Origin of the sequence: Echinicola jeungdonensis (assembly GCF_030409905.1) — a bacterium.
GTDB lineage: Bacteria > Bacteroidota > Bacteroidia > Cytophagales > Cyclobacteriaceae > Echinicola > Echinicola jeungdonensis.
Window position 1 is genome coordinate 2,021,786 of the sequence record NZ_JAUFQT010000001.1, and the last position, 57,671, is coordinate 2,079,456.

Genomic DNA, 57,671 nt, shown 5'->3' on the forward strand with positions numbered 1-57,671 from the left:
ATTTCCAATGAAGCCGTTCAGATTTTTGGAGGTTATGGCTTTGTCAAAGATTACCCAGTAGAAAAATACTATCGGGATGTAAAACTCTGCACCATAGGGGAAGGTACCTCAGAAATTCAGAAATTGGTCATTTCCAGAGAGATTTTGAAATGACGGTTAGGGAGGGAATGGTCAAAGGAGGGAAGATGGGTCAAAGTCTATAGACTTTAGATCATTACTACCCGCATCCTCCAGACTGCGGTATTTTTAAAGAATGGTGCAGTCAGGAGACTTCAGTTGATAAAGTTTAAGCCAGGAGACTTGAACTATTGGTATCAGAGATAAAAATTCAATATCCTGTTAGTATATAAAAAAAAATAGTAAAAGGTTAATGATTAATATGAAATACCAATAATGAATTTTTTAATATTTAAAAAGTACAATTAATATCCTTCCTTTAATTTACGGCCACCCATCCAAACAAAATTTTTGGTTCTCCTTTTTATGAACTAACAAAACCTTTTGTATCTTTGTGTCGTTAGGTTCTCAAGAAGGGGTTAAGGATTATGAAGTTAACTGCACAACAACAGGAAATTATTGAACGAATAGGCGTCTTTTTCGAGAAAAAAGGGCATCAACCCATTTTGGGTAGAATAATGGGTTTGTTGTTAGTTTTGGATGAGGCAGAGGCTACTTTTGATGAGATCAAGGATTATTTGTCCGTAAGTAAAAGTGCTGTCAGCAATGCACTAACCCTGCTCCAAAGCATGAATAAGGTGGAATACACCACGAAACCGGGTGAGCGAAAAAGATATTTTAAGTTGAGAACTAGGGACTGGAGAAATGATATGAAAGAAGATCTTCAAGGGATCTTTAGAATAAGCTCTTTGCTTAAAGAAGTGATGAAAGCCAGATCAGAAAAGAATCTTGAGTTTAATCAGTGTATTCTGGAGTTTCAACAATTTATTGATTTCATGAAAGAAGAAATGCCCAAGCTCATTGAAAAATATGATCGTTTGCATACCAAATCGGAGTCGTAAAAAAAATTTATTCATTTAGTTCATAAAATTCTGAACAAAAAAAATAATAAGTAACTAACTATAAATTAATAAAATGATAAAACAACTTTGGACAGGACTGATCGCTGTTTTTTTGTTTTCAAGCAGTGGATTTGCTCAGGGGATCATTGAAAATGACCACCCCTTTACGCTTCAGGAATGCATCAAATTGGGTTTAAAACACAATACGGATATCAAAAAGGCCCAATTAGATGAATCAGCAGCAGATTTCCAGCGAAAGGAAATCACCGGTTCCGGAATGCCCCAGATAAATGCCTATGGAAATTATAATAATTTCCTGGATGTATTTCCCCAGGCCATCCCTGGCGGGGTCCTGAACCCGGAATCTGACCCAAACGGGGTGGATGTGATTTCCTTTGGGGTGCCCCAAAGCATAAAAGCTGGATTTCAGATTAACCAATTGCTTTTTAGCCAATCTTATTTGGTGGGCCTTAAGGCAGTCCAGTCATCTGAGGAGTTTTACCGCCTCTTGACCCAAAAGACCGAGGAAGACATCATTTATGATATTTCCCTCAATTATTATGGGGTCATTGCCACTCAGCTACAATTGAATAATCTCCAGGCCAACCATGATAAGCTGAGCAGACTGGAAAAAATCATCAAGGCCCAATATGAAAATGATTTGGCCAGGAAGGTGGACCATAACAGGGTAAAGGTGAACCTGACCACCCTGGAAACCCAAATGGACAATCTGGAAATCGTCATCGAACAGCGAACCAATTACCTCAAGCTGGTGATGGGCTTGCCGGTAGATGTGGATTTGGAACTAGCTCCATATGATTTTAATGACCAAAACCTGCCTGTTCGTTCTTTGGCAGCCAATGCCCAGCTCAGTGATCGCTATGACCTGCAAGTATTGGACAAGCAATTAGAGCTAAATGCATTGAACATCAAAAATATCCAGTCCGGGTACTACCCGACCCTTTCGGCTTTTGCTGATTTGAATTATAATGCCTTTTCAAGGGAATTTGATTTTATATCCGATAGCCATGTGTGGTACAGGGGAAGTCTGGTTGGGTTGAAATTGAGTTTACCCATCTTCGATGGGTTCCAAAAGAAAAACAAAATCGCCCAGGCCAGGGTGAAATCTGAAAAACTTAAGCAGGACCAGTTTATGACAGAGCAGGCTGCCCGGGCAGAGTACCTGAATGCCCGGAAAAAGTTGGGGAATTCCCTCAAGAGCCTCCATGCCCAGGAGTCCAATCTGGATTTGTCCGAGGATGTTTTTGACCAAACCGAAAAATTATACAAAGAAGGCCTGGCCCCATTGACGGATTTATTGGATGCAGAAACAGCCCTTAGGGAAGCAAGGTCTGCCTTTTACAACCAAATCATCAATGTCAAAACAGCCCAAGCGGATTTGTATAAATCCACTGGAAATATTGAAAAAATCTATCAACCCTAATTCCCCTTCAAAAGTACGGAAACCCTCTTTCCAACATATCAATCAACATTTGCTATGAAAAAGATAATCACACCTATAGTATTAGTCATAATAGCGGCAAGCATTGGCTTTACCCTTTTCAAAAACAAACAGGAAATGGAAGTGAAGGCCGAGCAGGCCATGAAAACCAGTGAGTCTATTCCTGTAAGGACTCAAAAAATTTCCAAGTCAAGTTATAAAGTCTCCTTTACTTCTAATGGCAAATTTGTTCCCAGCCAGGAATTGACCCTCAAGTCAGAGGCCAGTGGAAAGGTGGTAAAGGTCTATAGGGGAAAAGGGGCCTATGTGAAAAAAGGAGATGTCATCGCCAAATTGGATGATGAACTTTTACAATCAGAATTGTTTATTGCGCAAGTAAAACTGCGTCAAAGCAAAAAAGACCTTGCCAGGTATGAAAATTTGGCCGGAACAGAAGCCATCACCGAAAAGCAACTGGAAGAAATCAGGAATGCCGCCAAAATGAATGAATCTCAGGTCAAAATGATCAAGAAACGTTTGGCCAATACTGTTATTACTGCTCCAATATCAGGCTATATCAATGAGGATTATAACGAAATCGGAACCTTAATGAGCCCGGGCATGAAAGTGGTAGACATTGTGAATGTACATCCGGCAAAGCTGGTGGTGAAAGTTTCAGAATCAGAAATTGCCCGCATTCAAACCGGAGATGAAGTGGAAGTTAAAGTGGGGGTGTTGCCAGAGAAAGAATTTAAAGGAAAAGTAAGCTTTACCAGTGCCAAGGGAGATGGCTCCCTCCGGTATGAGGTGGAAATTGATTTAGAGGAAAAATCAGATGAAATCAAACCGGGCATGTTTGCTTATGCCTCCTTTGATTACCCTTCCCGGGAAGCCATTCTTATTGACCGTAAAGCCTTGGTCAATGGGGTCAAAAATCCAGAGGTATATGTGCTGGAAGACGGTAAAGCAGTATTGAAACCTGTAAAATTGGCTCCAATGGGAGAGGATAAACTTGTCCTGTTGGATGGCTTGAAAGAAGGAGAAAAGCTGGTGACTTCCGGCTTGATCAATTTGCGTGATGGAATGCCTGTCACTGAACTGTAAGCTGAAAAATAGAAGGATTTGCAGATCACAAAAATATCAATCAAACGGTCCACCATTGTGGTGGTGCTGTTTACCATTCTGACATTGCTGGGCCTGTTTTCTTACAGCCAGATGTCTTATGAACTTTTGCCCAAATTCAGCCCCAATGTGGTGACGGTATCTACCCTTTACCCGGGGGCTGCACCTACTGAGGTGGAAAATTCTGTAACCCGTGAGCTGGAGGATGCCCTGGCATCGCTTGAAGGAATAGATGTGATGAAATCCACCTCATTGGAAAGTTTTTCCATCATTACCATAGAACTGGATGATGATGTGGATGTGGATATTGCCATGCAAGATGCACAGCGGAAAATTGATGCTGTTTTGGGGGATTTGCCGGAAGATGCGGATCCGCCGGCCTTGGGAAAATTTAGCCTGGACGATATGCCAATCATGCAAATGGGGGCTTATTCTTCCCTGACCGCAACAGAATTTTATGACCTGATGGACCAGAGGATCCAGCCAACCTTGGCCCAAATTGACGGCGTGGCCCAGGTTAATCTTTTGGGTGGCGCAGAAAGGGAAATTAAGGTCAACCTGAACCAGAATAAATTGGAAGCTTATGGGATTTCTCCCTTACAGGTCAACCAGGCCATAACTTCTGCCAACCTGGATTTCCCAACCGGAAAATTAAAAAGTGATGATGAACAGATTTTGATCCGGCTTGCGGGGAAATTCACCAGCGTGAATGAGATCGGGGAATTGGTGGTCAGCAATATGGGTGGATCTACCATAAAAGTTAATGATGTGGCTGAGGTGGTTGACTCCAATAAGGAAGAGGAAATTCTAAGTCGGCTGAATGGCAATAGCGCCATTGGGATAACCATCCAAAAACAATCGGATGCCAATGCAGTGGATGTGGCAGAAAGGGTTGATGAGGCATTGGCTGATTTGGAAGCCACTTACCAGGGAAGTGATTTGAAGTTTGAGGTCTCCCAGGATTCCTCTGACTTTACCCTGGAAGCTGCGGAAGCAGTGATTCACGATTTGATGATTGCGGTATTGTTGGTGGCTGCAATTATGCTCTTGTTCCTGCACAGTTTCCGGAATGCTTTGATTGTAATGATTGCTGTGCCTGCTTCCATTATTGCCACTTTTACCCTGATGTATCTGGCTGGATTTACCTTGAACCTGATGAGTTTATTGGCTCTTTCACTGGTGGTGGGGATCCTGGTGGATGATGCTATTGTGGTAATTGAGAACATTTACCGGCATATGGAAAAAGGGAAATCTGCCATACAAGCTTCCTATGATGGGATCCGGGAAATTGGAGGCACTGTAACCTCTATTACCCTGGTGATTGTGGTAGTGTTTGTGCCGCTTTCCATGACCGGAGGATTGATTGCAGGAATTTTAACCCAATTTAGTATTACAGTGGCCGTAGCGACCTTAATGAGTTTGTTGGTGGCCTTTACCTTGATACCCTTGTTGACCAGCCGCTTTTCTAAGCTGGAGCATATCAATCCGAAAAGTATATTTGGCCGGATTGTCAATGGCTTTGAGAAGATGTTGGACAGTGTGGTGGATTGGTTGACTGGAATCCTGAAATGGTCTTTTAATAACAAAATCGTTACACTGGTAGTTACTCTTGTGCTGTTTGTTTCTTCCTTTATGCTGGTTAGCAATGGCTTTATCGGAAGTGAATTTGTGAGTCAGGGTGACAAAGGGGAATTTATTATGAGGTTGGAGTTGCCCAAATCTTCCACTTTGGAAGAAACCAATTTCAAAACCCGGGAAGTGGAAAACTTTATTTCCAAAATGCCTGAAGTGACCGGTTTGTTCACCACAGTGGGGCAGACCACAGGAAGCATGTCCGGAAGCCAGGCCACACCATATGCGGCAGAGATTACCGTAAAAATGGTGGATGCGGAAAAAAGGAATATGACAGCACCTGAATTTGCCAGGAAGGTAGAAATCCAACTGGAGGAAAATATAGTTGGCGCTGAATTTACTGCAGTTCCCATTGGAATTACCGGTACTGCCAATGATGCTCCCATTCAGATTGTGCTTTCAGGCCCTGACTTGGATACACTGAAAAGCTTCTCTGATAAGGTTATGGCAGAAATGGAGCAAGTCCCTGGTACCCGGAAAATAGAATCCAGCCTGGAGGAGGGAAACCCGGAAATCAGGGTGGAAGTGGACCGGGCCAAAATGGCGGACCTTGGCCTGAACATGAGTATGGTGGGCGGAACCATGCAAGTGGCTTTCAATGGCAATACTGATGCCCAATACCGGGATGGAGATTATGAATATGATATCAATGTCCGCATGGATGAGTTTGACAGAAAATCCGTCGGGGATATTGAAGCATTAGGATTTGTCAATAACAGGGGAGAGTTGATTCAATTGAAGCAATTTGCTAAGGTAATCCCTTCAGAAGGCCCTAGTGAGTTGCAGCGCCAGGACAGAATTGGTTCTGTAACTGTTAAGTCCCAGGTATCCGGTAGACCAACCGGTACGGTGGGGGCAGAAATTCAGGAGAGAATTGCCCAATTGGAAATTCCAAAAGAGGTGAGTATTTCCTATGCAGGTGATATGAAAATGCAGGAAGAAGGATTTGGAAGCCTGGGAATTGCTTTGTTGGCATCGATATTGTTGATCTACCTGATTATGGTGGTCTTGTATGATAATTATGTTTATCCATTTGTTGTAATGTTTTCGCTGCCATTGGCGGTGATTGGGGCTCTTTTGGCCCTGGCCATGTCCAGCAGCTCGCTAAGTATTTTCAGTATTCTTGGATTAACTATGCTGATGGGACTGGTTGCAAAGAACGCCATTATGCTTGTTGACTTTACTAATCAGCTGAAAGAAGCTGGACTGGAGGTAAAAGCTGCCTTGGTCAAAGCAGTGGAAATCCGGTTTCGTCCGATCTTGATGACCACTTTGGCCATGGTATTTGGGATGTTGCCCATTGCATTGGCATCAGGGGCCGGTGCGGAGTGGAAAAATGGCTTGGCCTGGGCATTGATCGGGGGGCTGATTTCCTCCATGTTCCTGACCATGGTAGTTGTGCCAGTTATATATTACCTGTTTGACCGGATCCTGGCCAGGTTTGGGAAAGACCAGAAAAAGGAAATTCATATAGAGGAAAAAGCCTTGGAGGAAGAAGAATCCGAGGTGGCGGAGTATGTTTATTAACTTCAGCTCGAATCTAAAAACGTCACTGCGAGGAGGAGGAACGAGGACGAAGCAGTCTCGTCTTTGAAAACGAGATTGCTTCCTCCCCTTGGTCGTCGCAATGACGATAGCGACCCTGCTTCGGTCTTTTTTATTAGTCGAACTCAGGTTATTAATAATCTATAGTTGGTTGTTTTTATGGATGAGGTTTAATTGGTGCACCCGGCTATAAGGGCCAGGGTGCCCAATTAGCATCGATTCCGATATGACCAGGACAAATTGAATGGGGTTTACGTCCTGAATAAAATGTGAGAAAAATGAAAACAAATTATACCAAGATAAAAACCATCATCCAGGTAATGGGGAAATATGGAGTAAAGCCACTTTCCAAGATGAAGGGGGCAGATTTTGTCCATGACCTGGGATTTGATGCCGTTTATGTGGGCGGCTTGATCTATGATGTGGAAGATGCGCTACATGTCCGGTTGGATGATGACGAAGCCAAAAATTTACGTAATCCCCAGGAGTTGATTGGGTCAATGTTGAGGTATCAGAATTAGTTTAGAAAAGTATCCAGTAATAGGATATTAGTAGCAAGTGGTAAATTGTAAATGCCGGAATAATGTTGACCACATAGGGTTAAAATTCTGTTTCTAAAATGAGTTATTAGAGCAGGAGGCTACAGTTTAATGGTTCCACGCCTGTGTTCGCTACGGCTTAGTAAAGAGGATGGGGCAAAGGAGAAAAGGTGACCGTTAAAAGATGCTGTTGCCTTTTTTTATTATAGTAGGGAGTAGCGAGATTTGAGTCGTCCAAGCGACGGAGTCGAATGCGGTCCCTGAGCGCCTGCCTCCCGGAGGGATGGGAGCTGAAGGGCCGCTATCGTATTATTTGTGGAGTGGATTTGCAACAAAAAACTGGACAAATGATTAAGCTCTATGTTAATATAATAACGCCTGCCGCGGGCTCCTCAAATTGTCAGTGCGATATTGAAAAAAAAATCACCCTGACAATTTCGAGGTCAGTCTTTATACGGTAATTTTTTTGTTGGTTTTTCCGAACTGATCAGGTGATAGGTACCCAAGTGAGGAGTGTCTCCTGTTCCTATTGTACCAGATTTCAATAAATTCGAAAATTTCCTGTTTTGCTTGCATTACTGATCCGTATTTACGGTATCCTGTTTCCGATTTCAGGATTTTGAAGAAGTTTTCAGCTACTGCATTGTCCCAGCAGTTTCCTTTTCTGCTCATGCTCTGCCTCACCTTTTCAGAATCGAGTTCATTCTTGAATTCACCGCAGGCATATTGTACGCCCCTGTCTGAATGGAAAACCAGGTCTCTGAAAAAAGGCCTGTTGATCTGTGCCATTCGCCATGCCGGTATAACTGTTGCCCCGGCATGCATGGTGGTGGACATCGACCATCCGATTATCTTACGGTCATACAGGTCCATGATCATGGTCAGGTAAAGCCATCCCTCTTCTGTCCAGATGTAGGTAATGTCCGATACCCATGATTTTGCAGGGCCATCAGGGCTGAAGTTCCTGTTAAGCAGGTTCGGACTGATTCTGAAACTGTGGTTAGATTCAGTGGTACAGACACTGAACTTCCCCGATATCACACTCCTGAGCCCATTTGCTTTCATTATCCTGGCAACCCTTGGCCTGGACACCGAAAAGCCCCTGTCCCTAAGCTCAATGGTTATCTTCGGACTTCCATACCGGCACTTGCTTTCAGCATAGATTTTATGGATTTCCCTGGATACTTCTTCTCGCTCCTCAGCACATTTGGATGGTTTTCGGTTAAGCCAGCCATAAAAACCGCTTCTGCTTACTTTAAAAACCCTGCACATCTTTTCAACAGCAAACTCGTGCCTGTGAGCCCTTATGAACCGGAATATTTGTTGTCCCCCTTGGAAAAGATGCTTACTGCCTTTTTTAGAATATCACGCTCCAGTTCGGCTTCTTTCAGGGCTTTTTTCAAGGCAAGGATTTCTTTCTCTTCTTCTGTTAGATGCTGTTTCCCGTTTCCGGGAAAGCTGCTGGATTCACTTGCTTTAAATTCCCTGGCCCAACGCCTGACCAGGTCTGGTCCAATCCCAAGTTCTCTTCCAACTTCAGTACTTGTTTTTCCATTCAAATGAAGCTCTACGGCCATCGTTTTAAAGGCCTTGTCAAATGTTCTCCTTTCTCTATTACTCATTGTTTCAAATTTAAGAAAAGAGCTTAACTTATTGTCCAGTCAAAGGTATACACTCCAGAGCCCATTTAAGCCCTGTTAAAGGCGACTACAAAAATTACCCGGGGTTCAAAACCCGGGAAATATAGCCACACCCATCTCTTGGCTTTAGCCGCCTAACAGTCACTTACTGCCAACCCTTTTTCGCTAAAGCCCCATTCTATTAATATTTGAACAATGAGCCATTAAAAAGTCCCTTGTTCTACAGGGTTACAAATCCTGATTTATTGGGAATTTGACATTGCAAATGTCGAATAGCGGTAATAGGTAACCCGAGGAATGGGTTGAAATAATGAGGGCTTTTTATTAACTTCTAAAGGTGTTTCTCACTTTTCGGGAAAATATGTCCAAGAGGTGTTCTTTGAAAAAAATCGGTTGAGTATTGGGAGATTTTTAACCGGAGAGGAAGAAATGAATTCCTATTGAGTTTTAAATTTTCAAAAGTGGAAAATCAAATGTCAGGGACCTTTCATTGGATAAGATTTACCCAGTGGGCCTTATTTTTTAGATTATATCCAGATCATAAAGACCTATAAAATTATTGTTCTAAAATAAGAGCGGTATAACGGAAAACAATTCTCAAGCAATGAAATAATTTTAAAGGATTTCCTGGTGATGAATCATAATGGTAAAAAACCTGCAGGTTCAACGATTTGGGAGATAAATACTCGGAAATATCATATAGAAAAATAAGCTTACTTGAACAATGATTTGAACTATGACCCAGATAAAAGACGAATGGAATGATGGGGATTCTTATGAATATTTTATGGGAAGATGGAGTTCGTTAATGGCCATTAAATTTTTGCGATGGCTTGATATTCCTTCCCATAAGAACTGGCTCGATATTGGTTGTGGAACGGGTGCCTTGAGCCAGGCCATTGAAAATTATGAGAGCCCCTCAAGCTTATCAGGTATAGATACATCCATCGGATACATTGAAAAAGCGAAGCAAAGGGTTTCAATGAACCGGGATTTTAAAGTCGGTAATGTTGATGATTTGCCATTTGATGATCAAAGATTTGATGTCGTAGTATCGGGGCTTGCACTAAACTTCTTCCCTGATATAGAGAATGCTTTATTGGAAATGAAAAGAGTAACCAGGCCAGGGGGAGTTATTGCAGCTTACGTATGGGATTATGCTGAAAAAATGGAATTCTTAAGATATTTTTGGGATGCTTCCTGCCAAATTGATTCATCCTCTAAAAACCTTGACGAAGGAAAAAGATTTCCTATTTGTAATTCAGAAAATTTATCAAAAGAATTGAGAAAGGTTGGGCTAGTAGAAGTTGAAGCTTCTTTTCTTGAAATTGAAACTGTATTTAAAGATTTTGATGATTATTGGAATCCATTTTTTGGTGGACAAGGGCCTGCACCCGGTTTTTTACAGTCATTAAATAAGAACTCCCAAGATAAATTAAAAGATAAAATTCGGGAACGAATAAATTTTGAACCTGATGGTTCAATTAGGCTAATTGGAAGGGCCATAGTAGGTAAGGGAAAAACGACTCAAAATAATGTTTAAAAATGCATTGAAATGAATGTAATACTTACCATTTCAGGAAAGTATGGATTTTGAACAAATAAAATGTTAAGTGAAATAATAAAGTATTGTACTTCCCTAAATACCGTTTACCATTTTGTTTAAAAATTCTTTTCCAATTTTTGTATAGAGAACCGTAGGCTAAAATTTTAAGGACCCTCAGCTCAGCCGTCCGGCCAATGGGTTTATTATGCAAGTCGTAGATTTTTGCGATAATACTGCATAATATACCTCCTTTTATACTATCTATTTAATTAGTTGATGTTAAGGGTGAAATAACGTAAATTATATAATATTTATTAAAATAAATGGCAGGTAATATTATATAAAATAATACTGTGTGTTTGTATTATAGCAGGGTGGTATTGGATATTATACTCCAATTTTGGGTGTAATATAATGTTAGGATTAATCTTTAAAAAATAGAAGAGGAAACCTGATACAATTTAGTGCCTTAGCCATAATTTGGCCCTATCATTTTAGATAAGGGTAATTCCATTAACGCTTTCAGCAAAGGATTTAATCTAAAATGAGGCATCGCTATGAAAACATTACAGGCTTACTTATTTATTCCCCTCCTTCTTTTGGGGCTCATTCTAAATTTTAGCTGCAGCCAGATTGAGGGGCCTGCAATCACCCAGGAAACCCCGGTGTATGCAAGCAAACAGGCAATGCAGATGTCGAAAGATAATATTGTCACCTACCTGTTTTCATTCAACTCTGCAGGCTTCAATTTCGATTTTGGAATTTCAGAAACTGTACAAACTGGCAGTTTTAGCTATGATTCCGACAACCCGGTAAACTTCAACAATGGTCTGGGGTTCTATGTTTTCGATTTCGAATTCGTGCCCACCTTAAGTTTTGATCCCCAGAGGGATATAGGCTGGGTTCTGCAACCGATTTTCGACAATACCACAGTAGAGGTCCCGCATGGTCAGCTAAAAATCTCCAATGATCAATGGGAGCTTTTTGACTCCGAAGGAAACTTAGTTTTTCAGATATTTGCTAATCCTGATGACGATGGCGGATTTACAGGCCACATTTCAGAGATCGCCCTCGGGGGAGGCTTCGCGATTTTAACCTACACCCAGGTGAATGACGGTAAGGTGACGATTTGCCATAGGCCTGGAATGCAAGGGCAAAAGACCATGAAAATTCCGATTGGTGCTTTGGATGCCCACTTGCGTCACGGTGATTCGCTAGGTCAATGTCAATAAAAGTGCCTTTGAGCTACCGAATGTTGTCCCTTAACCTTAGGGGCTAACTTCTGTGGTAGTGGACAAGAAGGCTTTGTGGTAAATTCTTGGGGGTGAAGTGTTGATATGTGGTAGTTTTGATATGGACTTTTTTTGAAACCCTCAAGCCATGATAAGGCTTTGGGTAACTTCATTCTTAGCAAGACCTAGCCCCGCAAAATATCCAGGCCAGGGGTGATTATCCCCTAGCTTAAAAATTCAACCCTACCTCCTGGCTTTACCAGCAAAAAAGTCACTACTGCCCACCCTTTTTCGCTAAAGGCTCATCCTATCAATATTTGCACAATGAGCCATTTAAGGGGAACTTGCTCTCCCTCTCCGGGATTTCAGATTTTGCTTATTAAGGATTTTACATTACAAATGTCGAATGGCGGAGGGTATAGAGCCCATAGCTTTGACAAAGGTTAGCTTTATAGAATCTAGTTCAAAAGCCCTGATAGGGGCGATTACTATCATAACCCGGGGTTTAAATCCTGGGTAATAAAGCTCCGCCACCTTTTGGCTTTAGCCGCATAATTCTTACTACTGCCCACTTCTTTCCGCTAAAGCCGCTTTCTGTCAATATTTGCATAATGAGCCATTTTAGGCAAACCTGCTCTCCATGATTTCAAATCCTTGTTTAAATAGCGCATTAGACTCAATTTTTATGGTCTCTTGTCGGAGACAGCGGGACAACGGTTGAAAATCTCTTTATAAAATGTTAATTTATTGCTTGATATATCCGGAAGGAAAACACCTTCCGGTTCCTGCCTATTATCGTTCCTGACCTTTGTGTTAGGTTAATGTGATATCCTGTTTTAAACCCCCAAAATAACCCTGCCTTCCCATGAAACCATCCTTTCTGAACTTCAAAATACTGCTTTTTATCCTAATAATGGCTGCTTTTTCGGCCTTCAATCCGTCGAAATCTCAGGAAAAAAAGGATTATGGTGAAGCCACTAAGGCTTTGATAGAGATTGTGGAAAATAATCCAGAGGTAAAATCCATGCTGGTTTCCTCCCTGGAAATTGCCCAACAGATCAACCCCGATAAAAAGACCAACCCTGCCCAAAGCCTGGAGGAATACTTTAAGTTTGTTTCGCATTGTGAAAGGAGTATGCCCTGGGATTTATTGCAGGAAACCAATTACAACGGGCTTTTGAGTCAGACCAGCCAAAGCCTGATTTATTTTTACTTTTTGCTGGATCAGCCCTTGCCCGAACTGGAAGGGAAAGGAAATTACAAAAACACCTTACAGTATGCCGAACCCATTGCCTCCTGGCTTATCACTTTTGACCAATCCTGGGCCCGGTTTTTAGAAACGGAGGCCTCCTGGAATGAGGAATACTATCAAATGGCCCTGGAGGATCCTGCTTTTGGGTTGCATAAAGGTTGGTATGAAGATCCCTCCAACTGGAAAACCTTTAATCAGTTTTTTGCCCGCCATCTTAAGTCCCCGGACCAAAGGCCCATTGCCTCTCCTGATGATCCTTCAGTGGTGGCTGCTTTTGCGGATTCCCGCCCACAGGGAGTATGGGACATTGATGGAAATTCAGAAATTATTTCAAAAGAGGGCGTTCCGGTAAAATCAGCAAGGGTCCAATCCATCCCCGAGCTTTTAGGAAAAGAAAGTGCCTATAAAAATGCCTTTGCTAAGGGGACCTTTACCCATTCTTTTTTGGGAATCAGTGATTATCACCGCTTTCACTTTCCCATGAGTGGAACTATTAAAGAAATCCGGGTGATCCCTGGGGTGAATCCTTCGGGGGGTGAAATTTGGTGGGATGCCCAAAATAAGCGATATGGTTTTGATCCCTCCTCCATCGGCTGGCAGGTGGTGGAAACCAGGGGCTGTGTAATATTGGATACCAGTAAATATGGCCTGGTGGCCTTGCTGCCCATAGGCATGGCCGTAGTCAATTCGGTTAACCTTGAAAAGCAGCTAAAGCCCGGGGATAAGGTGAAAAAAGGAGATATGCTGGGCCATTTTGCCTTTGGCGGCTCCGACTTTATTATGGTTTTTCAGGATAAGGTAAATTTCACCCTCACCGCTCCCAGGGAAGGGGATGGCTTTAAGCATATGTTGATGGGCGAGGAGTTGGGAAGGGTGAAATAGATATGAGATGGGAGATTTGAGACATTAGATGTATCAAGTAGTTGATTTTGGTAGCAAGATAACGATTTAAGGTCACTGAAATATGTTCTAAGACGTCATTGCGAATGAAGCCTTAGCGGAATGAAGCAATCTCACCTTGAGTAGTGGAGACCGCAACACTAAGTTTTCAATCCGATTTTTGCAAAAAAATAAATGATCAGCTTACCTTGATCTGGTATTTTTCACTTTTTGGGAAAAATAGGTTATAGCGGTATTCTTTTAAAAGGTTTGCCCGGGTAGTGGAAGTTTTTTGATGGGTTGGGAGGAAATGAATTTTTATTCAGATTCAGGCTATTCGTAGAAAAAAACAAAAACGGGGACAATTCATTACTAATGCTAAATTACAAAGTGGTAATCCTTTTGAAGTGAAAAAAAATAAGGACGTCAAATTTCCTTTATTGATAATTAAACCTGGAAAACTGCCCATACCCAACGCATATGGTTGGGTAAGACCTGAAAAACAAGATATAAGTAAGTTGAACAAAACCTCCTACGTCGGTAGCTATTTGATTTTGAACAGTTAACCAATTTATTTTCAGTGATTTACCCTAAATTCACTCCATGTTTTACCATTAAATAAATAACATCATGGAAAAAAAAGTCTTCGTCAACGGATGTATGAGGAAATGTTGGTCAGGAACTATTCCCCCAGGACCATCAGTACCTACATCAGCCTTGTATCGGCAGTTTCCAAACATTTTGGAAAGATCCCCGAACAGATCAGTATTGGTAAGTTAAAGGAATACCTTTTCCATAAGGTCGAAGTCAACAAAATGTCCCCTTCAGGGGTGAATCAGACCATCAGTGCGTTCAAAATACTTTTCAAAGATGTCCTGGGCAGGAGCTGGGATCCGGTAAGAATCAAGCGGCCCAGACGGCCCCAACTCCTCCCTTCTGTTTTTTCGAAAGAGGAGATATCCCTTATACTGAACTCCATAAGGAACAGAAAGCATTATTGCCTGCTGGCCCTCACCTACGCCTCCGGTCTGAGGCTGAACGAGGTGATCAGCCTGAAGCCCTGTGATATCGACAGTGACAGGATGCAGCTGAAAGTAAGGGGAGGAAAGGGATATAAGGACAGGTATACCCTGCTGCCAAAAGGGCTGTTGGAAAGGCTCCGGGAATACTACAGGTACTACCGGCCCAAAACCTATCTTTTCGAAGGCCGGACACCTGGCAAACCCTACAGTGAAAAGAGTGCACAGTGCGTTTTAAAAAAAGCCATGGAATGCGCAGGGGTAACAAAGCATGCTTCTTTCCATACCCTTCGCCACTCCTTTGCCACGCACCTTCTTGAGCAGGGAACCAATGTCAGGTTAATCCAGGAGCTGTTGGGCCACAAATCCCTCAGGACCACTACGGTTTACCTGCATGTGACCAACTTGAATCCGGCACAGATCAAAAGTCCCCTGGACGAGCTGTGATGGATATCCTTAACAAGAGGAACAGCGGGGTAGAACTTTCCGATATCCTTCTGGGGCAGAAAGAATCCTTTCTTTCAGGAAACAGCCCGTGTACCGCCCAGTACAAGGCCTATCTGGACATCATTTCCTGCAGGACATCTGAAATGGGTTCCCATACCCTGGCATGTGACAGCTGTGGCCATACCAAAACGAGCTATAACAGCTGCCGGAACCGCCATTGTCCCAAGTGCCAGTATATCAAACAGCAGGTATGGGTAGAAAAGCTCAGGAGCAGGTTGCTGCCGGTGAGGTACTTTCACGTAGTGTTCACCGTCCCGGACTTTCTCAGGCCGCTTTTTTATACCAACCAGCGGTATGGTTACAAGCTCCTGTTTGAAGCCTCTTCGGCCGCAGTGAAAAAGGCTGCCCTGAACCCCGCTTTTCTGGGGGTTGAAAGCGGCTGTATGGCGGTGCTGCATACATGGGGACAGTCCCTGTCCTACCATCCACATATCCACATGCTTGTTCCTGCCGGGGGACTGGACAGCGATGGGCAGGAGTGGATCGTCGCCCATAAAAAGTTCTTTGTTCCGGTGAAGGCACTGTCAGCTATTTACAGGGGCGTATTTATGGAAAAACTTATCAGGGCGTTGGAAGGAAACCTTCTCAGGATACCGGAAAAGCAGGCAAAACTGTTTGCCGACCCAAGGCTTCTCAGGCGGGAAGCCTATGCAAAGTTTTGGCATGTCTACATCAAAAAGACCTTCAGGGGGGCAAACCAGGTGGTCAGCTATCTGGGAAGGTATACCCACCGCGTGGCCATCAGCAACAGCAGGATCCAATGGACTGATGGGAAAGCGGTCAGTTTCAGGTGGAAGGACTACAGGGACAACAGGAACAGGACCATGAGCCTCAGCTGCCACGAGTTTGTAAGGAGGTTTATGCAGCACATCCTCCCTTCTGGATTTTACAAGATCAGGTACTACGGGATCATGGCCTCGGCAAACAGCAGGACCAAAATGGAAACCTGCTTCAGCTTGCTGAAAAAGACAGGGTACATCTCCTTCTACCAGGGACTGACCACTTACGAGATACTGGAAGAGGTACTGGGCCCGGACTTCTTCCTTTGCCCCTGCTGTAAACGGGGAAAAATGGTGTTCGGGATTGCTTCACCAAAAGAAAAAGGCCCCTGAAACTTTATAAACGGGACGTTCATTGACATCATGAAGAACAGATTGGAGGGAAAAGGTTTCCCAGGGAAAAATATGCCTTTTTCCAGCAAAACCATCAATCAAACTAGAAGCTTTAAACAGCGAAACCAAAGAACCTCCTGAAAACTCCCGCCAAGAAAAGATCCATGAAAGACAAATGCCCATAGCAGTTCACCGGCTCCGTCCAACTATGTTTTAAACGCAATCTTGATAGTCTTAAGAAAATAGTTTATTTTTTGCCTAGATTGCGTTTAAAACACTTTACGTTGGGGTTAATATTAAAAACCACTTAAAATATGAAGTTATGGAAATTGAAACTGAAATTATTGTTGTCATTATTGCCTCAATAGCATCCCTAATTGTGGGCTTAATAAATATTTTTTTTAACGCAAGAATTTCAGCCAAACAAAATGAAATTGAGTTAAAAAAAGCAAGAATCGAACTTCTTGAAACAAGGAGACAAAAAGTTGAAGTTGTTAAATCTGAAATCTCTAACAGAATAATTGACTTAAGTGATGTAAGAGATTTTGAATTCGAAAAGCATTTTCCAAGAATGGTAGATTTTTTTCAGAAAAATTCCAGCAATGTATTTTCAATTGGTCATTTAATAGATTCAAATTTTATCAAAGAATTAAAGGCATTAAACAAACGTATTAATGAATACATAGCGAAATCTAAACAACGGATTCAATTTGATAATAACGAAGCAAAAAAAGATATTGAGAAAATGTCTAAATTGGGAAATCGAATAAATGAAAAATTAGATGAAAGTCTTCAAAATATAGAAAATGAGATAATTAAATTGCTGAAATAAGATTACTAACCCCAACATTGCATATAGCTTATTGCTGGTTCAATCTTAAAATCGAGTTTTTCATCTCTTAATCAAGTTCATCTTGTGAGGAAGAGAAGGAGCTTCGAAAATCGCCACACGCCATATGCAAGACCGTTAAAAGAAGGTTAAGAATTGTTATCCTGATTTGGTGGATTGTTGTCAATTCAGGTTAATAAAAAAAGTGTTTACTGGACTTCTGGCAATTGTCTAAAATTTGTACCTTATTTTTAATTTATTGACCTCAATCTAAGAGTAAGGAAAAGGTAATATAAGCAGTATTTTTTAAGGAACTTTTAAACCCAATCGACCCATGAAAAAAATTGTTATCTGTGCCGATGGCACCTGGAACCGGCCGGAGCGAAATATAAAGGAAGACTTTCCCACCAATGTGCTGCAGTTTGCCCGGGGCATGGCCTCGACCGACCAAAATGGCACCAAACAAATTGTCTTTTATGACTGGGGCATTGGCTCCTATCATGATAAGTTTGCCGGTGGTGCCCTTGGCCAGGGCCTGGAAAAGAATGTCAAGGATGGTTACCGCTTTTTGATCCATAACTATGAGCCTGGGGATGAAATTTACCTTTTTGGCTTTAGCCGGGGGGCCTATACCATCCGGAGCCTTTGCGGCCTTATCAATAATTGCAGCATCCTTAAAAGTTCCGAAGGGAAAATGGTGGAAGCGGCCTTTGACCTCTATAAAACCAAGAAATACAAACCCCGGGATGATTACTCTAAAAACTGGCGTTCAAAGTATGCTGTTCAGGACAAGACCATGATTCATTTTGTAGGTGTTTGGGATACAGTGGGGGCCATGGGGCTGCCTTTTTCATTTTTTGGGCTGATCGAAAAGAAGCACCTGTTTTATGACCGGAAGTTGGGTTCCAATATCAAAAAGGCCCGCCATGCGCTTTCCCTGGATGAATTGAGGGATGATTTTGAGCCCACCATTTGGGAACCCAAAGAAGGAGTGGACCTGAAGCAGGTTTGGTTTGCCGGTGTCCATGCGGACATTGGGGGCAGTTACCAACCCGATAAGGATGGCTCATGCCTGGCGGATATTCCCATGCTTTGGATGCAGAAGGAAGCTGCGAATGCAGGGTTGGCATTTGAATCCTACATGTCCAAAATAAAAACCAACCCCCTGGCCAGTCAGCATAATGAATACCGGGGAGGTTATTTGGCTTTGGGCAAAAAGGAAAGAAAGATTCCGGACCCTGAAAAGATCCCCACTTTTGTACATCAAAGTGTGAAGGAGCGCTATGATGGAATGGAATATTCTTGTGATGCGATAGAAGCCTATGCGAAGAAATATGGGGATTGGCCGGAATTGACGGATTGAGGGCGGTCCACGAATTTCACTAATTATTTCGTGAAATTCGTGGACCTCATCTTGATTTTAATATTCCGGAAATACTTGAAAAAAATATGGAAACCAAGATTGCAATATTGAGGGGGATTAATGTTGGAGGGAAAAGAAAATTACGGATGGCAGATTTGAAAAATATGCTTACTAATTTGGGGCTGTCCGGGATTCAGACTTATATACAAAGCGGAAATGTGATTTTTCAATCCAATACAGACAATCAAAAGTTGGCCGATATATTGGAAAAATCCATCAAAGAAAATTTTGATTATGAGGTTCCGGTGATTGTGAGGTCTTCTAAAGAATTGGAGAAGTCTATCCAAGGGAATCCCTTTTTTGATGAAAATGCAGATATCAATAAACTGCACCTGGTCTTCCTAAAGGAAAAACCATCGGAGGCGAATAGGCAGGAGGTGGAAACCGACAATTTTGCCCCGGACAGGTTTGCTATATCTGACAAGGATGTTTTCCTGTTTTGCGAAGGCAAATACCATGAAACCAAGCTTTCCAATGCTTTTTTTGAGAAAAAATTAAAGGTTGGCGCTACGACAAGAAACTGGAAAACAGTATTGAAATTGCATGAATTGGCTCACAAAACAGGTTGAATTTTCTATCCTTTCTTACCCACACCCACATTTAATGCTGCCTTTAGAATGGCTTCTTCTTTTCCTCCTGCCTGGGCCCTTACCATGTCCTCCAGGGTTTGTTGGACCTGGGATTTTTGCTTTTCGGTTAGTTCAGAAGTGAGCTTTACAGCAATAGGGTTGCTGTTCAAGACACTGTTCCAAAGCTCAGAACCAGACTTAAACCGGAAGGGCAACACTTCTTTGAAGATTTGGACCTCTTTTAATCCGGCTTCCTCCAATCGTTGTTGCAGTATTTGGGGATCAGCCACCTGGAATGGCAAAGCGTCCTTGGGCAACCCTCCAAAATCAGGGATATTGATTTGAAGTGCTGTAAAGAAAAACTTCAGGAAATCTACTTTGTCCGGGGTTTGGAAAGCAATGACCAGCACTTTTCCATCGGGTTTGGTCACCCGGACCATTTCCCTTAAGCCTTGGGGCAAATCGGGAAAAAGCATCACCCCAAATTGAGAGCCTGTAACATCATAAAGGTTATCTTTGAAATCCAGGTTATGCCCATCCATTACATAGCCGTTCACCTGGTGGAGGCCATTTCTTTCCGCCCGGGCTTTTAAGAGCCTGATCATATTGGGAGCAATGTCCACAGCGCTTACCCTGGCACCCATCTGGGCAGCCGGAAGGGATAATGCGCCACTCCCCGCTGCCACATCAAGGAAATCCATTCCGGGTTTTAGGCCGGCCAATTTCAGTAATTTTTTGGTGAACTGGGCTTCATGAGCAGTAGTGATATATTGGTCATATCCTTCTGATATCAGGTCCCAAGCCTGTTGTGCTTGTTTTGATTCAATAGTATTCATGGTTGAAAAGGGTTTGTTTGAAGAAAAATACCGGGAAACTATGTTCCAATTCCTTTAACTTATTTTTCCAGAACCGGTTGGTCAATGGCAACCTGGATGGCATGGGCAAATTCCTCGGGCCTTTCCAACTTGGGATCATCCCTTGTTTCTTCAATGATCTGGAGCGGCCATCCATATTTCTCACTGGCTTTCTGTGCCACTTTTAACTTGTTGGCCTTATCGTGTCTTCCCCAGATCAGAGCTACCGGAACAGAAATTTTTCTCAATTGTCCCTCAGGAATTTTGCCACTTAAGGCCCCCATTATTGCTTTGGCAGCGGCTTTCTTTTCGGGGTTTTTGGCATTAACTAGATTATAATCCAAAAACGGCTGCCAATATTTGCCCATAACTTTGCTTAATGTTTTGATGTCATAAAGGCATTGGGGCAGGAAGCGCAGGTAACTTTTTTCACTTGGAAACATCATAAAGCGAAAGAACTCGAATGCAAACCTTGGGGCTGGGAAGAAGGAAGAAAGTCCTAAGGAGTCCACCAATACTATTCCCTTAACCTTGTTTCCATATTCCCTGGCATAATGGGCAGCCAGGGCTCCACCCACCACATGCCCCACAAGGACCGGTTTTTGGCTACAGGTTTGGGAAATAAAGCTGTCCAGCCAGTTCAGCAGGAAGTGGGTATCCAATTTTTTGGGACTGGCATCCGAAGCACCGTGGCCGGGAAAATCCGGCACAAGGACTTTATAATGTTGAACCAGAAACGGAATGGACCGCATCCACCAAACTGAAGATTCCCCCGGGCCGTGCAAAAGCACCAAAGGGACCCCTTCACCACCTTCCAGATAAGCAGTCAACACCCCTCCAATTTTAACTTGATGTTCCTGGACGGGTAAATCACTTGTTAATTTTTTTCGATAAATGGAGGCCTCTTTGAGGGCCCCGTTTATATTTGAAGATTTCATGACTGATTTGTTTTAATGTTTGATGTCAAGGTAGGAAGAACCCCATCTTTTATCATCGGTCATTACACCCATTGATTGAGTGGGGGATATGGGTGATTTCCGCCAGGGAGGATGTAAAGGAACTCAATCAGTGTGGCCAGAGGTTTCGCGCAAAGGTGCAAAAGTGCGCAAAGTTTTTTTAACCTAAATCGAAGGGATTGTTTCCGCCTTGCAGGTTTTGGCGTTAAGAAATTTAAGAAGCGGGCTGCAAAAGGCACAGGCATGTCTGACGGTTATGCTGAAATTAACAATTGATGATGCTCATAAAGGAGGAGTTTGGCTGTGCGTGGGAAGGCTTAAATTTTAACCAAAAGTTGCACAGCGGCGGGGTTTTTTGGTCACTTTTTTTACCTGAAGAAAAAAAGTGACAAAGTGAATTAAGAAAAAAAATTAATGGTATGTTATGAGGGGAATTTGAATTATGTTACAGCCTCCAGGGCTCTCGAGTCCTCGCTATATTCCGTCATTCAGCGCTTTAATATTTAATGAAATTTTACCTTCTCGCAGTGACGTTTTTATATGGAATTGAGGTTTATTCAAAAAATACTGCTAGCCCTGCTCCTTCGGTTGGCAGGGACAGTTTCTGTGAGAAAAATGATATTTTTTCCTTCAAAGAAACTGATGTTTGTAGGCAAAAGCGGTGGCCTCAGTGCGGGAATTCACGTTCAATTTGTCAAAAATATTGCTGAGATGCCTTTCTACTGTTCTTTCGCTGATAAACAATTGATCGGCTATGGCTTTGTTTTTTTCTCCTTCTGCCACTAGCTGGAGGACCTGAAGCTCCCGCAAAGTAAGTCCATGGTATTCCTGTGGTTTGTTGATTTCCAACAGGGCATCCACTTTTTCAAGGTCGGGTTGCGCTTCCAGTTCCTGAAAAATCCATTGGGCCGATTTTAACTCCATTATTGCTGAATCTAAATCTCCTTGCTCCTTGTAGGCCCTGCCCAAAAGAAAGCGGGCAGAAGCCGCTTCATAAGGGGCATTTAATTCATACCAAAGCTTTAAGGATTGACGGAGGGAATTAATGGCCGCCTCCGGATCCTGGTCCATTAAAAATAACTCACCTTGACAATAGGAGGTAATGGCTTGAATGAAGGTGGCATCATATTTTTGGGCCACTTCAATTAATTGCTCCAGAGCCATATGAGCTTCCTTAAGATGATCCTCCGCAAGCATGATTTTGATGTAGGCGGGTAATATTTTCAGTTTTTGGAGGGAGGTTTTTGCTTCATCAAAGGCATTTTGAATGCTTTTGATGGCCGCATCTTCTTCATTTTGTGCCAGCCTTAATAGGGCCAGGCCGGGTTGGGGTTTTCTGCCCCACTTGTTGGCCTCCAAATAATATTTTTCTGCTTGTGTAAAATCTCCTTTCATCCGGAATATCTCTGCCAGTAAATAATAGGCTTCCCCTGCCGCAGGTTCTCCGGGAGGGCTGGAAAGCATTTGGCAGGCTTGCTGCATTTCATCCAGGGCCTGGGACCATTCACCATGAATGTGCCTGATTTGGGAACGACGGATAAGGCATTGTCCACGAAAAGGGATCAGGTCAGGCTGGGATTCACACCATTGGCTCAACACAGCAGTCCATTCCTGGGCTCTTCTGATATCATAAATCAACTGACAAGTTTCGATCACCGCACAATAAACAATGCCCACCACCAAAGGGGAGATATTGGAAGATTCTACGGCGACCATTGCTTCGTCCAGGAGGGAAATACCTTCCGCAATATCACCCATATGAATTTTTGCTTGGCCCTGGCCTAGTAAACTTAAAGTAGTCAAGTCCGGGTCTTTATATCCATGGCCTATCTCCAGGGCATTTTTGAATTGGGTCAAAGCCAAATCTGCTTTCCCTCCTCCCAAGGCGCCAAGTCCTGCAGGGAGCAAAAGTAACCCGTTTTCAGCCCCTTTTATATGGTGGTCTTCCAACAATCGGTGGGCCCTGGAAAACCATCCACTTCCCCTGGCCCTTTCTCCCTTGAACATCAACAGCATTCCTATCCAAAAGGCACATCGGACCGCATCTTTGGCTTGTCCGATTTCAAGAAATCGATGATGCGTGCGGGCTAGGATATTTAGGCATTCCTCATCCTTCCCGGTTAAATAAGCGGCAAATGCTAGCTGATATAATTCTTCAGGTTGGAGCGTGTTTTCCCTGGCTTTTAAGTTTTTATAGTGCTTTGACCAGGATTGCTCTTGAGATAATCCGTATTTAAGATTTGAATTGGACGGATTCATAATCAGCTGTTAGGAATGAGTATATAAATTGATAAAAATCGATGTAAATTAAAAGGGATTCTTTGGCTGGAAAGCAATAAATATTGGCGGTGATTGGGAAATAAGAAAAGTTGAATTGTTTTTTATTGACCTGAAGAATAGGAGATTCCCTGAAAATGAATAAAATATTTCCTAACTTCAATAGGATATGGAAGTCAATGGTTACAATTTTAAAGTAGTGGATCAGGGCAGTGGGGATCCGGTAGTTTTTGTCCATGGTTCTATCAGTGACTGGAGGACCTGGAAGAGACCACTGGAGACTTTTGGCCAATCCTACCATGCCATTGCCTACAGCAGAAGATTCCACTGGCCCAATGAGGAGATACCTGAGGGGGCAGATTATTCATTTCTTCAGCATGTGGAAGATTTGCACGAAATTCTTAAATCATTAGGGAAACCCGTGCATTTAATCGGGCATTCGTATGGCGCCTTGGTTAGCTTATTTTTAGCTATAAAAGCCCCTGATTTGCTCAAAACCCTGGTTTTGATGGAGCCCCCAGCCCTTACCTTATTTGTCAGCAATACCCCAAAGCCCTTAGAAATCCTCAAGTTACTTTTTAGCCGGCCAAAAACAGCTTTTGCCCTTATTCAGTTTGGAGCAAAAGGATGGAAACCGGCCAAAAAAGCAGCCAAAAATAATGACTTCAACAGGGCCATTGAAATATTTGGAACAGCGGTACTGGGTGAAGAAGCATATTTGAATATGCCTCCAACCCGGAAAGAACAAGTAAAGGACAATTTCTTCAGGGCCGAATTTACAGGATCCGGCTTCCCTCCTTTGGACGAAGAAAAAGTAAAAGGCATTCAGGTACCCACCTTGTTGTTGACAGGAGCTAAAACCCGTCCATTTTTTTTGGTATTGACGGATAGATTAGAGGAGCTGATACCCAATACCACTCGCATAAAAATTGCAAATGCCTCCCACAATATTCATGAGGACAATCCAAAGGATTTTGAACAAGTGGTTTTGGCTTTTTTGGAAAAGCATGGTTAGAGAGGGGACATTTTGTAGAAAGCTTTAAAAAAAATAACCCCGGATAGCGGAATTTAGCCGCCACCCGGGGTTATTTTTATTGGACCCGCTATTGCGGGTCCAATATTTGGATCACTTTGAAATTTTGGAAAAGGAGAATTAATTGCCATATTAAGTTGCTTGGGATTTCAAATCCCGACAAGCACTCTTTTTAGTGAAAAGGTTACTTATTTGAATTCTCAGGTAAATTTTCTTGCCCCCATTTTTCCATTTCCTGCAAAATGCCCTTTAGCGATTTTCCTAGGTCGGTAAGTTCATATTCTACTTTTGGAGGGACTTGTTGGTAGACCACCCTATTGACCAATCCATCATTTTTCAATTCCTTCAATTTGGCAATCAGCATCCTTTCTGAAATTCCCACCAGTCTTTTCCTCAATTCACTGTACCGCAGTTTTCCTTCATTCATCAGGTAAACCAAAATATTGATTTTCCACCTCCCACCAATGAGGGATAAGGTATGGGAAATGCCACATTGCGCTTTCCAATAGACCTCATTGATATTGTTGGTAGAATTTTCCTTTCTTGAATCCATGCTTACTTTTTTGTTAGTACCATACAATTTTGTAGGTACTTTCATTAATGCAATTTAATAAAAACCTTTGTCATGGAAATTAAAATGATATACAAATGGAAATTATTAAGACTGTAATTTACTGGTTGAATTTTGCTTATTACCTCTATGTTTTTGGCTATGCTTCCCTGTTTAAGGTTTTTCAAAAGAAATCCATGATGGACAATATGCTGGCGTTAGGTTTTAATAAGCCTTGGACGATCCTAATTGGGCTCGGGGAATTACTGGGCGTAATCCTGATCCTGATCGGGCTCTTTAAGCCTCCATTTAGAAATGCAGGGATTCTATTGCTGTTCCCTTTTGCTGTAGGGGCTTTTATCGCTCATATGGCACTTCATGAGTATCAATTTTTTTACAATTCATTGATCATGTGTGTGCTTTCAGTGGTTTTGTTAACCTTGGACAGCAATTTTAAAATTGTACTTTAAATAAGTGAATGTAACCATGCCCCAATCTGTTGATGGGGCTTTTTTATCAAATCCAAAAGAAGGAAAAAGAGTCAAAATCGAAAAATGGGCTTTAAAATTGCCGGGATATTGCTAGGTTTGGGGCGGAATTATTAGTTTGACTTAGGTAGTTGCCTATTTTGCATATAAGGGCAGCTTTGATAAGCTTTCAAAAAGGATGGATTTGACACTAAAAGATAAATTAACCAAACAAAAAAACGGATTGCTCTTTTATGGTTTGACGCCGCCCAAAGCCAATACAGATACCAATAAGGTCAGGGAAATTGCAGGGCGTCAAATAGAAAGAATTAATGGTTTGCCCATTGATGGATTGATCCTATATGATATTCAGGATGAATCATCCAGGACCAATGAGCCAAGGCCATTTCCCTACTTGCCCACCATGGCTCCTGATTCATACAGTGAGCAATACCTTAATGAGCTGAAAGTCCCCCGGGTAATTTATAAAAGTGTTGGAAAATGGGATAAAGATTCCTTTTCGAGTTGGATTCAAAATAGTTCCAATGGAAATTGCTATGTTTTTGTTGGGGCCCCTTCCAAAGACCAAAAAACTTCATTGACCTTAGGTGAAGCTTATAAGATTTATCAAAAAATTGAGAAAAAAATCACCCTTGGAGGGGTTACCATTCCGGAAAGGCATATGAAGCATGGGAATGAGCATTTGAGGTTAAATGATAAAACTGAAAATGGTTGTAGCTTTTTTATTTCCCAATGTGTCTATAATGTAAATAATGCCAAAAATTTCCTTTCAGATTACTATGATTTGTTCAAGGAGAAAGAAAAAGACTTTGTGCCGATCATTTTTACTTTGACCCCATGCGGCTCAAAAAAAACATTGCAGTTTATGAACTGGTTGGGTATTGATATTCCCCAAAGTTTGAAGGATAAACTGATGAATTCCGATGATATTTTAGGGGAATCGATAAAGGTGTGCAAGGCCATAGCCACTGAACTATATGAATATTGCTCCAATAGGGGGATGCCTATTGGGTTTAATATTGAAAGTGTGGCCATCCGAAAAGTCGAGATAGAGGCATCGATTGATTTATTGAAATACATCAAGGAGATGCTAGGGAAGTAAGTTGTTTTTAGGTGCCCAGAACTTTTGGTACCTAATAATCAATGACTATTTATAATAAATTTGGAGTTGGACACTTTTTCACCAAGGAAAAAGTGTCCAACTCCAAAAGCTTTCGGGGAAAGGTCTGTGAAACATCCCGCCCCAGCGGGCAAGATTTTCAAATGGGGTCATTATCGTTTTCGATTACAGTTTCTTTTACCCAATTTGATTTTTGTCCAATTGCTCCGGGCTAAAAATGAATGGATCTCGCTCGTCCACTTCGCGAACTAATTCATTTTTTTAATGCCCTCTGCAAGAGTCTAAAAACCTGATGCTTCAAGGGCCACACCATGGTTCTTTCCTAGTATATTACATTTTCGTAATTACCTGTTAGAAAGCGTATAGTCATAATACTTATTATTGTATTTTCTAAAACAAACTTAACCCCATGCCTTCAATTTTCTTAAAAAATCTTTTGGCTGGCACTTTTTTATTGGTATCCATTTCTCTTGCTGCCCAGCAATCCAATGGCCTTTGGAAAAGTAAGGCTACCGGAGGTCAAATTAATTTCACAATTAACGATTCCCCATCGCCCATAAAAGATTTTAATGGTAAATATGCCACCATTGTTTACCTTGAAAATCTTGGCTTTAAAAAGGTAGGAAGAAATAGCAACGAAGAGGATGTGGACTGGCTGCTTTCCCAGGGCTACCGTGTGATTGAATTGGACTATGAGAATCATGAAGATGCTGTTTCCCCGAAAATCAATAAAGACATTATTGCCATCAATGATGCGATCGCTGAAGGTACATTCTGCGGTGTCAAAAACTATTCCCTTACCCAGTCCTTTGTACTGTTTGAGGGTTACCGGATTGCCTGGAATGTGCCCTATTTTAAGGATGACCCGACAGTTTATAACACTCCTGAGCATTATACCGAAGGAGATTCATTGCGAATGGATATCATTTACCCGGCCAATGCTATGGTGAAAGTGCCGGTGATTTTGTCTTTTTCCTATAGTAATAGTTATGCCACTTATGATGAAGACAAGGGAAAGCTCACAGATGCCAATAAAAACAAAAGGACTTTTCTCCCTTATACTTTCGCGGGATTTGACGATTCCTTTTTAGAGGGTGCCCCAGCAAGGGGTATGGCCTGGGCCATAGCTGATCACCCCAAATATTGCCCTTGGGGAAGTGGAAAGCCTAAAGATGGCCGAAATGATACATACAAATCCTATATGACCAATCCTGACGGGGCCCAAAAAGTGAAATCCGCCATTCGGACCCTTAGGGCAAAAGGGGTTGAATTGGGCCTTTCAGGGAAAATAGGAATTTATGGATTTTCCCGCGGATCAACAGCAGGATCCATGGCCATTGGGGACCGGTCAGTTTTTGCTTTTGAAAAGGCAGGTTTCCATTTGGGGGTTTCCGATGAAGTGCAGGCAGCTGCTTTGGGGCCAGGAGTTTTTGACTATACCCTAATCTATAAGGTGAAGGATGATGGAGACGGAAATCTGGAATCCCGATGTCCCTGGGCTTGGGGGCCATTAGAGGATAATTTTGAAAAATGGCAATCCATGGGAGCTGCTTACCTCGCGGAAACAGAAAATACAGCTCCTGTCCTTTTCTTTTATAACTCCGATGATGAGCCTTATTATCAGGAACAGATTATCCATTTTAAAGAAAAATTGGATAAGTTAAGCGTGCCTACCTCGATACTGAAAAATTATGGAACGGGACATTCCGTGCCAAAAACCGAGACTTCATTGAACAAACTTTACACCTTTTTTCTGAATTTACAGGTAATTGAACCGCAGGAAAATGGAAAGTCTTTTCGGAGAAAAAATTAAAATTCCTGTCCAAATTTAAGGAGCGGTTTCGTCTTAAGGGTATAGATCATTTATAACCCAAAAATCAAAAAGCAATGAAAGCAAAAGAAATCGCTAAAAAGTGGTTTGAAAGTATCGACTCCAAAAATTTTGAGGGGTTGAAAGGGCTTATGGCCAAAAACCACTCCTTTCAAAACCCAATGACTCCAAGCCCAATTGGAAGGGATGAACACATTGGAATGATGCAGAAGATGACTTCATCTTTTGAGGGAAAACATTATCTTGACCAACTCATTGAAGAAGGAAACCATGTGGTAGTAAGGGGACATTGGTCAGGAAGGCATATTGGGGAATTCAATGGCGTTCCCAGAACTGGAAACAAGGTGGATTTTTCCTGGATCGATATTTTTGAAATCGTGGATGGAAAAGTTGCCCATGAGTATTTTGAAATGAATCCAGCAAACATTATGGCCCAGATTGGAGCTTTGGACCAAAAAAAAGTATCATAATGAATGAATATTTGTTAATAATTAGAGGTGGCGAGGATTTGGCAGCCACCATGTCACCGGAAGAAATGCAGTCTCATATGCAAGATTGGCAGAAATGGATGGGAGGTTTGGCTGAAAATGGGAAATTTGTGGGTGGACAACCCTTGATGAATGAAGGGAAATCCCTGGTGGAAAAAGGGAGAAAGGTGATCGACCGTCCTTTGGCCGAAGGTAAAGAAATGGTAGGTGGTTACATTATTTTAAAAGCCAATTCTCTGGTTGAAGCTACTGAACTGGCCAAAGGTTGTCCAGGCTTCCAACATGATTGTACTCTAGAAGTTCGTGAAATCCGACCAATGGGATAAAAATTGGAAACAAACCAAGAAATTGATCTTACCATTAACCATCTTTTCAGACAAGAATCTGGAAAGATGGTTTCTGTATTGGTAAAAATCTTTGGTTCTGAAAATTTTGAATTAGTTGAAGATGTAGTTCAAGATGCTTTGTTGAGTGCCTTAGAAACCTGGAAATTCAGGGGGAAACCTCAAAACCCAAAGTCCTGGCTTTACAAAGCTGCAAAAAATAAAGCCATAGACATCATCAGGAGGGAAAAGCATCATCAAAACATTGATTTTGGGGATCCTGACCGAAAACTTTTGACTTCAGAATATAGCTTGGCTCTTACCATGGAAGAGCTATGGAAAGATAGCAAAATAAAAGATGACTTTCTGGGTATGATGTATGCCTGCTGTCACCCTGCCCTTTCGGAAGAAAATCAAATAACTTTCATTTTAAAGGCACTTTGCGGCTTCAGCACCAAGGAAATCGCAAAAGCTTTTTTAACTGAAGATCAAACCATATCCAAACGGCTGTATCGAACCAAAGCCTTTTTTAGGAATAGTAAATTAAAACCAGCTATTCCACCCCCGGAGGAGCTCCCTTCCCGGACACAAGCAGTATTGGAGACCATTTACATGATTTTTAATGAAGGATATAAATCCACTCATTCAGACCGGTTAATCCGGGAGGATTTGATAGCGCAGGCCATGTTTCTTTGCAAATCCCTCATCGATAATAACAAAGCCCAATTGGCTGAACCATTTGCTCTCATTTCCCTGATGTGCTTTCATGCAGCAAGAAGTCCTGCAAGGATTTCTAAAAGTGGAAATCTAATTCCTTTGGAAAAACAGGACAGGTCAAAATGGAATAGATCCTTAATTTATGAGGGAAATAAATACTTAAATAAAGCAGCCTTTGGCCAAGAAATCTCCCACTATCATTTGGAGGCGGCCATTGCCTATGAGCATTGTATTGCCCCCAATTATTCATCCACCAATTGGAAAGCCATCGTGAACTATTACGATGCTTTACTTTCCCGTAATCCCGATCCTGTCATTTCTCTCAACCGTTGCCTGGCCGTTATGGAAGCTGATGGCCCAGAAAAGGCTCTTGGGGTTTGGGAAAAATTGAAGCAAGAAAAAATCTTGGAGCAATATTATTTGTATTATGCAGCGGAGGGGGAAATAAATAACCGGCTCGGAAATAAAGAAAAGGCCATTGCTGCTTTTAACCAAGCACAAAAACTGACTTTGTCCGAAAATGAAAAACGGTTCCTGATGGACAAAATTGCTGATATCCAGATTTGAAATCAGAAAAAGAAGGATCAAAGGAGAAAATAGAAATCATTGACAGCCACTATCAAAAACTGCTTAGGATTGATCAAGAGATTGCTGCCTTAAATACCTGGCCTTATAATATTAAATATTAAACCACATTTCTCAGGATTTTTTGCCCTTGGCAATAGGGATTATTCTTGAAATTTCAAAAAAACAGATTTCCCTGCACAAATTTACCAGTAAACTCTATTATCTAAAAAAGGTCCAGGAATAAACCTTTAAACCTTAAATCCCCACTCCTTTTTGCTTTTCAAAGGCTTTATCCCAAACTTTGCCTTTCAATGACAATTCCAGCTATGCCCAGATATTTTGTGATTTACAAGCCCTATGGTGTATTGAGCCAATTTAGTGGAGAACAGGATACCCTGAAAGATGTGGGGGACTTTCCTCCTGAGGTTTATCCTGTGGGCAGGTTGGATAAGGACAGTGAAGGGCTGTTGTTGGTCACCGATGATAAGCCGCTCAACCATTATTTGCTCAATCCCCGCTTTGCGCATAAAAGGACTTATCTGGCCCAGGTGGAAGGAATTCCAGATAGTGAAGCATTAAGGTCATTGGAAAAAGGGGTAGATATCAAAGTGGGAAAAGAGGTTTATCATACCCAGCCTGCCCATGCAAAATTGAAAAAAAATGCTCCTCTTTTACCCGAAAGAGACCCGCCCATTCGTTATCGCAAGACAGTTCCTGATTCCTGGTTAGAGTTAACATTGGCTGAGGGCAAAAATCGGCAAGTCCGGAAAATGACAGCTGCTGTAGGTTTTCCAACCCTCCGGTTGGTTAGATGGTCCATGGAAGGATTAAATATCGATGGTTTTGAAGTGGGAGAAATTCGGGAGTATCGGCAGGAAGAAATTTACCATTTGCTTAAAGTCAACCCGAAGAAATTGGGCGGTAATGGAAGAAGTAGCAAGGCAAAGCCTCCAAGGAATAAAAGGAAGAAATGGTAATTAGGAAAAGTAAAGAAAGGCATAATAGTTAAATTGTGTTAATAGGCAATTTATTCTAATTTAGGCTTTTTAACTTAGAAGCCGTGGCTATAAGCGTTGGTTATTACGCATTGGTTCGGCCAAAATGAAATAAATCTAAAAAAGAATATAAAATATCAACATACCCATGCATCAGGAAAAAATTCAGGAGGTACTCCAAGAGGTGAAAAAAGTAGTGGTAGGGCAGGAAAAAATGGTGAGTCGCCTTTTAATAGGCCTTTTTACCAATGGCCATATTTTATTGGAAGGTGTACCGGGCTTGGCAAAGACCCTTACGGTTAACACCTTGGCCAAAGTGCTTCATTTGGACTTTAACCGGATCCAGTTTACCCCTGACTTGCTGCCTTCCGATCTGATCGGTACTATGATTTATAACCAGCAAACAGGAGACTTTGAGGTAAAGAAGGGACCTATATTTTCCAATTTGATTTTGGCAGATGAGGTGAACCGTTCCCCTGCCAAGGTGCAATCTGCCTTATTGGAAGCTATGCAGGAAAAGCAGGTAACCATTGGGGAGACTACCTATGGTTTGGACAGGCCATTTTTGGTATTGGCAACCCAAAACCCGGTGGATCAAGAGGGTACCTACCCCTTGCCGGAAGCTCAGGTGGATCGTTTTATGATGAAAGTTCATATCGATTATCCCTCAAAATCAGATGAATTGGAAGTGATGCGGAGGATGGCCAATATGGGCTTTCAGTCCAAGGTTAATGCCATCCTTTCAAAAGAAGATATTTTTGAAATAAGAGGGAAGATCAATGAGGTGAAGATTGCTGAGCCTTTGGAAAACTACATCATCGAATTAGTATTTGCCACTCGTTTTCCCGAAAAGTACGGATTGCATGATGAGGCCAAATATATCATGTTCGGTGTGTCACCTCGGGCCAGTATTAATTTAAACTTGGCAGCCAGGGCAAATGCATTTATGGAAGGCAGGGATTATGTATTGCCAGAGGATATTAAAGAAGTTGCTGAAGATGTGTTAAATCACCGGATTATCCTCAATTACGAAGCCGAGGCCGACAATATTAATACCCGGGATTTGATAGGTATTATCCTTGATAAGATCCCTATTAATAAATCGGTAACATTGAAATAATGGGTAAACCCCTAGTTAATAGCCTTTGGATAACCAAAGGCTATTTTTTTTGCCCTTTTTATTAAATGAATATTAAGGGAAGCGAATTTTTTTTAAAAAATAGATAACTGGTAAAATTCCTATGGTCGTGATAATTGATCCACATTTGTGATGCCAATGAGCAACAAATGAACTAAATCAATTATAACGATTATGAAAAAAGTCAATTTACTATTCTTTTTATTGCTTAGCACGGTGATCGCTTTCACAAGTTGTACAGAAGAAGAAACCCCTTCTTTTGGAAATCCTACCGTACAATCACAGGCAACTGCATCTGGACTTCCTGGTGAGGAAGTGGACATAGCAGTTTTGGTTTCTGCTCCAGCTGGAGTATCCAGAGTTACCGTTTCTATTAACGGTGGAGAAGAAACTGACCTTAACGTAACTGCCGGTGAAGAATCCGCGAATATTACTCACACTTTTATGGTGCCGGAAGATGCTGAAGAAGGATCTCAGCACACTATGGTTTACGTGGTATATGACGAATCAGGAAATGCTTCTGTTAATGCTACCACAACTTTGACAATAGGTGAAGGTCCTGACACTATCGAAATTACAAACAATATCGAATCAGATATGACTTGGGAAACTGGCAAGACTTACCTTTTGAAAGGTAGAATTTCGGTAACTGAAGGAAATACCCTTTCTATTGAGCCAGGAGTTGTAGTGAAAGGTGCTGCAGGTTCTGGGTCTAATGCTACCGCTCTTGTGATTGCAAGAGGGGCAACTATCATGGCTGAAGGTGAGCCTGAATCTCCCATCATCTTTACTTCTGTAGCTGATGAGATCGAGCCGGGACAAATCGCCAGCCCTAATCTTGAGCCTTCCATCAACGGCCTATGGGGTGGACTTTTGATCTTAGGTAAAGCTCACGGTTCTTTTGGTGGTAATGTTACTGAAGTTCAGATCGAAGGTATTCCTGCTTCTGATCCTAACGGCCTTTACGGTGGAGAAGATGATGAAGACAACTCTGGTGTATTGAAATATGTATCGATCCGTCATGGAGGTGCAAACATCGGTGAAGGTAACGAAATCAACGGCCTTACTTTAGGTTGTGTAGGTTCCGGAACAGTAATTGAAAACGTAGAAATTATCGGTAACCAGGATGATGGTATCGAATGGTTTGGCGGAACTGTAAATGTTACCAACGCTGTAGTTTGGAATGCCGGTGATGATGCCATCGATGCTGACCAAGCTTGGAATGGTATCCTTGACAATTTCTTTGTTGTATCTCCTGGGGACAAGTGCTTTGAGTTGGATGGACCTGAAGGTTCTTATATAAACGGAAACTACACTTTGAAGAACGGAACAGTTATCGCAGGAGAAGCGGCCGGTCTTGTTGACAATGATGAAAACACCAACGTGGATATGTCCGCTGTTTACTTCACTAACCTGACTGCGGGACAAACTTTCGATATCCTGCCAACTGTAGAAGCTAGCTTCTACGATTTGCAGGCAACCCTTCCTGAGGGAGGTGTGTTGGCCAATTTCTTCTTGGGTGGATCCCTTGAATTTGCAAGTGAGGTTGCTGCTGGAGAAAACACTGTAGGCGCTGACAAAGAAGTTTTTGCTGGATGGTCCTGGACCTCTGAAGCTGGTAAGTTATAATCAATTTCACAGATAATAATTGACCTAAAGGGGGGCTACCCCCCTTCCTTTTCACTTTTTAATCTTGAATAATCGTTAGCTGTAAACAAAATACAAAATGAATAAATTTCTTGTAGCCATTACCTTAATGGTATTAGCTTTCTTACCTGAATCGACCATGGCCCAAAAGGGAACTATCCGTGGAACAATTTACGATGCAGACCTTGGTGATCCCCTATTGGGAGTATCCATTTTGGTAAAAGAAACCCAAACAGGTGGAGTTACAGATTTAGATGGTTCCTTTGAAATTAAATTGGAACCAGGAGTGTATTCTTTAGTAGCTTCCTTTATTTCCTTTAATAAATTAGAAATCAACAATGTAGAGGTAAAAGCGGGAGAAGTTACCTTGCTGGATAACCTCCAAATGTCTGAAGAGACTGCTGAATTAGAATCAGTGGTCATTTCCGCTAAGGCCATCAGGACTACTGAAGCTGCCCTGATGACTGTAAAAAGAAACTCACCCAATATGATGGACGGAATCTCTGCCGCTTCATTTAAGAAAATTGGGGATAGTGATGCTGCATCCGCCATCAAAAGAGTTACAGGAGTTTCCATTGAAGGAGGGAAGTATGTATACATCCGGGGCTTGGGAGACCGCTATACCAAAACCATTTTGAATGGTGTGGATATCCCTGGACTTGATCCGGATAGAAACTCCATCCAGATGGACATCTTCCCAACCAATGTGGTGGACAACATCATCGTTTCTAAATCTTTTACCAGTGATCTTCCCGCAGATTTTACCGGGGGGGTAGTGGACATCGAAACCAAAGATTTTCCTGAAGAAAAAACCTTCAGGGTAAGTGCAAGTGGAGGTTATAATCCTTCCATGCATTTTAATAGTGATTATTTAAGGGTAAATGGAAGCTCGACAGATATTTTGGGCTTTGATAATGGAAAAAGAAACATTCCTACCAGTGGAGCTGCAAATATTCCCCAATATGCTGAAGTGGTTGGGAATCCAAATAGCCCTCAAGGCCAAAAATATCAAAGGATTCTAAGGGGCTTTGACCCAGTAATGGGTGGTTATAGACAATCCAACCTGATGGATATGAGCTTAGGTCTTTCTTTTGGAAACCAGGTGGCATTGGGGAATAATAATCTGGGTTATAATGTTGCCCTTACCTATAGCAATGAGACTCAATTTTATGAGGACGCCGAATTTAACCTTTTTGCTAAACCCCAAAATGGGAATGAATATGAGATGGTGCCCTTGGAAAACCAAAAGGGCGATTATGGTGTAAACAATGTTTTGTTAGGAGGATTGGCCGGACTGGCTTTTAAAACAGACCTTTCCAAAATCAAACTGAACTTTCTGCATTTGCAAAATGGTGAATCCAAAGTGGGTCAGTTTGCCTTTATCAACTCCAACTTAGGGGCTGAATTCGAAGCTGAACAATTCAACATCGAATACAGTGAAAGGTCCCTTACCAATGTGCTTTTGAACGGTACCCACAGCTTTGGTGCTACTAATGATTGGCAGTTGGAATGGAAAGTTTCCCCAACAAAATCTAAAATTAATGACCCGGATGTAAGATTTTCCAGGTTTAGAAAACCCGGAAATACCATCTCCACTGAAGTGGGGCTGCCTGAAAGAATCTGGAGAAATCTGAATGAGGATAACCTGGTGGGTAAATTTGATTTCACCAAAAACCTTACCGTCAATGAATCTCCAGCTAAACTGAAGTTTGGCGCCAGCTATGCTTACAAAGAAAGAGATTTCCTGATCCAGAGTTTTCAATTTCCAACAGGAAATGCAGAATTTACCGGTGATCCCAATGATATTTTCAATGAAGAAAACCTTTTTTCTGAAAATAGCAGAATGGGGGTAAGGTATAACCCTACTTTTATTCCTAACAATCCTAATGAATACAATTCCGTTGTGAACAACCTGGGATTGTATATCAATGGAGAGTTTGAGCCATTTGAAAAGGTGAAAACTATTCTTGGAGTGAGAATGGAAAAATATGAGCAGTTCTATACCGGTACCAACCAGGACCAAACCATTGTGATGGACAATGATAAAGTATTGGATGATGTAGATTTCTTCCCAACGGTAAACTTGATTTATTCAGTAGCAGAAAACCAAAATTTGAGATTTTCTTATTCCAAAACCATTGCAAGACCATCATTTAAAGAACTTTCATTTGCCGAAATTCTGGACCCTATCACAGGCAGGACTTTTATTGGAGGCTTATTTAAAGAGTCCACGGATGGAGGTAGCCAAGAGCTTTGGGATGGTAATCTGACCTCAACTCGTATCAATAACTTTGATGCAAGGTGGGAAATGTTCCAAAAAAGAGGAGAAATAATCTCGGTCAGTGCATACTATAAAATGTTTGACAGCCCCATTGAGATGGTTCAATATCTTTCTGCACCGGGCTCCTTTCAACCCAGAAATGTGGGAGATGGGACCGTGGCAGGAATGGAATTGGAATTGAGAAAATCTTTGTCCATTATATCTCCAAGTGCAGAAAATTTCTTCTTCAATGCCAATGTGACCCTTGCTGAATCCAAAATTGACATGTCTGAATCAGAATTGATGTCAAGAAAGCTAACCGCTAGAGAAGGAGAAAATGTAAAATCAACCAGGGATATGGCTGGTCAAGCCCCTTATATTGTCAACACTGGAATTTCTTATAATGGATTTGAAAAGGGTTTAGAAGCTGGATTATTCTATAATTTGCAAGGGCCAACCTTGACCTATATTGGATTTGGAAACAGGACAGATACTTATACTGTGCCTTTCCACAGTTTGAATTTTAACCTGAACAAGTTCTTTGGACCAGAAGAAAGAATTCAAACGGGATTCAAAGTGTCGAATATTCTGGGCCAGGAAAGAAAAGAAGTTTTCAGATCTTACAACTCTGAGGACAAGACCTTCACAAGATTAAATCCTGGAACTAAGATCAGTGTTAAATTCTCTTATTCCTTCTAAATAAGAAACCTTTAATCCTTTATTAATCAGAAAACGTGGGCAATTGTCCGCGTTTTTGTTTTTTGGGGAGGAGGTGAATTGATTTTTCGGTACTTTGAGGATTGTCCCCCCCCTTTATCAAAAATTCGACATTGGAAAAGTGGAATTGCGGGGATGGGCAAAATATCGACCTAAAAGTAAAATTGTGGATAACCATTTATTTTTATTAATTTAATTCTCATACCTGATACCGTTTTATATGCTTTTATTGGTGACTTACCTGCTATTGGCAATTGGGGTGTCTTTTTTGTGCTCTGCACTTGAAGCAGCTCTTTTGAGTATTACCCCATCTTACATAGTCATTCAAGTGGAAAAAGGAAAAACCTATGCCAAGTCCCTGAAATATTTAAAGGAAAATATTGACCAGCCTTTGGCTGCTATTCTTTCTTTGAATACCATTGCGCATACTGTGGGAGCTGCAGGTGTTGGCGCTCAGGCTGTGGAGGTTTTTGGACAGCAGTATTTTGGTTGGATTTCTGCGGGTTTGACCATTGCTATTTTGGTGTTTTCTGAAATAATACCCAAATCCCTTGGAGCCAACTTTTGGAGACAGCTAGCTCCATACATTGGAGGAGTGCTAAGGGCCATGATATATGGTTTTTACCCTTTGGTGAAAGTATCTGAAGTGATTACACAGGTCTTTAATAACAAAGAAGAACAAACTACCACCAGCAGGGAAGATGTGGCTGCCCTGACCCATATTGCAGCCAAGGAAGGGGCATTTGAAGAGGGGGAGTCCAAGATCATTCATAATTTAATCCGTTTCAAATCAATTTTGGTAGTCAATGTTATGACCCCAAGGACGGTGACGGTAGCTTTGGACGAGGATTCTACTGTAAAGGCGTTTTTTGCCAGGAAAGATTTAAGGAGGTTTTCCAGGTTTCCGGTTTATAAGGGAAGCATTGATAATATTACAGGTTATGTGCTCAAATATGATGTATTGCAAAAATTGGCTGAAGACCAGTTTCAGTTGAACCTTAAGGAATTAAAAAGAAACATTAATATTGTTTATGAACATTATCCTATTCCATCTGTTTTGGAGCTATTACTGGATAAAAGGGAGCATATTGCCCTGGTGGTAGACAAATATGGTGGGATGTCAGGAATTGTGACCATGGAAGATATATTGGAAACCCTATTGGGGCTGGAAATCCAGGATGAAAGTGATGAAGACAGGGATATGCAACAATTGGCCAGAAGTAAATGGGAGGAAAGGGCCAAAAAAATGGGCTTGATTTTTAAACAACCAGGAGAAAATATCGATTAAGGGTAATAGTAGATGCCCCATTATTGACTAAAATTATTTTATGAACAAGGATTTTCCAGACAGTTTTATTTTCGCTTCCAGATTGGTGGTGCTTTTTTTAGTGGTCGCCCTGGCTTATATCCTAAGGGGGATTCTGGTACCATTGTTATTTGCAATTATTATAGCCATTACCCTTTATCCGTTATGTAATTTGCTGGAAAAATGGCGATTGCCCAGGTCCGCAGCCTCCATACTTTCAGTCATTTTGGCCAGTATATTTTTATCCGGCTTGATATATTATATCGTTAACCAGGTCATAGTTATCGGCAGGGATGGACAGGAAATTGCCAATAGTTTTGGGAATATTTATGATAGCATTCAAAAATGGTTGGAAACCAAGTTTGGATTAGAGCCCGGCGAAATTACAGCCCAGATCCGGGAACAAGTCCACAATGCCCTTTCCAATGCGGGGACTTATATTTCCAGTGCATTCAGTTCTGCCGGTGGAACCCTGGCCAATGTGGTTTTGGTGCCCTTATACATATTTTTCTTTTTGTATTACCGGGATTTTTTCAAGGATTTTTTGATTCAGGCCAATAAGTCAGTTCCAGCAAAAAAAATTGTGGCCATGATGGAAAAAGTTTATCAGGTTGTCCAAAGTTATTTGTTGGGACTGATCATTGTAATGGGCATTGTGGCTGTGCTGAATACAGCAGGGCTATTGGTAATGGGCCTGGATTATGCTTGGTTTTTTGGCATCCTTGCCGCTATTTTAATTTTACTCCCTTATATAGGCATAGCTATAGGTTCTATCATTCCTGCCTTGTTTGCCCTGGCTACCATGGACAGTTATTGGTATGCACTGGGGGTAATTGGTTGGTTCCAGGTAGTACAGTTCTTGGAGGGGAATTTTATTACCCCCAATATTGTAGGGGGGAAGGTTAGTTTAAATCCTCTGATTGCCATTATCAGCCTTTTGCTAGGCGGGATGTTATTTGGGCTGGCCGGATTGGTTCTAGCCATTCCATTGGTAGCGGTAATCAAGATTTTATTTGGAATGAGTGAGGCTACCCAAGCTTTTAGTTTTTTGATAGGGGTACCTGGGCAGGAACATTTAAAAAAAGATTCATACCAATTGCTATTGGATAAACATAAGGTGGACCAAATAGCACAGGAGGAAAATAATCAGGAGGAGAATAATAAGGTGCAAGAATCTAAGAGAAAAGTAAAATAAATATGGCAAGTTTAATTAGAATTATACTAGCTGTTATATTGCCACCATTAGGGGTTTTGATGACTGTTGGTTTGGGTAAATCTTTTTGGATCAATATTTTACTTACCCTTTTGGGTTTCCTTCCAGGCATTATTCATGCGGTTTGGGTGATTGCAAAGCACAATGATTAATAAAATAGGATGAGGAGTTTTTCAAATGATGAGATTCGATAAAAAAAGGCTTGCCCATATTGTATTTGAATCCGATGATCCGGTATCAAAAAAATTTGATATTATTCTTCTCATTGCCATCCTAGGAAGTGTCCTGATAGCTATCTTGGATTCGGTAAAAGACCTGCACCAAGCTTATGGTAGGATTTTTTATGTTTTGGAGTGGGTGGTAACAGCTTTGTTTACCATAGAATATGGACTCAGGGTTTGGTTGAGCAGGAGAAAGTTGGGTTATGTCTTCAGTTTTTTTGGAATTGTGGATTTGCTAGCTGTTCTTCCTACTTATTTAAGCATATTTATTTTGAATACCCAATTATTGGTAGTGGTCCGGGCACTTCGTTTTTTGAGGGTGCTCCGGGTGCTCAAGCTTGGGCGTTACCTTCGGGAATCCCAGATTTTGGCCCAGGCCCTTTACAATAGCCGGTTAAAAATCATGATCTTTTTGGGTGCGGTAGTGACCATAATATTGGTGATGGGAACCGTTATGTTTTTGATTGAGGGGCCGGAAAGTGGATTTACAAACATACCCATGTCCATGTATTGGGCCATTGTAACATTGACGACTGTGGGCTACGGCGATATATCCCCTATCACCCCACTTGGAAAGATGGTGGCCTCTATGATCATGCTTTTGGGGTATGCTATTATTGCTGTGCCTACCGGCATTGTTACTTCAGAAATTACAGTGGCCAGTAGAAAACGGGAAGAGGAATTGTTTTCTAAAAGGGTTTGTCCTACTTGCCATGCAGAAAGACATGATGCAGATGCTTATCATTGTAAATATTGCGGGACCCGATTATAATTGGAAAAAAACCATTTTTTAATTGGTATCCTTTAAATTCACCCCCCAATTTGTCTAAATAAAATGCAAATCAGTAAAAAACAAATCCGAAAAATCATTGGCTGGCTGATCCTGGTATTGAGTGCCATTGGATTTGTTCTGGTGATTTATGAAGAAGGCTTCAAAAGACCAATTCTTTCTCAAAGAAATTCACTAATCGTCCTAAAGGCGATATTGACTGTGATTTGGGGTGGGTATGTTGGCTTGTATTTTATGGCCAAAACCAGCAAACTTTTTACCAAAAAGTACCTATCTGAACTGGTAGTGATCCTTTTGATCAGTTTTGCACTTGGATTTATTTTTAGCGAGTATAATTTACCTTGGTTTTCCCCGGTTACCCAAACCATTACAGATAGGATATTGGTGAGCGTGCTAACGGTGTTAGTTTTTGTGCTGGAGGTATCTAAGGTGAGCCTAAAAGTCAATCAACTAAAGATCAATCCCTCCATGCTCTTTATATTAAGCTTTTTACTGCTCATTCTGTTGGGAACGATTTTTCTGATGTTGCCTAATGCCCATTATGGGCGAATAAGTATGATAGACGCAGTTTTTACGGCCACCAGTGCAGTTTGCGTAACGGGATTGATAGTATTGGATACTGCGAAGGATTTTACGCTTTTTGGACAATTGGTGATTCTATTTTTGTTTCAATTAGGCGGTTTGGGTATGATGACCTTTACAAGTTTCTTTGGTTTTTTCTTCAGAAGCAGCTTTAGCCTTCAGAATCAATTGTTCTTAAAGGATTTTATTAATGAGGACAATTTTAGTAAGATATTCAGTACCCTTATGAAGATCATTTCCTTTACATTTTTGGTGGAGGGGGTGACTATTGTTTTGATTTTCTTTACCTTGGATGACGCTGGATTTTCCCAACTGGAAGACAAGGTTTTCTTTTCAATTTTCCATGGTGTGTCCGCCTTTTGCAATGCGGGGTTTAGTACATTGAGCAATGGGCTTTATCAAGAAGGGTTTAGGGGGAATTTTGATTTGCACTTAATTTTAGCCATTTCAATTGTGCTGGGTGGAATTGGTTTCCCTGTGGTCGTTAGCTATTATTCATACCTTAAGCATGTAATCATTGGTTTTGTAAAAAAAGTATTTTTGGGAGAGGCTTACCGGCATGTTCCCAGGGTGGTTAATATCGGTACAAGACTTGTTATGTACACGACGCTGGCGTTCCTGGTTTTTGGGTTTGTTGTCTATTGGTTTGCTGAACAGAACCATACTTTGGATGGATTAAGTCCATATGGTAAAATAGTGACCAGCATTTTTGGCACCGTTACACCCCGTACAGCTGGTTTTAATACAGTTGATATGGGGGCATTGTCTATGTCGACAATCGTAGTAATGATATTATTAATGTATGTAGGGGCCTCCCCGGGATCGACAGGCGGAGGGTTGAAAACCAGCACTTTTGCGGTGGCCATGTTAAATGCATTTAGTATGGCCAAGGGGAAAGACAGGGTTGAATTTTTCAAAAGGGAAATCAGCAATATTACTTTAAGAAAAGCCTTTGCGGTTATTGCCCTTTCCTTTTTGGTAATAGGTTTGGCCATCTTTTTAGTGGTATTATTTGAGCCGGAAAAACCTATTCTAAAGGTGGCTTTTGAAGTGTTTTCAGCCTTTTCCACGGTTGGCTTAAGTCTTGGCATTACTGCTGGGCTGGGTACTTTCAGTAAGATTGTTCTCATATTTACCATGTTTATTGGCAGAGTGGGTACTTTAACCATATTAATTGCCTTTTCCAGAGCAGTGAAAAACCTAAGTTATCGATACCCTGAGGAATCGGTATTTATTACCTGAGTTTTGTCTGAAAAAAAATACGTATATGAAATTTATTATTGTAGGGATGGGGAATTTTGGGGGCTATCTGGCCGCCAGGTTAACCGATAAAGGTCATGAGGTTATTGGGATTGACTCTACCATGTCCAGGGTGGAGGCTTTAAAAGATAAAATCACCCATACCATCTGTATGGATGCTACGGAATTGCATTCAGCGAAAAATCTTCCATTAAAAGAAGCTGATGTAGTATTGGTGGCCATAGGGGAGGATATTGGCGCTTCGATTATGGCCACTGCTGTTTTTAAAGAATTGAATGTGAAAAGGCTGATAAGCCGTGCCATCTCCCATACTCATGAAACAGTGATCAAAGCCATTGGGGTGAATGAGATTATTCATCCTGAAGAGGAAACCGCTGAACGCTTGGCCAAAAAGCTGGAAATGAAAGGGGTAATTGATAGTTTCAGTATATCGGGTGGTTACAATATTGTTGAGGTAAAATCCCCAAAGGAGTTTGTAGGCAAATCCATTGGAGAATCAGATATTAGAAATAAATATAATGTCAATGTCTTAACCATAGTAAAAGTTAGGAACCGACCAAATATTTTTGGGGCTCTGCAGGAAAGGGAAAAGGTAATTGGGGTGGTGAACGCCAGAACGGTAATAGAAAATAATGATATTTTGGTGCTATTTGGGGAGATGAAGGATATAGAAAAAATATTGGACCTAAATGATGATTAAAAGTCGGGAAATTTGAAGGTTGAAAAGTTACAACTTCTTAATATCCATTAAAAACTCAAAAATTAATAAATAAGCCCCACATACTCTATTGTGACCTACTGTGCCCAATGTGGTTAATATAATTATAACCATCTGGTTAGGTAAAATCAAGCCTTTCTAAGGTGTTGAACCCAGGAAAAACTTGATTTTCTTTTTTTCAAATTAAAAATACTTTTAGGCTTCTTGGCCCATGGGCACCGATAACCAGGGACTGTTCGATATCTGCTGTTTTAGAAGGCCCAGCGATAAATACTCCATATCCATCATCGTTTACCTGAACCTTTTCGTAGGCTTGATGCATATTGGTCAGGAGTTTGCTTTTTTCCAGTACAATGATCAAATGTTGGGCAATAAACGGCAATACCCTGTGGACCACATTTTTTTCCGGCATCCATAAGGCGCCATTTTCCGAAACTCCTAATTCCCCCTTAAGGATGGCCACTTCCACATGTTCCAAGTCATGGGGATCAGAGATTTTATTTACATCTACATTTCCTGCAACCCCTTCTACCAAAGAAGCTATTAATTGGTCCTGTGAAAAGTTTTCCTGGATATACTTATTGATATCCTCAATAGAATCACCCTCTCCCAAACTGCCTCCATTACCGGAAAGCCCTTTTTCATATCTTTCCACCAAATTGGGTTCATCCGGAAATTGGAGAAGGTCCGGAAGCGGGGTGGCCTGAGGTTTGTTTTGTTTGGCTGCGGCTAATATGGCTTCTTTACTGCTCATTTTTTTCTGTTTTTCTGGTACCATTCTTTGAAACTTTCCTTGGGCACATCTGGCAAATCCCTGTGCTTGCCCCAAACATTCAAGCTGCTGTACACCAAACTGTCAGGAGTGAATTTCAGTGCCTTCCTGGCCAATCCACCCATCAGGTCATACAATACCGGTTTCCCAAAAGTATAACCGGCCAGCTTCATGGCAAGTTTTTTACCACCATCTGCTTCACCATTTTCTGTAATGAATTGTCTCCATTTGTAGAGTTGTTCGTGAATATTGATTTTTACCGGACAAACATCCGAACAGGATCCACATAGGGTAGAGGCAAATGGAAGGGTACTGTATTTTTTCAGGTCAATGCCTGGAGACAGAATAGAACCAATTGGACCAGGTACTGTGGAATTATAACTATAGCCGCCACTTCTTCTGTAAATTGGGCAAGTGTTCATACAAGCCCCACAGCGGATACATTTCAGGGAGTTTTTGAAATCCTCCCTTCCCAACTGTTTGGTACGGCCATTATCCACAAGAATGATATACATCTTTTTGCCTGGCGCCGGCTTGTGGAAATGGGAAGAATAGTTAGTGATGCTTTGACCTGTGGCACTTCTGGCCAGAAGCCTTAAGAAAACACCCAGGTCGGCAGCCCTTGGAATCAGTTTTTCTATCCCCATACAAGCAATGTGGATATCTGCCAAGTGGGTGCCCATGTCGGCATTACCCTCATTAGTGCAGACTACAAAGCCACCTGTTTCCGCTATGCCAAAGTTAACACCGGTAATGGCCGCATTGGCCTGCACAAATTTCTTTCTCAGGTGTTGTCTGGCAGCTTCCGTCAGGTATTGGGGATCTTCAGCCCCTTTGTTGGTGCCAATATGGTCATGGAAAATCTCTCCAATGTCCTGCTTTTTCAGATGGATGGCAGGGAGGACAATATGACTTGGGGCCTGCTTGGCAAATTGGATGATCCGTTCCCCAAGGTCCGTGTCAACCACATCATATCCTTTGTCTTCAAGGTAATGGTTTAACCCGCATTCCTCGGTCAGGATGGATTTACTTTTGACAATGTTTTTGACACCATTTTCCTTGAGAATATTATAGACATGCTGGTTATGTTCCTCGGCATCCTTAGCCCAAAGGACTTCCACTCCATTGGCTTTGGCATTTTCTTCAAATTGCACCAAAAGCTCATCAATATGGGAGAGCACATAGTCTTTGGTGGCTGATGCGGTATCTCTTAGGGTTTCCCATTCCGGAATCCCCTGGGCAGATTTATCCCTGTTTTGGCGAACATGCCAAAGGGTATCGTCATGCCAATGAGTTCTGGCATCATCTTTTATAAATTCTTCAGCAGCTTTGGCGTGTTGATGTATTTTCATAATCGTATTAGGATCAATAACATCAGGAGTTAATACAAATGGATGTTATTGTTGTTCCATTTTTAAGATGATTATTCGATTGGGCTTCCGATCAGAACTTCTGCGATATGCTTTATTTTTATCGGGCTTTTTTCCCTTTTTAGAAGGCCTTCCAAATGCATCAGGCAAGACATATCTGCACCGGTGATGACTTCCACTCCGTTTCTTTTATGGTCGGCTATCCTGTCTTTGCCCATGGCTACAGAAACGGCTTCTTCCGCAATGGCAAAGGTGCCTCCAAATCCGCAGCATTCATCTTTTCGGTCAAGCTCAACCATTTGAATATCTTTTACCTTGCTGAGCAGGGAAAGCGGTTTGTTGAATTCCGGATCCATCCGCTCGGAGCATTTGCCTAACCTCAATCCTCTCAAGCCATGACAGCTGGAATGAAAGCCCACTTTATGGGGAAAGGAGGCGGAAATGTTTTCCACCTTGAGAACATCTGTTAGAAATTCGCAAAGTTCATAGATTTTGGGAGCGCCATCTTCTTTGGGGAGCACATGTTCTTTGACATGAAGGGTGCAGCTCCCAGATGGAGCTACGATATAATCAAATTCCCTAAAATTTTTTAAAAATAATTCTACGGATTCTTTCCCATATCTTTCATAACCGGAGTTGGCCATAGGTTGGCCGCAGCAAGTCTGGGATAAGGGGTAAACCACTTCAATCCCAAATTTTTCCAGCAATTCCAAAGTAGCTTTGGCCACATTGGGATAAAACTGGTCTACATAACAAGGTATAAATAGTCCTACGCGCATAGTTATTTATTTCAGCAGCTTAAATATAAAGGCAAACATCTGGCTTTTCATCCTGCACCATACTGTATCAGGTGGCATACACCCTACAGGAAAGTAAAGTACAGACTTTTCAAAGTTAAAACCTATATTTCAAAATTATTGATCGGAAATCAATGAAAATGATTGATAAAAATACCTTTTATTAACCCTTTTAATCAATAATTAGTCTCATGAATATTAAACATATCTTCGCAGCTTTTTTGATTTTATTAACCTCTACTTCCCTCATATGGGCACAAGATGGTAGGAGAGGGTTTAGCAAAAAACAAAACACCTATTTGATGACCTCTGGTGATCAAACCTTAAGATTGGAATTTTACTCCCCAGAAGTGGTGCGGGTCCGTTCTATCTGGGAGGGTGAATTTGAGGACCGCTATTCCTACATGCTCCAAAAACAGAACTGGGATCTGATTCAAGTGAAATCTGAAGAAAAGGATGATGGGTATGTTTTTGAAACCGGAAAGCTAATTGTAAAAGTTGATAAGGAATTCCTCAAGGTTGCCTTTTATGATGAAAATGGGGATTTGCTTTCAGGGGAAAAAATAGACAAGGAAGAAGGCGGTGCTTACCAGGATGGAGATAAGGTGGGTGCAAGGAAAACCCTGATGGCAGATGAACATTTTTTTGGATTTGGAGAAAGAATGGATTTTGTGGACCAAAGAGGCAAAAAGCTGGACCTTAATGTAGGGCGTGGATTGGGTAGACCCCATATCATTGGAGCTTATAATGTTTTGGAAGCCAATTATTGCCCTGTTCCATTTTTTATGAGTACGAGGGGTTATGGTATCTTTTTCCATAATTCTTTCCCTACCCATTGGGATTTGGGAGCAGATAAAAAGGATGAAATGCAATTTGAAGCGGAAAACGGAGAGTTGGATTACTTCTTTATGTATGGGCCAGATTTTCCCAAGCTATTGTATCATTACACCGGCTTGACCGGAAGGTCTCCATTATTGCCAAGATTTGCCCATGGTCTCCATGTGGGAACTTACAGTGGGGGAACCTGGGGGCATGAAGAAATGACTTCAACCCATTACGTAGTAAAACTTGCCAGAAAGTATAGGGAAAAAGGAATCCCATTGGATGTCCTCCATTTAGATTCTACCTGGAGAATGTTCGGTAAGGAAGGTGGCAGTGGAGCCACTACTTTTGAGTGGAGAGAAACTTTTAAGAATCCGGAAAGCATGTTTGACAGCCTTTATGCCATGAACCTAAATGCTGTTGGGCTGCATGTGCGCCCAAGGTTTGATAATGGAAATTACCTGGACCTGTTGGATCAGGCTAGGGAAAAAGGACATGTATATCCAGAAGAGAACAATCCGGGGGAATTTGTAAATGTATTTGACCAGGAAGCTGTTGATTGGTGGTGGGAAAAAGGTGTGATGCGGATTGCAGAAATGGGCGCCATGTTCCTTAAAACCGATGAGGGAAGTGCATTTGGCCGAAAAGCCAATGAAAGTGATAAAACCGGTCCAACTTCCAAGGAGGCAAGAAGGTTGCACAATATATTCCCCGTAGCTTATGCAAAGGCTCCATATGAGAAATTCAAGGAGTACAATGGCATGAGAGGGATGAACCATACCCGTGAAGGTTACGCCGGCATCCAACGTTACCCATTTATCTGGGCAGGTGACTGGCCTAGTGAATGGCAATATTATGGCCCCGTGATCAAAGCTGGTATCAATATTGGTCTTTCCGGAGTTGGATACTGGTCCCACAATATGGGGGGATTTGAGCACTTGGCAGACCCTGAGCTGTATGCCCGTTGGGTGCAGTTTGGCATGTTCAGCCCTGTTGCCCATGTATTTGGTATGGATCACCCCGGTTATAAGGAGCCTTGGAATTATGGTGAAGAAGCGGAACAAATTTTCACCAAATATGATAAGCTTCGTTATCGTTTGATCCCCTATATCTACAGCACAGCCTTTAAGCAATATAATACAGGACTTCCCATCATGAGAGCCTTGGTATTGGAGCATCAGGACGATTACAATACCTATAACGTGGATGACCAATACTACTTTGGCAATCAAATGATCGTATGCCCGGTAATCACCAAAGAAGCCAAAACAAGGATTGTTTATCTTCCTGAAGGGACTTGGTATGACTACTGGAGCGGTGAAAAATATGAAGGTGAGGATTATTACAATATTGTCACCCCGTTGGAGAAGCTGCCGGTTTTTGTGAAGAAAGGAGCTATCATTCCTATGCAACCAGAAGTGATGTATGATGAAAAAGAGCCTTATGGGGATATCACTTTGGATATTTTCCCCGGGGAAAAAGGTTCATTCGAATTGTTTGAAGATGATGGGGTTTCAGAAGATTATATGAAAGGGAAATACGCCATCACTTCAATTACTTCTGAAAAAATGATTGATGGTTCTATGAAAGTAACAGTCGAAGCTGCTAAAGGGGAGTTTGACCCAGGCACTCGCAACTATATCATCAAGGTCCATATAGATAAAGCCCCTGCAAGCCTTAATGTAGATGGGAAGGATTTAGCTTTCATTGATAAAAAAGAGGTTGAAATTGGAAAGCCTGGTTATGCTTATGATGCAGGAAACCAGGTGTTGTGGGCAGCAACTGACAAGGCTCCTAATGAGCGTAAATCTTTTAATATCAAATTTTAACCATTCGATTATATTAATAGGCAAATAATCTATATCAACGGTTTCATCAGCACACAACAGGACAGTATTTCAAGGGTTATAGGGTAAATTCGCTAAATAGATAGACCAAGCCAAAAATCTAAAAGTTAATAAATAATGAGCACATTAGAACGTACATTTAAGCATGTGAATTACCTCTGGGATGAGGACAAAGCTAAAGAACTGGAGGGTGATGAAGTAGCCCTGTTGATATACAGGTCCAACATCCTTGGTGCTGACCTTAGGATCACCAACTATGGTGGGGGTAATACCAGCTGCAAAACCACTGAGGTGGATCCTTTGACCAAAAAAGAAACCGAAGTAATGTGGGTAAAGGGATCCGGTGGTGATATTGGTACTTTGACTCGTAGTGGGCTTGCAGGTTTGTATGTAGAAAAACTGCATTCTTTGAAGAATGTATACAGAGGCTTGGAATTTGAAGATGAGATGGTGGGATTGTTCAATCATTGCATCTATGATCTTGACTCCAAGGCGCCTTCTATCGATACACCTTTGCATGCCTTTTTGCCATTTAAGCACATCGACCACCTTCACCCAGATGCTGCCATTGCCATTGCAGCTTCTAAGGATGGAGAAAAAATCACCAAAGAACTATTTGAAGGACAAATTGCTTGGGTACCTTGGCAAAGACCAGGATTTGACCTGGCCCTTCAACTGGAAAAAGCATTGAAAGAAAATCCAGGTATCCGCGGTATTATGTTGGGTGGCCATGGACTATTCACTTGGGGTGATACTGCCTATGAGTGCTACATCAACAGTTTGGAAGTAATTGATAAAGCTTCTGAATACTTGGAGCAGAATTATGGCAAAAATCGTCCTGTATTTGGAGGACAAAAAATAACCTCTCTTGATCCTGAAAAGAGAAAAGACCAAGCTTCCCAATTGGCTCCAGTATTGAGAGGTTTGGCTTCAGGCTATAACAGAATGGTAGGTCACTTCACCGATAATGAGCGTGTATTGGAATTTGCCAACAGCAATGACCTTGACAAACTGGCTCCTCTTGGTACAAGCTGCCCTGACCACTTCCTGAGAACTAAAATCCGTCCATTGGTATTGGATTTCCCTGCTGATGTTGACTTGAGCAACAAGGAAGAAATCAAAGCCAAGTTGGACAAGGCTTTTGAAGATTACAGAGCTTATTACACCAAATATTACGAAGAGCACAAAAGAGATAATAGCCCGGCCATGAGGGATCCTAATCCTGTGATCATCCTTTGGCCAGGTGTTGGTATGTTCTCTTATGCCAAAAACAAACAAACTGCTCGTGTAGCCAGCGAATTCTATATCAACGCGATCAATGTAATGAGAGGTGCTGAAGCGGTTTCAGAATACGTTTCTCTTCCTTTGCAAGAAGCATTTGATATTGAGTACTGGCTGCTAGAAGAAGCCAAATTGCAGAGAATGCCTAAAGAGCAGCCTTTGTCAAGAAAAGTGGCTTTGGTAACAGGTGGAGCCGGCGGTATCGGTAAAGCTATTGCTGATAAGTTGGCCAGCGAAGGTGCTTGTGTATTTATCACTGACATCAACCAAGAGAGATTGGATGAAGCGGTAGGTACTTACAGCAAAGATGTTGGTGGCGGCGTTTTGATGGACGTGACCAAAGGTGATGATATCGTAAAAGCCTACAAAGCTGCTGCCCTGAAATTTGGTGGTGTAGATATCCTTGTAAACTGTGCTGGTCTTGCTATCTCTAAACCTATCGAGCAGACTTCAGAAAAAGACTGGGATTTGCTCCAAGATATCCTGGTAAAAGGTCAGTTCGCAATGTCCAAAGCAGGTGTTGAAGTATTGAGAGAGCAGAACCTTGGTGGTGACATCATCAATATTGCAAGTAAAAATGCCTTGGTATCCGGACCTAACAACGTAGGATATGGTACTGCCAAAGCTGCCCAAGTTCATATGAGCCGTTTGTTGGCTGCTGAGTTGGGTAAAGACAAAATCCGTGTTAACGTGGTGAACCCTGATGCCGTGATCGAAGGAAGTAAGATCTGGGAAGGTGAATGGGCAAAAGGAAGAGCCAAGGCTTACGGAATCACTGTGGAAGAATTGCCAGCTTTCTATGCGAAGAGAACCATCTTGAATGAAATCATCGGAGTGGATGATATCGCCAATGGTGTGTTTGCCTTTGTTGGCGGACACTTGAGCAAGTGCACTGGAAATATTCTAAATGTTGATGGTGGTGTGGCTGCTGCCTTTGTAAGATAATTATGCGAATAGATAATCAGAAAATAAAGCAGCTTAATGATCAGGCTCTTCCGGACCACCGGGAGAGCTTTGACCATTTAAGCAAAGTACTTAATAAGAAAAATATTGATGTAAACCGTGCCGTTGAAAAACTGAAAGAATTCCAGGTGGCCATCCCAAGTTGGGCTTTGGGTACCGGAGGTACACGGTTTGGTAGATTTTCAGGTGGGGGCGAACCTCGTTCCCTTGAAGAAAAAATCGGAGATGTTGGCTTGCTTCACCAATTGAGCCAGTCTGCCGGAGCGATTTCCCTTCATATTCCATGGGACATTCCTGAAGATGTGGAGGCGATCAAAAGCTTGGCAGCTTCTCATAACCTGCTTTTTGATGCAGTAAACTCCAATACTTTCCAGGATCAGCCTGATCAGGAACTATCCTACAAGTTTGGTTCACTTTGCCATGTGGATAAAGCCGTTAGACAACAGGCCATCGACCACAACCTGGAAGTGATCAAATATGGGGATGCATTGGGATCTAAATCTTTGACCGTTTGGCTGGCAGATGGTTCTTCTTTCCCTGGACAGTTGAACTTCAAGAAAGCTTTCCAACGAACTTTGGATTCCCTTCAGCAGATTTATGCGGGCATGCCTTCCGACTGGAAAATGTTTGTGGAATACAAGCCCTATGAGCCTAATTTCTATTCCACAGTAATCCAGGATTGGGGTTCTTCCCATATGTTGGCTGATAAATTGGGGGATAGGGCTTATAGCCTTGTTGACCTTGGCCACCACCTGCCAAACACCAATATCGAGCAGATTGTAGCTACTTTGATGATGGTGGGCAAGTTGGGTGGTTTCCACTTCAATGATTCCAAATATGGGGATGATGATGTGACCGTAGGTTCTTTGAAGCCTTACCAGTTGTTCCTGATCTTCAATGAGCTGGTAGATGGTATGGAAGATCCTTCTTCTAACAATCCTTATCCAGCCTGGATGATTGATGCCAGCCATAACCTGAAAGATCCATTGGAGGACTTGTTGCAATCTTTGGAAGCCATTAGGGTGGCTTATGCCCAGGCTTTATTGGTGGACAGGAAAGCCTTGGAAGAAGCAAGGGAAAATAATGATCCTACTTTGGCCCAGGAAATTCTTCAAGGAGCATACAGGACAGATGTAAGACCACTTTTGGCAGAAGCAAGACTTCAGGCCGAGGGTGCTTTGGATCCTGTTGCCGCTTTCAGAGCATTGAATGTAAGAAAAGAGTTGATTGCAGCCAGAGGGGAAAAAACCGTTTCTACCGGTCTGTAATTTCAACTATAAGGCCATTTTGGCCAAATCATAAAATTTCCTCTTTAGGGATCCTTGCTGAACCAAAGTAAGGATCCCTACCTTAATCAAATCAATCAAATTTTTCCAGCTTCATTCCCAATGTGTTGAGGGGAAGATTGAGAATGAAACTGGATATTTGCTCTTCTCCCTCCAATGGAGCAGGTTTAAAAAAAGACCCATGATGCCATTACCGGTAATAGCCATATTTGACATAGGAAAGACCAATAAGAAATTCTTCTTGTTTGATGAAAATATGAATGAAATCAAGCAGGAATACAACAAAATCCCATTGACTCAAGATGAAGATGGATTTGAGTGCGATAATTTGGAGGTTTTGGCCACTTGGATCAAAAGCACCATTGACAGCATCTGCCAATCTCCGGATTACAAGCTGTTGGGAGTGAATTTCTCCACCTATGGGGCTTCTTTTGTACACCTGGGAGAGGATGGGAAACCATTAACTCCACTTTACAATTACTTGAAAGAAATTCCTCAGGAAATCATTGAGGAATTTTATCGGAAATACCCTGAAGAAACCAATAACCTGGAAACAGCCTCCCCCTCTTTGGGCATGCTCAATTCAGGCTTGCAACTGTATTGGTTGAAAAAGGCCAAGCCAGAGGTATTCAAAAAAATTAAACATTCCCTGCATTTCCCCCAGTATTTGAGTTACCTGTTTACCGGAAAAGCAGTGAGTGAACCCACTTCCATTGGCTGTCATACCCGTCTATGGGACTTTGCCAAAAAGGATTACCATCAGTGGGTGAAGGACGAGGGCATCGACAAAATATTGCCGGAAATTGTCCCCACCACCCAGATTTTTAAAAGCCAACTTTGTGACCGTGAGGTCAATATTGGCGTAGGCATCCATGACAGCTCCTCTGCTTTGGCCTCCTATTTGGTAAGGGTGAATGAACCATTTTTGCTGATTTCCACGGGTACCTGGAGCATTGCTTTGAACCCCTTTACAGAGGAAAACCTAACTTTGGATGAACTACGTAATGACTGCCTGAACTTCCTGAGCATTGAAGGTAATCCAGTAAAGGCATCTCGTTTTTTCTTGGGTTATGAGTTAAATTACCAAAAGGCCCGGATCAATAAAATCTTTAATAAACCCGACCAATATTACAAAAGCATAAAAGCCAATCCTGAAATCTTGGAAAAGATAAAGTCAGGAAGCATTAAGAGTACTTTCTATCCCGAGCATATCGCTCCTATTCCAATGGTTGAAGACCTATTTAAAGGTAATGAATGGAAACCTGAGGAATTTGAAAACTATGATGAAGCTTATCACCATTTGATATGGGGATTAACCTTATTGCAGGTGGAATCTGTGAAACTTGCCAAAGGAAATTCCAATATCAAGAAGATTTTTGTGGATGGTGGATTTGTGCATAATGAAATATTTATGGACCTTTTGCATTTTTATCTGCCTGACTTTGAATGGGTGTTCTCTGATTTTCCATTGGGCTCTGCCTATGGAGCTGCTTTGGTCCTTGAGCAAGGCGAAAAGAAGAGGGTAGGCATCTAAGGTTGAAAAGCTTTAATTTTTAAAGGTATTTGGTCCAAGTCGGGAGACTTGGACCTTTTTTATTTGAAAATAAACATTTCTATATTTTGGGTCTTTTAGCCTGCAGCAACCGGCCAAAAATCAAATTGGGTTAAACTAAAATGTAATCGAAAACGAAAGTGACCCAATTTGCAAGATGCTTCACAGGTCTTGATTTTTTGGGTACTTTTTCATTAAGGAAAAAGTGCCAAATCTTAATTATTAATGAAAAACAGGAAAGTTTCACCCATGAGATTAAGGTCTGAATGTCCAAATAATTCAAAATCTTTCAGGTTTACTGAATCCTTGGGATCTCAAAAAGAAATGGTCAAAGTCCCCAGACCTTGACCAATTTTATCCAAACCAAAAAATTCCTATGACTTTGGTCTTTTAGCCTGAAGCTCAATATCCACCAGATCTGCCACCTTTATCGGTTTTTGCATTTCTATGCTTTTTCTGGCAGCAATGCCAATCAATATGGACATGGCCCCATCCCTTGTACCTGCAGATTGATGCCAGGGATCCGGCATATTGGGATCTTTGAAGAGTTTGTCTTTAAGCCGGGTATCACCTCCCCCATGGCCTCCTTCCTGATGGGGAATGGTGATAACCTGTGTTCCATCAAAATTTTTGGTTAAGCGGAGTTCATCCTGTTTTGGCTCTTCCCAGGGTTGTCTTTCCTTGATCCAGGCTTCCAGCCTGCCTTCGGTGCCATTAAAGGCAATGCGGTAACCTTCATATGGAGAATAAGTTGTGAGTGAATAGCTGACCTGTACATCATTCATATACTTGATCTGCACGGCCATTTTATCATAAATGTCGATATCTTCCCTGTAAACACAGCCATCCCTTAAGTAGCCGTCGTATTCTTCATTGTCCACATATAAATCCATCAATCGCTCGCTTTGGGTAATGTCCCAATAAAAATCACATTTTCCTTTATGAGGGCAGGGCCTGCAATTGCTATGTCTAAATGGGCCATTTTTTCCGTAAAACTCTAGTTTCCCATAGGCAAAAACCTCCTCAGGGTCCGAATCTAGCCACCAATTCAAAAGGTCAAAATGGTGGGTGGACTTATGGACCAGCAAGGTGCCTCCCTTATCCCGGTAACCATGCCATCTTCTAAAATAGGAAGCGCCATGGTTGGTGTCCAGGTACCAGTGGAAATCCACTGAAGTCACCGTCCCGATTTCCCCGGAATGTATCAGCTCATAAATTTTTTGGCGGTGAGGGCTGTAGCGGTAATTGAAGGTGACAATCACTTTTTTGCCTGTTTTTCTTTCTGCATCCAGAATGGCCTGACATTTCACTTCATCCGTAGTCATGGGTTTTTCCGTGATTACATGGGCACCATATTCCAGCCCTTTGATGATAAATTCATGGTGGGTGCTGTCAACCGTGGTGACGATCAGGGTGTCAGGCTTGACCTCCTTCATCATCTGGTCAAAGTTCACAAAAGTCGGACAATCGGCACCGATATAGGATTTCCCATAGGCCAGGCGGCCTTCATTGATATCCGACAATCCGACAAATTCAATATCATTGGGATATTCTTCCATCAGGCTTTTTCCAAACATGCTGGTACCCCGGATGCCAGTGCCCACCAGTGCAATCCTTAGTTTTTTGGTGGGATCTTCCCTTAAGGAAAGTGCCTGGGCAATAGGAGAGAGGAAAATTGAACTTGTGGTAAGGATTCCGGCATTTTTTAAAAAAGCCCGCCGGGAGGAACTATTCTTTTGATGGTTCATGGTAATTTTGGGTTGTGGTTATAAAGAAATATAATATACTTAAAAAGTCCCTTCAAAGGAGGGAGATAGGGAGGGAATTTGTAAAAATGGGATAATTAGTTGGGATGAGGTTTAAGAATTGATTTTTTTTAATTGAAAAAAAGAAGTCCGGAGGCTTCTAGGAAGAATTTCCAGGTAGGGGGAATTGAATTGGCGGATGAAGCTTGGAGGTTTCTATGGAAAGGGTTCAGGTCAGGAGACTTGAACCAACTAACCAATTAAATTTCCGTCCTCATCCCATTGGGCAATTAGGCCTCTTTTTTCAGGGTCCAGATAAATGGGGAGGTATTTTTTTTCATACTGAAAGCCGTGTTTGGAAAGAATATGATTAGGAACTCCGTTCCAAACATTGGGGCGGTTGCCCTGGTATCCCAAATCCTCAAAGCCCATTTGGGAAGTGAAAAAACCGGTGGCCGTGAGGTTTCTCAAAGTATTGAAAAAGCGGACTCCTCCTTCCATGCTGGAGGGGGCTTTATCAGGGAAGGCTATTTCATCGATGATTTGCAACTTCTCTTTTTCATCGGCCTCCATAAATGGTTTTCCAAACCGGTCCACAGATTCAGCATCCAGCCACATCAACCCACCTCTCATGGGGGTTTGGTAATCGGAAATATCCTTGACCATAAATTCAATAAATTCCGTTACCCCGGCCTCAGTAGCACTTCCAGAAACCTCATCTTTTGGAATGATTACATCAACCAGGTAATCCAGTTTCTTCCGCTCTTCGGGAGTGAAAAAAGTTTCCGATTTTAAGGCCGCATTTCTGGCCAGTTCCTCAGGTGTTCTTCCCCAGCGGGTATTCTCATCGATTTTTGGGGTGTGGATTTTTTCTTTTGGGGCTTCAGGTCCACAACCAGGGGCAAATAAAAAGCCCGAAGCCAACGAACCGGTGAACAATAATTTTAAGTTTTCTCTCCTGTTCATAGCGTGTAAGATTAAATGTTTTTCTTTTTTATTTCACTGATAATATGGTCGGAAGTTCTCCAGGCCAGTGCCAAAATGGTCCAGGTGGGATTTTTGTCAGCTTGGGAAACAAATGGCCCTCCATCCACTACGAAAAGATTGTTGCACTCGTGGGCTTGGCAATGGCTGTTGAGTACTGAGGTGCCAGGATCTTTTCCCATGCGTGTGGTCCCTACTTCGTGGATGATTCTTCCGGGAGCATGAAGGCCATATTGACTTTCTGGCCCTGCTTTTTGACCTAACAAAATAGCACCAGAATTGGTGAGGATTTCCTCAAAAGTTTCCTGCATGTGCTTGGCCTGTAATATTTCCTGATCCGACCAGGAATAATTGAACTTTAGAACCGGAATCCCATATTTATCGACTGTGTTGGTGTCAATTTCGCAATAATTTTCGTATCGCGGGATGCATTCTCCACGGCCTGACATACCCACCAAGGTGCCAAAATACCTTCTGATATCCTTTTTCAGCCCTTTGCCATATCCCCCATTAGGACTAGGGTTTCCAAACTCATCCTTTATATATTGCCGTACTGTGTCCATCCCAAAACCAAAACCATAACCCGGCATCCCCATTCCTCCCCAATATTCAATATGATACCCACGGGCAAAGTCCAATTTTTTATTGTCCAGCCACCAGGGGGTATAGACATGCATTCCTCCCACACCATCTTCATTGTATTTTTCCCGGTCAAACAGGTCCGGTAAAATGGCCATTCTGTCTGCTCCTGTGCTATCATGCAAATATCTTCCAACCACTCCACTGCCATTTCCTAAGCCATTGGGGTGGGTTTTGGATTTGGAGTTAAGCATAATCCTGGCCGATTCACAGGCAGAGGCTCCCAAAACTACTACTCTTGAGCGGAGTTTGTATT

The 57,671-nt window shown here is 41.9% G+C and carries 47 protein-coding genes (2 of these 47 running past the window's edge); 36 read left to right on the top strand and 11 right to left on the bottom strand.

Annotated elements, in window-relative coordinates:
• The 6 genes from QWY93_RS08535 to QWY93_RS08560 all read left to right on the top strand — a co-directional run.
• A protein-coding gene (locus tag QWY93_RS08535) for an acyl-CoA dehydrogenase family protein (protein WP_290248845.1) crosses the window boundary here: on the top strand, positions 1–153 show its 3' end. It extends 987 nt beyond the left edge of the window; the window shows 153 of its 1,140 coding nt (coding positions 988–1,140); its start codon lies beyond the left edge, outside the window; its stop codon occupies positions 151–153.
• A gap of 392 nt (positions 154–545) precedes the next feature.
• A complete protein-coding gene (locus tag QWY93_RS08540; protein WP_290247779.1) occupies positions 546–1,019 on the top strand; it encodes a GbsR/MarR family transcriptional regulator in 474 nt (157 codons plus the stop codon).
• Positions 1,020–1,092: 73 nt separating this feature from the next.
• Positions 1,093–2,463: a TolC family protein gene (locus QWY93_RS08545; RefSeq protein WP_290247780.1), complete on the top strand. Its 1,371-nt coding sequence runs from the start codon at positions 1,093–1,095 to the stop codon at positions 2,461–2,463.
• Positions 2,464–2,517: 54 nt separating this feature from the next.
• Entirely contained in the window at positions 2,518–3,564 is a 1,047-nt protein-coding gene (locus QWY93_RS08550) for an efflux RND transporter periplasmic adaptor subunit (RefSeq protein WP_290247781.1), read from the top strand.
• An 18-nt stretch (positions 3,565–3,582) separates the two neighbouring features.
• Positions 3,583–6,741: an efflux RND transporter permease subunit gene (locus QWY93_RS08555; protein WP_290247782.1), complete on the top strand. Its 3,159-nt coding sequence runs from the start codon at positions 3,583–3,585 to the stop codon at positions 6,739–6,741.
• Positions 6,742–7,037: 296 nt separating this feature from the next.
• Entirely contained in the window at positions 7,038–7,280 is a 243-nt protein-coding gene (locus tag QWY93_RS08560; protein ID WP_290247783.1) for an acyl carrier protein, read from the top strand.
• A gap of 468 nt (positions 7,281–7,748) precedes the next feature.
• Here QWY93_RS08560 and QWY93_RS08565 read toward each other — a convergent pair.
• Positions 7,749–8,920 (bottom strand): IS3 family transposase gene (locus QWY93_RS08565; RefSeq protein WP_435380184.1). Its coding sequence is split into 2 segments (ribosomal slippage): positions 7,749–8,659 and positions 8,659–8,920, totalling 1,173 coding nucleotides; the frame shifts between segments, so codons are not numbered across the junction.
• Positions 8,921–9,674: 754 nt separating this feature from the next.
• Here QWY93_RS08565 and QWY93_RS08570 point away from each other — a divergent pair.
• From QWY93_RS08570 to QWY93_RS08605, 8 genes are all read left to right on the top strand, one after another.
• Positions 9,675–10,481: a class I SAM-dependent methyltransferase gene (locus QWY93_RS08570; protein WP_290247784.1), complete on the top strand. Its 807-nt coding sequence runs from the start codon at positions 9,675–9,677 to the stop codon at positions 10,479–10,481.
• A gap of 560 nt (positions 10,482–11,041) precedes the next feature.
• Complete coding sequence (locus QWY93_RS08575; protein ID WP_290247785.1) at positions 11,042–11,716, top strand: hypothetical protein; 675 nt, start codon at positions 11,042–11,044, stop codon at positions 11,714–11,716.
• An 865-nt stretch (positions 11,717–12,581) separates the two neighbouring features.
• Complete coding sequence (locus tag QWY93_RS08580) at positions 12,582–13,850, top strand: phosphatidylserine decarboxylase (protein ID WP_290247786.1); 1,269 nt, start codon at positions 12,582–12,584, stop codon at positions 13,848–13,850.
• A gap of 653 nt (positions 13,851–14,503) precedes the next feature.
• Positions 14,504–15,313, top strand: coding sequence for a tyrosine-type recombinase/integrase (locus QWY93_RS08585; protein WP_290246383.1), 810 nt, complete (start codon positions 14,504–14,506; stop codon positions 15,311–15,313).
• Positions 15,313–16,485 (top strand): IS91 family transposase, encoded by a 1,173-nt coding sequence (locus QWY93_RS08590; protein ID WP_290248799.1) that lies wholly within the window; start codon positions 15,313–15,315, stop codon positions 16,483–16,485. Before QWY93_RS08585 ends, QWY93_RS08590 begins: the two co-directional genes overlap by 1 nt.
• A 322-nt stretch (positions 16,486–16,807) precedes the next feature.
• Positions 16,808–17,317 carry a hypothetical protein gene (locus QWY93_RS08595; protein WP_290247787.1) on the top strand — a complete coding sequence of 170 codons (510 nt, stop codon included), beginning with the start codon at positions 16,808–16,810 and terminating at the stop codon, positions 17,315–17,317.
• Positions 17,318–17,648: 331 nt separating this feature from the next.
• Positions 17,649–18,677: a T6SS phospholipase effector Tle1-like catalytic domain-containing protein gene (locus QWY93_RS08600; protein WP_290247788.1), complete on the top strand. Its 1,029-nt coding sequence runs from the start codon at positions 17,649–17,651 to the stop codon at positions 18,675–18,677.
• 86 nt (positions 18,678–18,763) lie between these two features.
• Complete coding sequence (locus QWY93_RS08605; RefSeq protein ID WP_290247789.1) at positions 18,764–19,306, top strand: DUF1697 domain-containing protein; 543 nt, start codon at positions 18,764–18,766, stop codon at positions 19,304–19,306.
• Between the two features lie 5 nt (positions 19,307–19,311).
• Here QWY93_RS08605 and QWY93_RS08610 read toward each other — a convergent pair whose 3' ends face one another.
• The 3 genes from QWY93_RS08610 to QWY93_RS08620 all read right to left on the bottom strand — a co-directional run bounded on the left by QWY93_RS08610 (position 19,312) and on the right by QWY93_RS08620 (position 23,375).
• Entirely contained in the window at positions 19,312–20,142 is an 831-nt protein-coding gene (locus QWY93_RS08610; RefSeq protein WP_290247790.1) for a class I SAM-dependent methyltransferase, read from the bottom strand.
• A 59-nt stretch (positions 20,143–20,201) separates the two neighbouring features.
• Positions 20,202–21,098, bottom strand: coding sequence for an alpha/beta fold hydrolase (locus QWY93_RS08615; protein WP_290247791.1), 897 nt, complete (start codon positions 21,096–21,098; stop codon positions 20,202–20,204).
• A gap of 648 nt (positions 21,099–21,746) precedes the next feature.
• Entirely contained in the window at positions 21,747–23,375 is a 1,629-nt protein-coding gene (locus QWY93_RS08620) for a helix-turn-helix transcriptional regulator (RefSeq protein WP_290247792.1), read from the bottom strand.
• A gap of 187 nt (positions 23,376–23,562) precedes the next feature.
• Between QWY93_RS08620 and QWY93_RS08625 the strand changes: the two genes are divergently transcribed.
• Complete coding sequence (locus tag QWY93_RS08625) at positions 23,563–24,408, top strand: alpha/beta fold hydrolase (protein WP_290247793.1); 846 nt, start codon at positions 23,563–23,565, stop codon at positions 24,406–24,408.
• 202 nt (positions 24,409–24,610) lie between these two features.
• On the opposite strand, the gene QWY93_RS08630 is transcribed toward QWY93_RS08625, so the two are convergent.
• A complete protein-coding gene (locus QWY93_RS08630) occupies positions 24,611–25,024 on the bottom strand; it encodes a winged helix-turn-helix transcriptional regulator (RefSeq protein ID WP_290247795.1) in 414 nt (137 codons plus the stop codon).
• A 50-nt stretch (positions 25,025–25,074) separates the two neighbouring features.
• On the opposite strand from QWY93_RS08630, the gene QWY93_RS08635 reads away from it, so the two are divergent.
• From QWY93_RS08635 to QWY93_RS08715, 17 genes are all read left to right on the top strand, one after another.
• A complete protein-coding gene (locus QWY93_RS08635) occupies positions 25,075–25,446 on the top strand; it encodes a DoxX family protein (protein ID WP_290247796.1) in 372 nt (123 codons plus the stop codon).
• A 196-nt stretch (positions 25,447–25,642) separates the two neighbouring features.
• A complete protein-coding gene (locus tag QWY93_RS08640) occupies positions 25,643–26,566 on the top strand; it encodes a methylenetetrahydrofolate reductase (protein WP_290247797.1) in 924 nt (307 codons plus the stop codon).
• Between the two features lie 427 nt (positions 26,567–26,993).
• Complete coding sequence (locus tag QWY93_RS08645; protein ID WP_290247798.1) at positions 26,994–28,397, top strand: alpha/beta hydrolase family protein; 1,404 nt, start codon at positions 26,994–26,996, stop codon at positions 28,395–28,397.
• Positions 28,398–28,471: 74 nt separating this feature from the next.
• The gene (locus QWY93_RS08650; RefSeq protein WP_290247799.1) at positions 28,472–28,885 is read left to right on the top strand and encodes an ester cyclase; all 414 of its coding nucleotides are present in this window, start codon (positions 28,472–28,474) and stop codon (positions 28,883–28,885) included.
• Positions 28,885–29,229 (top strand): YciI family protein, encoded by a 345-nt coding sequence (locus tag QWY93_RS08655; RefSeq protein ID WP_290247800.1) that lies wholly within the window; start codon positions 28,885–28,887, stop codon positions 29,227–29,229. Before QWY93_RS08650 ends, QWY93_RS08655 begins: the two co-directional genes overlap by 1 nt.
• A 3-nt stretch (positions 29,230–29,232) precedes the next feature.
• Positions 29,233–30,510, top strand: a complete 1,278-nt coding sequence (locus QWY93_RS08660) for an RNA polymerase sigma factor (protein WP_290247801.1) — start codon at positions 29,233–29,235, stop codon at positions 30,508–30,510.
• Positions 30,507–30,632: a hypothetical protein gene (locus QWY93_RS08665; RefSeq protein ID WP_290247802.1), complete on the top strand. Its 126-nt coding sequence runs from the start codon at positions 30,507–30,509 to the stop codon at positions 30,630–30,632. Before QWY93_RS08660 ends, QWY93_RS08665 begins: the two co-directional genes overlap by 4 nt.
• Before the next feature lie 189 nt (positions 30,633–30,821).
• Positions 30,822–31,487 (top strand): pseudouridine synthase, encoded by a 666-nt coding sequence (locus QWY93_RS08670; protein WP_379945456.1) that lies wholly within the window; start codon positions 30,822–30,824, stop codon positions 31,485–31,487.
• A gap of 166 nt (positions 31,488–31,653) precedes the next feature.
• A complete protein-coding gene (locus tag QWY93_RS08675; protein ID WP_290247803.1) occupies positions 31,654–32,625 on the top strand; it encodes an AAA family ATPase in 972 nt (323 codons plus the stop codon).
• Between the two features lie 192 nt (positions 32,626–32,817).
• Complete coding sequence (locus QWY93_RS08680) at positions 32,818–34,272, top strand: beta-helix domain-containing protein (protein WP_290247804.1); 1,455 nt, start codon at positions 32,818–32,820, stop codon at positions 34,270–34,272.
• Positions 34,273–34,369: 97 nt separating this feature from the next.
• Positions 34,370–37,249, top strand: a complete 2,880-nt coding sequence (locus QWY93_RS08685; protein WP_290247805.1) for a TonB-dependent receptor — start codon at positions 34,370–34,372, stop codon at positions 37,247–37,249.
• A 238-nt stretch (positions 37,250–37,487) separates the two neighbouring features.
• A complete protein-coding gene (locus tag QWY93_RS08690) occupies positions 37,488–38,555 on the top strand; it encodes a hemolysin family protein (protein WP_290247806.1) in 1,068 nt (355 codons plus the stop codon).
• Positions 38,556–38,595: 40 nt separating this feature from the next.
• On the top strand, positions 38,596–39,768 hold the full coding sequence (locus tag QWY93_RS08695; protein ID WP_290247807.1) for an AI-2E family transporter: 1,173 nt from the start codon (positions 38,596–38,598) through the stop codon (positions 39,766–39,768).
• Between the two features lie 2 nt (positions 39,769–39,770).
• Positions 39,771–39,938, top strand: a complete 168-nt coding sequence (locus QWY93_RS08700) for a YqaE/Pmp3 family membrane protein (protein WP_290247808.1) — start codon at positions 39,771–39,773, stop codon at positions 39,936–39,938.
• A 28-nt stretch (positions 39,939–39,966) separates the two neighbouring features.
• Complete coding sequence (locus tag QWY93_RS08705) at positions 39,967–40,779, top strand: ion transporter (protein ID WP_290247809.1); 813 nt, start codon at positions 39,967–39,969, stop codon at positions 40,777–40,779.
• A gap of 63 nt (positions 40,780–40,842) precedes the next feature.
• Positions 40,843–42,621, top strand: a complete 1,779-nt coding sequence (locus QWY93_RS08710) for a TrkH family potassium uptake protein (protein WP_290247810.1) — start codon at positions 40,843–40,845, stop codon at positions 42,619–42,621.
• A 25-nt stretch (positions 42,622–42,646) separates the two neighbouring features.
• The gene (locus QWY93_RS08715) at positions 42,647–43,339 is read left to right on the top strand and encodes a potassium channel family protein (RefSeq protein ID WP_290247811.1); all 693 of its coding nucleotides are present in this window, start codon (positions 42,647–42,649) and stop codon (positions 43,337–43,339) included.
• Between the two features lie 196 nt (positions 43,340–43,535).
• On the opposite strand, the gene QWY93_RS08720 is transcribed toward QWY93_RS08715, so the two are convergent.
• The 3 genes from QWY93_RS08720 to QWY93_RS08730 form a co-directional block, all read right to left on the bottom strand.
• Positions 43,536–44,111 (bottom strand): LutC/YkgG family protein, encoded by a 576-nt coding sequence (locus QWY93_RS08720; protein ID WP_290247813.1) that lies wholly within the window; start codon positions 44,109–44,111, stop codon positions 43,536–43,538.
• Complete coding sequence (locus QWY93_RS08725) at positions 44,108–45,481, bottom strand: lactate utilization protein B (protein WP_290247814.1); 1,374 nt, start codon at positions 45,479–45,481, stop codon at positions 44,108–44,110. Before QWY93_RS08725 ends, QWY93_RS08720 begins: the two co-directional genes overlap by 4 nt.
• A gap of 71 nt (positions 45,482–45,552) precedes the next feature.
• Entirely contained in the window at positions 45,553–46,278 is a 726-nt protein-coding gene (locus QWY93_RS08730; protein WP_290247815.1) for a (Fe-S)-binding protein, read from the bottom strand.
• A gap of 209 nt (positions 46,279–46,487) precedes the next feature.
• Between QWY93_RS08730 and QWY93_RS08735 the strand changes: the two genes are divergently transcribed.
• The 4 genes from QWY93_RS08735 (at position 46,488) to QWY93_RS08750 (ending at position 54,029) form a co-directional block, all read left to right on the top strand.
• The gene (locus tag QWY93_RS08735) at positions 46,488–48,947 is read left to right on the top strand and encodes a glycoside hydrolase family 31 protein (protein ID WP_290247816.1); all 2,460 of its coding nucleotides are present in this window, start codon (positions 46,488–46,490) and stop codon (positions 48,945–48,947) included.
• Positions 48,948–49,082: 135 nt separating this feature from the next.
• Positions 49,083–51,191: a bifunctional aldolase/short-chain dehydrogenase gene (locus tag QWY93_RS08740; RefSeq protein ID WP_290247817.1), complete on the top strand. Its 2,109-nt coding sequence runs from the start codon at positions 49,083–49,085 to the stop codon at positions 51,189–51,191.
• Positions 51,192–51,193: 2 nt separating this feature from the next.
• Positions 51,194–52,477 (top strand): sugar isomerase, encoded by a 1,284-nt coding sequence (locus QWY93_RS08745; protein WP_290247818.1) that lies wholly within the window; start codon positions 51,194–51,196, stop codon positions 52,475–52,477.
• Between the two features lie 199 nt (positions 52,478–52,676).
• On the top strand, positions 52,677–54,029 hold the full coding sequence (locus QWY93_RS08750; protein WP_290247819.1) for an FGGY-family carbohydrate kinase: 1,353 nt from the start codon (positions 52,677–52,679) through the stop codon (positions 54,027–54,029).
• A 392-nt stretch (positions 54,030–54,421) separates the two neighbouring features.
• Here QWY93_RS08750 and QWY93_RS08755 read toward each other — a convergent pair whose 3' ends face one another.
• The 3 genes from QWY93_RS08755 to QWY93_RS08765 all read right to left on the bottom strand — a co-directional run.
• Positions 54,422–55,795 carry a Gfo/Idh/MocA family protein gene (locus tag QWY93_RS08755; protein ID WP_290247820.1) on the bottom strand — a complete coding sequence of 458 codons (1,374 nt, stop codon included), beginning with the start codon at positions 55,793–55,795 and terminating at the stop codon, positions 54,422–54,424.
• 249 nt (positions 55,796–56,044) lie between these two features.
• Positions 56,045–56,758: a gluconate 2-dehydrogenase subunit 3 family protein gene (locus QWY93_RS08760; RefSeq protein ID WP_290247821.1), complete on the bottom strand. Its 714-nt coding sequence runs from the start codon at positions 56,756–56,758 to the stop codon at positions 56,045–56,047.
• 11 nt (positions 56,759–56,769) lie between these two features.
• Positions 56,770–57,671: the 3' portion of a GMC oxidoreductase gene (locus QWY93_RS08765; protein WP_290247822.1), read on the bottom strand. It continues 841 nt past the right edge of the window; 902 of the gene's 1,743 nt are visible here — the last part of the coding sequence; its start codon lies off the right edge, out of view; it ends in the stop codon at positions 56,770–56,772.

Bases quoted from the DNA above. Each gene is read 5' to 3' on its own strand.
- QWY93_RS08540 (WP_290247779.1), top strand. From the start codon at position 546: ATGAAGTTAACTGCACAACAACAGGAAATTATTGAACGAATAGGCGTC.
- QWY93_RS08545 (WP_290247780.1), top strand. From the start codon at position 1,093: ATGATAAAACAACTTTGGACAGGACTGATCGCTGTTTTTTTGTTTTCA.
- QWY93_RS08550 (WP_290247781.1), top strand. From the start codon at position 2,518: ATGAAAAAGATAATCACACCTATAGTATTAGTCATAATAGCGGCAAGC.
- QWY93_RS08560 (WP_290247783.1), top strand. From the start codon at position 7,038: ATGAAAACAAATTATACCAAGATAAAAACCATCATCCAGGTAATGGGG.
- QWY93_RS08570 (WP_290247784.1), top strand. From the start codon at position 9,675: ATGACCCAGATAAAAGACGAATGGAATGATGGGGATTCTTATGAATAT.
- QWY93_RS08575 (WP_290247785.1), top strand. From the start codon at position 11,042: ATGAAAACATTACAGGCTTACTTATTTATTCCCCTCCTTCTTTTGGGG.
- QWY93_RS08580 (WP_290247786.1), top strand. From the start codon at position 12,582: ATGAAACCATCCTTTCTGAACTTCAAAATACTGCTTTTTATCCTAATA.
- QWY93_RS08585 (WP_290246383.1), top strand. From the start codon at position 14,504: ATGTATGAGGAAATGTTGGTCAGGAACTATTCCCCCAGGACCATCAGT.
- QWY93_RS08590 (WP_290248799.1), top strand. From the start codon at position 15,313: ATGGATATCCTTAACAAGAGGAACAGCGGGGTAGAACTTTCCGATATC.
- QWY93_RS08595 (WP_290247787.1), top strand. From the start codon at position 16,808: ATGGAAATTGAAACTGAAATTATTGTTGTCATTATTGCCTCAATAGCA.
- QWY93_RS08600 (WP_290247788.1), top strand. From the start codon at position 17,649: ATGAAAAAAATTGTTATCTGTGCCGATGGCACCTGGAACCGGCCGGAG.
- QWY93_RS08605 (WP_290247789.1), top strand. From the start codon at position 18,764: ATGGAAACCAAGATTGCAATATTGAGGGGGATTAATGTTGGAGGGAAA.
- QWY93_RS08610 (WP_290247790.1), bottom strand. From the start codon at position 20,142: ATGAATACTATTGAATCAAAACAAGCACAACAGGCTTGGGACCTGATA.
- QWY93_RS08615 (WP_290247791.1), bottom strand. From the start codon at position 21,098: ATGAAATCTTCAAATATAAACGGGGCCCTCAAAGAGGCCTCCATTTAT.
- QWY93_RS08620 (WP_290247792.1), bottom strand. From the start codon at position 23,375: ATGAATCCGTCCAATTCAAATCTTAAATACGGATTATCTCAAGAGCAA.
- QWY93_RS08625 (WP_290247793.1), top strand. From the start codon at position 23,563: ATGGAAGTCAATGGTTACAATTTTAAAGTAGTGGATCAGGGCAGTGGG.
- QWY93_RS08630 (WP_290247795.1), bottom strand. From the start codon at position 25,024: ATGAAAGTACCTACAAAATTGTATGGTACTAACAAAAAAGTAAGCATG.
- QWY93_RS08635 (WP_290247796.1), top strand. From the start codon at position 25,075: ATGGAAATTATTAAGACTGTAATTTACTGGTTGAATTTTGCTTATTAC.
- QWY93_RS08640 (WP_290247797.1), top strand. From the start codon at position 25,643: ATGGATTTGACACTAAAAGATAAATTAACCAAACAAAAAAACGGATTG.
- QWY93_RS08645 (WP_290247798.1), top strand. From the start codon at position 26,994: ATGCCTTCAATTTTCTTAAAAAATCTTTTGGCTGGCACTTTTTTATTG.
- QWY93_RS08650 (WP_290247799.1), top strand. From the start codon at position 28,472: ATGAAAGCAAAAGAAATCGCTAAAAAGTGGTTTGAAAGTATCGACTCC.
- QWY93_RS08655 (WP_290247800.1), top strand. From the start codon at position 28,885: ATGAATGAATATTTGTTAATAATTAGAGGTGGCGAGGATTTGGCAGCC.
- QWY93_RS08670 (WP_379945456.1), top strand. From the start codon at position 30,822: ATGACAATTCCAGCTATGCCCAGATATTTTGTGATTTACAAGCCCTAT.
- QWY93_RS08675 (WP_290247803.1), top strand. From the start codon at position 31,654: ATGCATCAGGAAAAAATTCAGGAGGTACTCCAAGAGGTGAAAAAAGTA.
- QWY93_RS08680 (WP_290247804.1), top strand. From the start codon at position 32,818: ATGAAAAAAGTCAATTTACTATTCTTTTTATTGCTTAGCACGGTGATC.
- QWY93_RS08685 (WP_290247805.1), top strand. From the start codon at position 34,370: ATGAATAAATTTCTTGTAGCCATTACCTTAATGGTATTAGCTTTCTTA.
- QWY93_RS08690 (WP_290247806.1), top strand. From the start codon at position 37,488: ATGCTTTTATTGGTGACTTACCTGCTATTGGCAATTGGGGTGTCTTTT.
- QWY93_RS08695 (WP_290247807.1), top strand. From the start codon at position 38,596: ATGAACAAGGATTTTCCAGACAGTTTTATTTTCGCTTCCAGATTGGTG.
- QWY93_RS08700 (WP_290247808.1), top strand. From the start codon at position 39,771: ATGGCAAGTTTAATTAGAATTATACTAGCTGTTATATTGCCACCATTA.
- QWY93_RS08705 (WP_290247809.1), top strand. From the start codon at position 39,967: ATGAGATTCGATAAAAAAAGGCTTGCCCATATTGTATTTGAATCCGAT.
- QWY93_RS08710 (WP_290247810.1), top strand. From the start codon at position 40,843: ATGCAAATCAGTAAAAAACAAATCCGAAAAATCATTGGCTGGCTGATC.
- QWY93_RS08715 (WP_290247811.1), top strand. From the start codon at position 42,647: ATGAAATTTATTATTGTAGGGATGGGGAATTTTGGGGGCTATCTGGCC.
- QWY93_RS08720 (WP_290247813.1), bottom strand. From the start codon at position 44,111: ATGAGCAGTAAAGAAGCCATATTAGCCGCAGCCAAACAAAACAAACCT.
- QWY93_RS08725 (WP_290247814.1), bottom strand. From the start codon at position 45,481: ATGAAAATACATCAACACGCCAAAGCTGCTGAAGAATTTATAAAAGAT.
- QWY93_RS08730 (WP_290247815.1), bottom strand. From the start codon at position 46,278: ATGCGCGTAGGACTATTTATACCTTGTTATGTAGACCAGTTTTATCCC.
- QWY93_RS08735 (WP_290247816.1), top strand. From the start codon at position 46,488: ATGAATATTAAACATATCTTCGCAGCTTTTTTGATTTTATTAACCTCT.
- QWY93_RS08740 (WP_290247817.1), top strand. From the start codon at position 49,083: ATGAGCACATTAGAACGTACATTTAAGCATGTGAATTACCTCTGGGAT.
- QWY93_RS08745 (WP_290247818.1), top strand. From the start codon at position 51,194: ATGCGAATAGATAATCAGAAAATAAAGCAGCTTAATGATCAGGCTCTT.
- QWY93_RS08750 (WP_290247819.1), top strand. From the start codon at position 52,677: ATGATGCCATTACCGGTAATAGCCATATTTGACATAGGAAAGACCAAT.
- QWY93_RS08755 (WP_290247820.1), bottom strand. From the start codon at position 55,795: ATGAACCATCAAAAGAATAGTTCCTCCCGGCGGGCTTTTTTAAAAAAT.
- QWY93_RS08760 (WP_290247821.1), bottom strand. From the start codon at position 56,758: ATGAACAGGAGAGAAAACTTAAAATTATTGTTCACCGGTTCGTTGGCT.